The 51,114-nt window shown below is 65.1% G+C and carries 48 protein-coding genes; 27 read left to right on the forward strand and 21 right to left on the reverse strand.

All coding sequences use genetic code 11. The features are described from left to right. From AB0O58_RS23015 to AB0O58_RS23025, 3 genes are all read left to right on the forward strand, one after another. The coding region (locus AB0O58_RS23015) for a biotin/lipoyl-containing protein (RefSeq protein WP_366238847.1) at positions 1-1,143 on the forward strand (1,143 nt) is incomplete at its 5' end. 83 nt (positions 1,144-1,226) lie between these two features. Beyond that, complete coding sequence (locus AB0O58_RS23020) at positions 1,227-1,643, forward strand: DUF1707 domain-containing protein (protein WP_032372713.1); 417 nt, start codon at positions 1,227-1,229, stop codon at positions 1,641-1,643. Next, entirely contained in the window at positions 1,640-2,326 is a 687-nt protein-coding gene (locus AB0O58_RS23025; RefSeq protein ID WP_032372714.1) for a haloacid dehalogenase type II, read from the forward strand. Before AB0O58_RS23020 ends, AB0O58_RS23025 begins: the two co-directional genes overlap by 4 nt. A gap of 10 nt (positions 2,327-2,336) precedes the next feature. On the opposite strand, the gene AB0O58_RS23030 is transcribed toward AB0O58_RS23025, so the two are convergent. From AB0O58_RS23030 to AB0O58_RS23040, 3 genes are all read right to left on the reverse strand, one after another. Further along, complete coding sequence (locus AB0O58_RS23030) at positions 2,337-2,903, reverse strand: AAA family ATPase (protein WP_080733179.1); 567 nt, start codon at positions 2,901-2,903, stop codon at positions 2,337-2,339. A gap of 18 nt (positions 2,904-2,921) precedes the next feature. Continuing rightward, positions 2,922-3,749: a hypothetical protein gene (locus AB0O58_RS23035; RefSeq protein ID WP_283550084.1), complete on the reverse strand. Its 828-nt coding sequence runs from the start codon at positions 3,747-3,749 to the stop codon at positions 2,922-2,924. A gap of 86 nt (positions 3,750-3,835) precedes the next feature. Beyond that, positions 3,836-4,477 carry a class I SAM-dependent methyltransferase gene (locus AB0O58_RS23040; RefSeq protein WP_283542777.1) on the reverse strand — a complete coding sequence of 214 codons (642 nt, stop codon included), beginning with the start codon at positions 4,475-4,477 and terminating at the stop codon, positions 3,836-3,838. Positions 4,478-4,702: 225 nt separating this feature from the next. Between AB0O58_RS23040 and AB0O58_RS23045 the strand changes: the two genes are divergently transcribed. Next, positions 4,703-5,206, forward strand: a complete 504-nt coding sequence (locus tag AB0O58_RS23045) for an alpha/beta hydrolase (protein ID WP_204857462.1) — start codon at positions 4,703-4,705, stop codon at positions 5,204-5,206. Here AB0O58_RS23045 and AB0O58_RS23050 read toward each other — a convergent pair whose 3' ends face one another. Continuing rightward, positions 5,207-5,740, reverse strand: coding sequence for an NTP transferase domain-containing protein (locus AB0O58_RS23050; protein ID WP_032372719.1), 534 nt, complete (start codon positions 5,738-5,740; stop codon positions 5,207-5,209). Positions 5,741-5,917: 177 nt separating this feature from the next. Here AB0O58_RS23050 and uraD (AB0O58_RS23055) point away from each other — a divergent pair, with 177 nt between their 5' ends. Genes uraD (AB0O58_RS23055) through pucL form a run of 4 tightly spaced genes read left to right on the forward strand, consistent with a single transcriptional unit; the run spans position 5,918 to position 9,581 of the window. Continuing rightward, positions 5,918-7,822, forward strand: a complete 1,905-nt coding sequence (uraD, locus tag AB0O58_RS23055) for a 2-oxo-4-hydroxy-4-carboxy-5-ureidoimidazoline decarboxylase (protein WP_032372720.1) — start codon at positions 5,918-5,920, stop codon at positions 7,820-7,822. A 10-nt stretch (positions 7,823-7,832) separates the two neighbouring features. Further along, complete coding sequence (uraD, locus tag AB0O58_RS23060; RefSeq protein ID WP_027496461.1) at positions 7,833-8,336, forward strand: 2-oxo-4-hydroxy-4-carboxy-5-ureidoimidazoline decarboxylase; 504 nt, start codon at positions 7,833-7,835, stop codon at positions 8,334-8,336. Beyond that, the gene (uraH, locus tag AB0O58_RS23065) at positions 8,333-8,659 is read left to right on the forward strand and encodes a hydroxyisourate hydrolase (protein WP_032372721.1); all 327 of its coding nucleotides are present in this window, start codon (positions 8,333-8,335) and stop codon (positions 8,657-8,659) included. Before uraD (AB0O58_RS23060) ends, uraH begins: the two co-directional genes overlap by 4 nt. A gap of 1 nt (position 8,660) precedes the next feature. Further along, positions 8,661-9,581, forward strand: a complete 921-nt coding sequence (gene pucL / locus AB0O58_RS23070; RefSeq protein ID WP_027496459.1) for a factor-independent urate hydroxylase — start codon at positions 8,661-8,663, stop codon at positions 9,579-9,581. Between the two features lie 10 nt (positions 9,582-9,591). On the opposite strand, the gene AB0O58_RS23075 is transcribed toward pucL, so the two are convergent. Then, positions 9,592-10,227, reverse strand: a complete 636-nt coding sequence (locus AB0O58_RS23075; RefSeq protein WP_204846437.1) for a DUF2461 domain-containing protein — start codon at positions 10,225-10,227, stop codon at positions 9,592-9,594. A gap of 7 nt (positions 10,228-10,234) precedes the next feature. Next, positions 10,235-11,782, reverse strand: a complete 1,548-nt coding sequence (locus AB0O58_RS23080; protein ID WP_032372723.1) for a PucR family transcriptional regulator — start codon at positions 11,780-11,782, stop codon at positions 10,235-10,237. Positions 11,783-11,983: 201 nt separating this feature from the next. Here AB0O58_RS23080 and AB0O58_RS23085 point away from each other — a divergent pair, with 201 nt between their 5' ends. Continuing rightward, on the forward strand, positions 11,984-12,796 hold the full coding sequence (locus AB0O58_RS23085) for an FAD binding domain-containing protein (protein WP_032372724.1): 813 nt from the start codon (positions 11,984-11,986) through the stop codon (positions 12,794-12,796). Continuing rightward, positions 12,793-15,507 (forward strand): molybdopterin cofactor-binding domain-containing protein, encoded by a 2,715-nt coding sequence (locus AB0O58_RS23090; protein WP_032372725.1) that lies wholly within the window; start codon positions 12,793-12,795, stop codon positions 15,505-15,507. The genes AB0O58_RS23085 and AB0O58_RS23090 overlap by 4 nt, the downstream gene beginning before the upstream one ends. Here the strand turns inward: AB0O58_RS23090 and AB0O58_RS23095 are convergent. The 3 genes from AB0O58_RS23095 to AB0O58_RS23105 form a co-directional block, all read right to left on the reverse strand. Continuing rightward, positions 15,479-15,916, reverse strand: coding sequence for an Lrp/AsnC family transcriptional regulator (locus tag AB0O58_RS23095; protein ID WP_027496454.1), 438 nt, complete (start codon positions 15,914-15,916; stop codon positions 15,479-15,481). The two genes, AB0O58_RS23090 and AB0O58_RS23095, sit on opposite strands and share 29 nt — an antisense overlap. A gap of 63 nt (positions 15,917-15,979) precedes the next feature. After that, the gene (locus AB0O58_RS23100; protein WP_027496453.1) at positions 15,980-16,690 is read right to left on the reverse strand and encodes a type II CAAX endopeptidase family protein; all 711 of its coding nucleotides are present in this window, start codon (positions 16,688-16,690) and stop codon (positions 15,980-15,982) included. After that, positions 16,690-17,874: an NAD(P)H-binding protein gene (locus AB0O58_RS23105; RefSeq protein WP_027496452.1), complete on the reverse strand. Its 1,185-nt coding sequence runs from the start codon at positions 17,872-17,874 to the stop codon at positions 16,690-16,692. The genes AB0O58_RS23100 and AB0O58_RS23105 overlap by 1 nt, the downstream gene beginning before the upstream one ends. A 54-nt stretch (positions 17,875-17,928) precedes the next feature. Here AB0O58_RS23105 and AB0O58_RS23110 point away from each other — a divergent pair, with 54 nt between their 5' ends. Then, complete coding sequence (locus AB0O58_RS23110; protein ID WP_032372726.1) at positions 17,929-18,534, forward strand: hypothetical protein; 606 nt, start codon at positions 17,929-17,931, stop codon at positions 18,532-18,534. Between the two features lie 3 nt (positions 18,535-18,537). Here AB0O58_RS23110 and AB0O58_RS23115 read toward each other — a convergent pair whose 3' ends face one another. Further along, the gene (locus AB0O58_RS23115) at positions 18,538-19,656 is read right to left on the reverse strand and encodes an acyl-CoA dehydrogenase family protein (protein WP_027496450.1); all 1,119 of its coding nucleotides are present in this window, start codon (positions 19,654-19,656) and stop codon (positions 18,538-18,540) included. Between the two features lie 377 nt (positions 19,657-20,033). Between AB0O58_RS23115 and AB0O58_RS23120 the strand changes: the two genes are divergently transcribed. Both AB0O58_RS23120 and AB0O58_RS23125 read left to right on the forward strand, forming a co-directional pair. Further along, entirely contained in the window at positions 20,034-21,263 is a 1,230-nt protein-coding gene (locus AB0O58_RS23120) for an aminotransferase class I/II-fold pyridoxal phosphate-dependent enzyme (protein ID WP_027496449.1), read from the forward strand. Further along, a complete protein-coding gene (locus AB0O58_RS23125; protein WP_032372727.1) occupies positions 21,260-22,825 on the forward strand; it encodes an NAD-dependent epimerase/dehydratase family protein in 1,566 nt (521 codons plus the stop codon). The genes AB0O58_RS23120 and AB0O58_RS23125 overlap by 4 nt, the downstream gene beginning before the upstream one ends. Here AB0O58_RS23125 and AB0O58_RS23130 read toward each other — a convergent pair. Continuing rightward, positions 22,809-23,336, reverse strand: coding sequence for a DUF1992 domain-containing protein (locus tag AB0O58_RS23130; RefSeq protein WP_032372728.1), 528 nt, complete (start codon positions 23,334-23,336; stop codon positions 22,809-22,811). The two genes, AB0O58_RS23125 and AB0O58_RS23130, sit on opposite strands and share 17 nt — an antisense overlap. A 101-nt stretch (positions 23,337-23,437) precedes the next feature. Next, positions 23,438-23,689 carry a hypothetical protein gene (locus AB0O58_RS23135; protein WP_027496446.1) on the reverse strand — a complete coding sequence of 84 codons (252 nt, stop codon included), beginning with the start codon at positions 23,687-23,689 and terminating at the stop codon, positions 23,438-23,440. 95 nt (positions 23,690-23,784) lie between these two features. On the opposite strand from AB0O58_RS23135, the gene AB0O58_RS23140 reads away from it, so the two are divergent. The 4 genes from AB0O58_RS23140 to AB0O58_RS23155 all read left to right on the forward strand — a co-directional run bounded on the left by AB0O58_RS23140 (position 23,785) and on the right by AB0O58_RS23155 (position 30,865). Further along, entirely contained in the window at positions 23,785-28,326 is a 4,542-nt protein-coding gene (locus AB0O58_RS23140) for an ATP-dependent helicase (RefSeq protein ID WP_366238848.1), read from the forward strand. A gap of 51 nt (positions 28,327-28,377) precedes the next feature. Continuing rightward, positions 28,378-29,166: a DNA-formamidopyrimidine glycosylase family protein gene (locus tag AB0O58_RS23145; protein ID WP_032372730.1), complete on the forward strand. Its 789-nt coding sequence runs from the start codon at positions 28,378-28,380 to the stop codon at positions 29,164-29,166. 95 nt (positions 29,167-29,261) lie between these two features. Continuing rightward, positions 29,262-29,612, forward strand: coding sequence for a YciI family protein (locus tag AB0O58_RS23150; protein WP_032372731.1), 351 nt, complete (start codon positions 29,262-29,264; stop codon positions 29,610-29,612). Beyond that, a complete protein-coding gene (locus tag AB0O58_RS23155) occupies positions 29,609-30,865 on the forward strand; it encodes a sigma-70 family RNA polymerase sigma factor (RefSeq protein WP_032372732.1) in 1,257 nt (418 codons plus the stop codon). Before AB0O58_RS23150 ends, AB0O58_RS23155 begins: the two co-directional genes overlap by 4 nt. 153 nt (positions 30,866-31,018) lie before the next feature. On the opposite strand, the gene AB0O58_RS23160 is transcribed toward AB0O58_RS23155, so the two are convergent. The 3 genes from AB0O58_RS23160 to AB0O58_RS23170 form a co-directional block, all read right to left on the reverse strand. Then, entirely contained in the window at positions 31,019-32,749 is a 1,731-nt protein-coding gene (locus AB0O58_RS23160; RefSeq protein WP_027496443.1) for a glycerol-3-phosphate dehydrogenase/oxidase, read from the reverse strand. Positions 32,750-32,849: 100 nt separating this feature from the next. Beyond that, a complete protein-coding gene (locus AB0O58_RS23165) occupies positions 32,850-34,082 on the reverse strand; it encodes a PLP-dependent aminotransferase family protein (RefSeq protein WP_032372733.1) in 1,233 nt (410 codons plus the stop codon). Between the two features lie 140 nt (positions 34,083-34,222). Next, positions 34,223-35,626, reverse strand: a complete 1,404-nt coding sequence (locus AB0O58_RS23170; RefSeq protein WP_027496441.1) for an NAD(P)H-quinone dehydrogenase — start codon at positions 35,624-35,626, stop codon at positions 34,223-34,225. 181 nt (positions 35,627-35,807) lie between these two features. On the opposite strand from AB0O58_RS23170, the gene AB0O58_RS23175 reads away from it, so the two are divergent. Beyond that, positions 35,808-36,272 (forward strand): gamma-glutamylcyclotransferase, encoded by a 465-nt coding sequence (locus tag AB0O58_RS23175; RefSeq protein ID WP_032372734.1) that lies wholly within the window; start codon positions 35,808-35,810, stop codon positions 36,270-36,272. A gap of 37 nt (positions 36,273-36,309) precedes the next feature. Here the strand turns inward: AB0O58_RS23175 and AB0O58_RS23180 are convergent, their stop codons facing one another. From AB0O58_RS23180 to AB0O58_RS23190, 3 genes are all read right to left on the reverse strand, one after another. Further along, complete coding sequence (locus tag AB0O58_RS23180) at positions 36,310-37,473, reverse strand: M20 family metallopeptidase (RefSeq protein ID WP_032372892.1); 1,164 nt, start codon at positions 37,471-37,473, stop codon at positions 36,310-36,312. Between the two features lie 86 nt (positions 37,474-37,559). Further along, positions 37,560-38,723 (reverse strand): M20 family metallopeptidase, encoded by a 1,164-nt coding sequence (locus AB0O58_RS23185; protein ID WP_032372893.1) that lies wholly within the window; start codon positions 38,721-38,723, stop codon positions 37,560-37,562. Between the two features lie 116 nt (positions 38,724-38,839). Further along, positions 38,840-39,544, reverse strand: a complete 705-nt coding sequence (locus tag AB0O58_RS23190; protein ID WP_032372735.1) for an enoyl-CoA hydratase-related protein — start codon at positions 39,542-39,544, stop codon at positions 38,840-38,842. Positions 39,545-39,629: 85 nt separating this feature from the next. On the opposite strand from AB0O58_RS23190, the gene AB0O58_RS23195 reads away from it, so the two are divergent. Next, a complete protein-coding gene (locus AB0O58_RS23195) occupies positions 39,630-40,457 on the forward strand; it encodes a purine-nucleoside phosphorylase (protein ID WP_045842090.1) in 828 nt (275 codons plus the stop codon). Then, positions 40,454-42,055, forward strand: a complete 1,602-nt coding sequence (locus tag AB0O58_RS23200) for a phospho-sugar mutase (protein ID WP_032372736.1) — start codon at positions 40,454-40,456, stop codon at positions 42,053-42,055. The genes AB0O58_RS23195 and AB0O58_RS23200 overlap by 4 nt, the downstream gene beginning before the upstream one ends. 1 nt (position 42,056) lies before the next feature. On the opposite strand, the gene AB0O58_RS23205 is transcribed toward AB0O58_RS23200, so the two are convergent. Next, positions 42,057-42,947, reverse strand: coding sequence for a DUF2797 domain-containing protein (locus tag AB0O58_RS23205; protein ID WP_230593563.1), 891 nt, complete (start codon positions 42,945-42,947; stop codon positions 42,057-42,059). A 32-nt stretch (positions 42,948-42,979) separates the two neighbouring features. Then, entirely contained in the window at positions 42,980-43,603 is a 624-nt protein-coding gene (gene upp, locus AB0O58_RS23210) for a uracil phosphoribosyltransferase (protein WP_027496434.1), read from the reverse strand. 176 nt (positions 43,604-43,779) lie between these two features. Between upp and AB0O58_RS23215 the strand changes: the two genes are divergently transcribed. Genes AB0O58_RS23215 through AB0O58_RS23235 form a run of 5 tightly spaced genes read left to right on the forward strand, consistent with a single transcriptional unit; the run spans position 43,780 to position 47,231 of the window. Continuing rightward, positions 43,780-44,112 carry a type VII secretion target gene (locus AB0O58_RS23215; protein ID WP_080733168.1) on the forward strand — a complete coding sequence of 111 codons (333 nt, stop codon included), beginning with the start codon at positions 43,780-43,782 and terminating at the stop codon, positions 44,110-44,112. 6 nt (positions 44,113-44,118) lie between these two features. Further along, the gene (locus AB0O58_RS23220; protein WP_045841977.1) at positions 44,119-45,240 is read left to right on the forward strand and encodes a C40 family peptidase; all 1,122 of its coding nucleotides are present in this window, start codon (positions 44,119-44,121) and stop codon (positions 45,238-45,240) included. Positions 45,241-45,282: 42 nt separating this feature from the next. Beyond that, positions 45,283-45,621, forward strand: a complete 339-nt coding sequence (locus tag AB0O58_RS23225; protein WP_032372738.1) for a hypothetical protein — start codon at positions 45,283-45,285, stop codon at positions 45,619-45,621. Then, a complete protein-coding gene (locus AB0O58_RS23230; protein ID WP_045841978.1) occupies positions 45,618-45,932 on the forward strand; it encodes a YbaB/EbfC family nucleoid-associated protein in 315 nt (104 codons plus the stop codon). Before AB0O58_RS23225 ends, AB0O58_RS23230 begins: the two co-directional genes overlap by 4 nt. 15 nt (positions 45,933-45,947) lie before the next feature. Beyond that, positions 45,948-47,231, forward strand: a complete 1,284-nt coding sequence (locus AB0O58_RS23235) for a hypothetical protein (RefSeq protein ID WP_045841979.1) — start codon at positions 45,948-45,950, stop codon at positions 47,229-47,231. Between the two features lie 30 nt (positions 47,232-47,261). Here AB0O58_RS23235 and AB0O58_RS23240 read toward each other — a convergent pair whose 3' ends face one another. Next, positions 47,262-48,386: an adenosine deaminase gene (locus AB0O58_RS23240; RefSeq protein ID WP_045841980.1), complete on the reverse strand. Its 1,125-nt coding sequence runs from the start codon at positions 48,384-48,386 to the stop codon at positions 47,262-47,264. A gap of 244 nt (positions 48,387-48,630) precedes the next feature. Here AB0O58_RS23240 and AB0O58_RS23245 point away from each other — a divergent pair, with 244 nt between their 5' ends. Both AB0O58_RS23245 and AB0O58_RS23250 read left to right on the forward strand, forming a co-directional pair. After that, positions 48,631-50,133 (forward strand): APC family permease, encoded by a 1,503-nt coding sequence (locus tag AB0O58_RS23245; protein WP_045841981.1) that lies wholly within the window; start codon positions 48,631-48,633, stop codon positions 50,131-50,133. Positions 50,134-50,152: 19 nt separating this feature from the next. Next, positions 50,153-51,007 carry a universal stress protein gene (locus AB0O58_RS23250; protein ID WP_094650066.1) on the forward strand — a complete coding sequence of 285 codons (855 nt, stop codon included), beginning with the start codon at positions 50,153-50,155 and terminating at the stop codon, positions 51,005-51,007. Positions 51,008-51,114: the final 107 nt, after the last annotated feature.

Genomic DNA, 51,114 nt, shown 5'->3' on the forward strand with positions numbered 1-51,114 from the left:
GCCCAGGTCATCGCCGACCAACACGGCAACGTCATCGTCGCCGGCACCCGCGACTGCTCCCTGCAACGCCGCTTCCAGAAACTCGTCGAAGAAGCACCCGCCCCGTTCCTGACCGACGCCCAACGCAAAGAAATCCACTCGAGCGCCAAAGCCATCTGCCTCGAAGCCGGCTACTACGGTGCCGGGACCGTGGAATACCTCGTCGGCCAAGACGGATTGGTCTCGTTCCTGGAGGTCAACACCCGGCTGCAGGTCGAGCATCCCGTCACCGAGGAAACCTCCGGCATCGACCTGGTGCTGCAGCAGTTCCGCATCGCCAACGGCGAAGAACTGACGATCACCGAAGACCCCGAACCGCGGGGGCATTCGTTCGAGTTCCGGATCAACGGTGAAGACGCCGGGCGTGGGTTCCTGCCGGCCCCCGGCCCGGTCACCACCTTCACCGCCCCCTCCGGCCCGGGTGTCCGCGTCGATTCCGGTGTCGAATCCGGCAGTGTGATCGGCGGCCAGTTCGATTCGATGCTCGCCAAGCTCATCGTCACCGGAGCCACCCGCGAGGAAGCCCTCGCTCGTTCGCGTCGGGCGTTGGCCGAGTTCACCGTCGACGGGTTGGCGACGGTGATCCCGTTCCACGCTGCGGTGGTCTCCGATCCGGCGTTCATCGGTGACGGTGACTCCTTCTCGGTGCACACCCGGTGGATCGAAACCGAATGGGACAACCAGGTTCCCCCGTTCACCGCCGGGCAACCGATCGACGACGACGAGGTCCTGCCGCGGCAGTCCGTCATCGTCGAGGTCGGGGGCCGACGCGTCGAGGTCTCCCTCCCGGGCGAGCTCACCCTCGGCGGTGGCAGCGGCGGGAATGCCGGTGCGGTACGGCGCAAGCCCAAGGCCCGCACCCGTGGCGGTGCCGGAGCCGGCGCAGCCTCCGGTGACTCGGTCACCGCACCGATGCAGGGCACCGTGGTCAAAGTCGCCGTCGACGAAGGCCAGGAAGTCGCCGCCGGGGACCTCGTCGCTGTCCTGGAAGCGATGAAAATGGAAAACCCCGTCACCGCCCACAAAGCAGGCACCATCACCGGCCTGAGCGTCACCGCAGGCGACGCCATCACCCAAGGCACCGTCCTCGCAGAAATCAAGTGACACCGACGTTCGATGCCGAACGGATCGACCCCCGGGCGACTTTCGGCATCGAACGGCGGCGCGGATAGCGCTACCCTGTAGCAATGTCCGAGCTTCCGGAAATACGTATCGGTACCGCTGATCGGGAGAAGGCCCTCGATGTGCTGGGTCAGCACTTCAGCGAGGGCCGCCTGACGGTTCCCGAATTCGACGAGCGCAGTGCCACAATCGCTTCCGCGACGACGCGTGGACAGCTCGAATCGGTATTCGTCGACCTCCCCACCGCGTCCGGCACTGCGTCGCTCGCACGATCCGACACCGACGCACCGGTCGTGAAGGACCGCGGAATCGATTGGGCTGCAGTGGTGATGCCGATCGTCATCTTCGGATCACTTGCTCTGTTCTTTCTCACCGATTTCGACCAGAAGTGGCTTTTCTTCCTTCTCATTCCGTTGGCCGGAGCCATCCTGTCTGCGGTAGGACATCCGGCGGACAAGAAGAAAAAGAAGAAGAAGCGTTGAGAGCGCTGCTGTTCGACGTCTTCGGCACCGTCGTCGATTGGCGCACGAGCATTGCCCGCGAGGTCTCCGAAATCTGCGGTCCGGGAGTCGACAGCTATCGGTTTGCCGATCGGTGGCGGAGCCTCTATCAACCGGCCATGGAACAGGTGCGGTCCGGTGGGCGACCTTTCACTCGGTTGGACGTACTGCACCTGGAGTCCCTGCGAACGGTGCTCTCCGAGTTCGAGATCGACCTGGATGCGGACGCCACGACCGCACTCAATTTCGCGTGGCATCGACTGGAGCCGTGGCCCGATTCCGTTCCCGGGCTCACGCGGCTGCGCACCGAGTTCGTCGTAGCACCGCTCTCGAACGGCAACATCTCTCTGCTGCTGGACATGGCCAAGAATGCCGGCCTTCCCTGGGACGCCATCCTCGGCGCAGAACCGGTGCAGGCGTACAAGCCCATGCCCGACGCCTACCTGCGTACCGCGGACATCCTCGGGCTCCGTCCCGACGAGTGCATGATGGTTGCCGCCCACAACAGCGACCTCGCCGCCGCAGCCGACTGTGGCTTCGCCACCGCATTCGTCGCCCGCCCGCTGGAACACGGCCCGACGCAGACGTTCGACCTTGCTCCCGAAGCCGAGTGGACCTACAGCGCAGACTCGATCGAGTCCCTTGCCGACCGACTCAACTGCTGACAGACGCGGTTCAGAATCTCGCCGCCGGAACCAGTCGATCGGCCAGCCATCTGTTCACTTCTGCGTGCGATCGGAATCGCACGATCATCAGGTCCGGTCGGCGCACGTTCAGTCGCCGTACTCGCTCGGCCGTCAGACGATGCGTGTTCCAGGCCCACCGAACGACGTGCTCGCGATCGAAGAATATGCGATGCAGCGGTGGCTCGAAGTTGCCGTTCCACAGCACTGTTCGACCCAGCCGTCGACGCACCGTTCGAATCACGATCTGCCGCATCACCGTTCGACGAGGCAGATCGAGCCACAACATCAGATCCGCGCGATCGACGAGACGATCGCGCACCACGCTGTACTGCCACTCGGTGACCCAGGCCGGGCGGGCGATGAACTCCTTCACGTCCTGCTCGAACGTGGCACGGGGCGTCCAGTCAGGCCCGTGATAGAGGCTGTCGATCTCGATGTGTTCGATTCCCAGAATCGATCCGAGACGAGCCGACAACGTGGTCTTACCGGAACCGGATGTTCCTGCCACCACGATTCGCGAGGGGCGACGCGATACCGCGTCGTTCGGTCCGAGAATCACGACTGTTTTCGCCCGCTACGGTTGAGCACAGAGCGCTACGATCGCGTCCGCCATGTTGTTCACGAAGTGTCGACGCGCCGTTTCGGGCAGCCGGTCGAGTGAGAGGTACGGGTTCAGGTCTTCGAGCTCGACCAACAGCAGCGTTCCGTCGACGGTGCGGCATGCGTCCACCCGCGTGATTCCGTGGTCGATGTCGTTCCAGTCGACGAAACGTTGCGCGAACTCTTCGTCCTGAGCAGTACTCGAGTACGGCTCCAACTCCCAACGTCGGCCGGGGTCCGGGGCGTACAGGGCGTATTGCACTGTGCGGCCGATGAAGTAGAACGACACTTCGTAGACAAAATCGATCCGCGGCTGAATCAATGTGCCCGGCTCGACTTCCGACAGTTCGGCGCGTCCGATCTGACGCATGCCGATCGAGTCGGCACCCCATTTCGGTTTCACCACATAGGTATTCACCTCGGGTAAGCGCGAGACGCCCCGCGGATCGTCGACGGTAGGTATGACCGGAAAACCATCTGCGAAAAGATCGACCAGGTACTGCTTGCCTCTCTGGTCGCCTTTGCCGGTCAACTGGGTGAAAATCTTCGTGCCGTTCTCGCGCGCACGGCGAGCAAACGCGTCGAAAGCTTCCTGGTATCCCAGCACAGGTCCGGAGTTCCGGACGACGACAGCATCGAAGCCATCCATCAGTGCCAGCGCATCGAGCGGGTGACACAGCGCGATGTCGACCCACTCACGGAGCTGCGAAGACAAAAAGATGTCTTCGTCGCAGTAGCGTCGGCCCTTAGACAGATACGCCAAGTCGGTGACGAACAGAACGCGTGGACGGGGTGAGCACATCGGGCAGATCTTACCGATCGATGCGGTAGCCAGTAGGACATCAGCGCCAATGCCTGTCGCGTTCCCGCGCTATCGGTCTCGAGATGTCACGATGTTCGTTTGCGCGCCATCAGAAATGCCTGCGGCGTCGATTCGTATCCCACCGGAGCCCGGTGCACACGGATGTCCAGCTCGAAGTCGGCGTCGACAACCATCTGTGCAATGGCGTCGGGGTCCAGTCGATACGCGTCGTACGAGACCGAGTGTCCGTACACCTGTTCCAGTCGGACTCGCTCGTCCCCGGATTGAAATGCCAACAGCAGCAGTCCATCCGGCCGCAGCACCCGGTGCAGTTCGGCAAACACCTGCGGCAGCTGGGCCGGCGGGGTGTGGATGATCGAATACCAGGCGACGATTCCCGAGACGGTGCAGTCGCCCATGTCGAGCGACTGCATCGCGCCGACGACGAAACGCACGTCCGGAAATTCACGACGCGCAACGTCGATCATGCTGGGCGACAGATCGATTCCGGTCATGCTCAGACCCAGGCGTCGTAGATGGCCCGCGACGCGCCCCGATCCGCATCCCACGTCGACTACGTCCCCAGCGTCGACACGCTCGGCGAATGTGGCCAGCAACGCCTGTTCCAGATGCTTGCCGTCCAGCTCGTCGCGAACCAGGTCCGCGTAGCTTTCTGCGACGGTGTCGTATGCCGCCCTCGTCATCGAAACGTGCTGCTGTTCGGCCACAACCGTCACGGTACAGACTCGCCCGGTTCGGCCAGGTACGAGCGCGTCAGCATCTCGAAGAAGTGGCCGGTGGGGTCGCGAAAGTACACCCGCGACCACCGTCTCCAGGAATGCCGGTCTACCCTCGTGCGCGTTTTGCGCCCCTCCAGGTACGTAAAACGCGCACGAGGGAACCCGTTCGATGGTCTCCTTCTACGACAGCGTTGTCGAGGAGAGGATCTCAGCATGGTCGGCCGACTTCTGTTCGTTCACGGTGCCGGCGGCTACGTCGACGACACCGAGCTGGCGCAGGGGTTGGCTGAGGCGCTGCGCCTGGACCTGGTCATGCCGGAACTGTCCGACAGCGATATGGGTTACGAGGCCTGGGCTGTGCCGGTTCGGAAGCTGCTCGACGACGCAGGACCTGCGGACCGCGTTGTCGCGCATTCTTTCGGAGCCACGATCGTGGTTCGGGTCCTGGCCGAAACGATGCGCGCCCATCCGGAGCGAGCCACGCTGCTGGCCATGCCGGACTGGAGTCCGCAGGGCTGGGACGTGGCGCAGTACGCGCTCACCGGCGAGCCGCGGACCGACCTGACGTTGCTGCACTGCCGAGACGACGAGGTCGTCCCCGTGTCGCATCTGGCAATGAACTCGAAGGCTCTGCCGTCGGCGACAGTGATCGAGTTGCCGACCGGTGGTCACCAGTTCGACGGCGTGACCGAGACGATCGTTGCCGACATTCGGTAGCTACCGGTAGTCGTGGTCGATTCCCGTTGCCCATTGCGAACATTCGACGGCGATCACGTCGTCCCTTCCCCGCAGGAAGTCCCGCGCCCCGGAGTCTCCCGACGCCGATGCCGCAGCTGCCTCGAGGTGTCGACGCGCCAGAACGACCGGATGACCTGGGCGGCCGTCGAACACTGCCCTCGCCAGACCCGTCCGCGGTGCGGCGTCGAGAACGGCGTGGACGACCTCCGGTCCGACGTCGGGTGTGTCGACCACGTGAACCACCACGTACTCCGCGTCCGATGCGGCCGCCAAGCCGGCGGTGAACGATGCGCTCATTCCCTGTTCCCAGTGGGGAGCGTGTACAGCGGTCGCGCCATCGGGCACAGTCACGTCGACTGCGCCCAGCACAACGATCACCTGGTCACAACCACCATCGGTCAGTGCCTGCACAGCCGTGCGAAGCCACAATCCGTCGTGCGCGAGCACTTTGGGCGATCCGTATCGCGTTCCGGCACCTGCGGCCAGGACCACTCCCACGACAGCGTCGGACATCGTCGCTCCTTCAGTCGTACTGCCGAGTCTTGGATGATCGCACAACACGCGCCTCGAGCGCGGCGGAAACTTTGTGCTCGCTCGACTGGCGGCGGCGGTCGCAATGACCGATTCTTGGTGCACTTCTCCTGCAGCGTCGCAGGAATCCACCCTGTTGCGTCCGCGAGGTGCCCACCGATGTCCGTCAAGCCCATCACACGTAAGCGCGTCCATCCCGTCGACGAAGTGCTCCCTGTTCCGAAATTGGCGGCGTACGGGTTTCAGCACGTGGTCGCGTTCTACGCCGGTGCCGTTCTCGTACCGATCATCATCGGCAGTGCAATCGGGCTGACCAACGAACAACTGATCCATCTCATCAACGCGGACCTGTTCACCTGCGGTATCGCGTCGATCATTCAGTCGGTCGGGTTCTGGAAGATCGGTGTCCGGCTCCCACTTCTGCAGGGCGTCACGTTTGCCGGTGTGTCGCCGGTGATCGCGATCGCAATGGCCAACGGCGGCGGCACCGAGGGGTTGCTGTACGTCTACGGTGCCGTCATCGTCGCCGGTCTGGTCACGTTCTTCATGGCACCGTACTTCAGTAGGCTGCTGCGCTTCTTCCCACCGGTGGTGACCGGAACTGTCATCACGATCATCGGCGTCGCGTTGCTGCCGGTAGCGGTCAACGATGCGGTGACCAATCCTGCGACACACGAACAGGATCCGACCAACGGTCGATGGATGGCGTACGCGATCGGCACGCTGCTGATCATCGTGCTGATCCAACGGTTCTTCAAGGGCTTCATGGCCACCATCGCCGTCTTGCTCGGTCTGGTCATCGGCAGTGCCGTCGCATTCATGTTGGGGGACATGAACTTCGACGGCACCGCGGAAGCATCGTGGGTCGGATTCACCCAGCCCTTCCTGTTCGGTGTGCCCAAATTCAGTGTCGTCGCCATCATTTCGATGATCGTCGTCATGCTCATCATCGCGGTCGAAACCACCGGCAGTGTCTATGCGACGGGTGAGATCGTCGGCAAGCGCATCAAGAAGGACGACATCGCTGCCACGCTGCGGGCCGATGGAGTCGCCACCGTCATCGGCGGCACGTTCAACTCGTTCCCGTACACGGCTTTCTCGGAGAACGTCGGCCTGGTCCGACTGACCGGTGTGCGTAGTCGGTGGGTGGTCGCCAGCGCGGGCGGCATCATGATTCTGCTCGGTCTGCTGCCGAAGACGGCGGCCGTCGTCGCCTCCATCCCGCCACCGGTACTGGGCGGTGCCGCACTGGCCCTGTTCGCGACGGTCGCCGTCGTCGGAATCCAGACTCTGTCGAAGGTGGACTTCACCGACCATCGCAACTTGATCATCGTCGCCACCAGTCTCGGACTGGCGATGCTCGTCACCATCCAACCCACCGTTTCGCAGGGCGTACCGGATTGGCTCGAGATGCTGTTCGGCAGCGGAATCGTCCTGGGCGCCGTCTCTGCCATCGTCCTCAACGTGCTGTTCTTCCACATCGGAAATCGTGGTCAGGCCGTGGCCGGCGGTCCGGGTGCAGGTATCACCCTCGACCGGGTCAACGAGATGTCCGCCGAGGAGTTCGCCGCCACGTTCGGCGGTCTGGTGCAGGGCACCCCGTGGGTCGTCGAGCGTGCGTATCAGCAGCGCCCGTTCGCCGACGCCCACGGTCTGCGTGAGGCATTCCAGGAAGCCTTGTTGGCCGGAACCACCGAGGAACAGATCGAGCTGATCAACAGCTACCCCGACCTCGGCAGCGAGGATGCGACGGGCACCCTCAACGCTGCCGATCACGTCGGATTGTCCAACCTCGAGGAGGACGAACACGAGAACATCGTTCAGCTCGCCGCCGAGTATCGGCGACACTTCGGATTCCCGTTGGTGATCTGCGCCCGAGAGACCGAACGCTACGATCGGGTTCTGGCCAACGGATGGTCGCGGGTGGAGAATGCGCCGTCGGCGGAGCGATCTTTCGCGATGATCGAAATCGCCAAGATCGCGAACTATCGGTTCGACGATCTGGTTGCGGACGCCAACCCCATCGCGGCCGCGCGGTTCGGCCGGATCAACGACTTCAGATAGCGAGCGGGATGTGCTTCACGAATGGATAGGGCTCGACGGGTTCAACAAGCTCTCCGATCGACAGGCGATGCATGCACTGTTCGAGTGCTGCGCGTCCTCGATCTGGGCCCGTCGAGTCGCCCAGGGTAGACCGTTCGCCAGCCGAGACTCTTTGTTGGACAGAGCAGATCGGGTACTTGCCGAGCTGCCGGAGGCCGAGATAGATCATGCACTCGACGGCCATCCCCGGATCGGAGGCACTGCGGACAACCCGTCGTCCAAGCGTGAGCAGGCCGCAGTGACCACTGCCGGCACCGAAGTACGCGAGAAGTTGGCGGCGGGAAACCGCGCGTACGAAGACAAGTTCGGGCACGTGTATCTGGTGTGCGCGACCGGCAGGTCGGCCGAGGAGTTGCTCGCTATCCTCGAGGAGAGGCTCGACAACGATGCCGAAACCGAAAGACGGGTGCTCCGCGTGGAACTGGCCAAGATCAACCGAATTCGCCTCGGCCGCGTGCTGGGACCGACGCAGTGACCGGGCTGTCCACGCACGTGCTCGACGCCACGGCCGGCACACCGGCGGTCGGCATGCGCGTGCGGCTGTTCCATTCCGAACAGGGCGAGATATCGACAGCCACCACCGACGGAGACGGCCGCATCGGTGAGGTGATTCCCGGACCTGTCGAACCGGGCGTGTACCGGCTCTCGTTCGACACGGAATCGTATTTCGAGGCGACCTCGACCCCGAGCTTCTACCCCGAGGTGTCCGTCTCCTTCACCGTCATCGACCCCGACGCCCACTATCACGTGCCGTTGTTGTTGTCCCCCTTCGCATATTCGACCTACCGCGGGAGCTGACATGACCGACCTGACCGGAAAGATCGTTCTGGGAGCGAATCAGTACGGCAAAGCCGAGAACCGGGTGGTGCGGATCTATCGAGATTCTCCGCGGCACGAGATCCACGACATCAACGTATCGAGTGCGCTGCGTGGCGATTTCTCTGCCGCACACCTGGCCGGCGATCAGTCCGCCGTTCTGCCCACCGACACCCAGAAGCAGACCGCGTACGCGTATGCCAAGACCAAGGGTCTGCTCCACCTGGAGAGCTACGGGCTCGACCTCGCGCGTCACTATGTCGACGACGTCGAGCCCGTCGACGGTGCCCGTATCGAACTCGAGGAGTACGCCTGGGCGCGTGCGGTCGTCGACGGCGTCGAGCACGACCACACGTGGACCCGCAAGGGCGAGGAAATTCGCACCTCGGCCGTCACGGTCGAGGGTAAGGGCGAGGCGCAGCGAACCTGGGTCGTCAGCGGTTTCAAGGAGATGGTGATTCTCAAGTCGACGGGTTCGGAGTTCCACGGCTTCCTCGAGGACGATCTGACGATTCTCGAGCCCACGACCGACCGAGTGATGGCGACGTCGCTGACAGCGCAGTGGCGCTACACCACAACCGATGTCGAGTGGGATGCGGTGTACGCGGGCGTCAAGGCCGCGATGATCGAGCGATTCGCCAACCTGCAGTCACTGGCTCTTCAGCAGACCCTGTACGCCATGGGCGAGGCGGTACTGGAGAAGTATCCGTTCATCGCCGAGATCTCGATGTCGGCCCCCAACAAGCACCACTTCGTCTACGACTTGGGCAAGTTCGGCATCGAGAACAACCTGGAGGTGTTCAACGCCGACGATCGGCCCTACGGTCTGATTCAGGCAACGGTCGAACGAGAGGACGCTCCGGACGCCGGAAGTGCTTGGCGCACATACTCCGTCGTCGGGTAACACATTGCACTCACGTGTGCAGTGCCGCGGACCATTCCACCAGTGGGCTCAGAGCACGCCAGGCGTCGCGTACTTTCGTTGCTGCCTTGGGGCTTTCGAGCCACGCGGGTGAGCCGAAATGTTTGCCGGCAGTCAACGTCTTGTGCCGCAGCAGATCGATGCGCGGATGGTCGACCTCGTAACCCCGCGGCTTGGTCTTGAGCGTGTCACCACCGATCTCGAACCCGGATTTCGTCAGCGTGGCCAGTAGCGTCTCGAGTTCGGCTCCGCGTACGTCGTCGTCGACGGTCTTGCGGAAACGCGCGATCGAGTCCGGGGAGCTGTTGTAGAAGCCGCCTGCGACGAACAATCCGGCGGGATCGATCTGGACGTAGTAGCCGAGGCTGTCGCCCCGTGCGACGAACCCGCCCTGGTGACTCTTGTACGGGGTCTTGTCTTTCGAGAATCGAACGTCCCGGTACGGCCGAAACAGTTTGGCGCTACCGAATTCGGGTTCCAGGTACGCCAGCAACGCGGTCATCGGTGCCTTGACGGCACTGTCGTAGACGTCCTTGTGTTCGTTCCACCAGAGTTTGCTGTTGTCGGCTTCGAGGTCTTCGTAGAAGTCCAGGGCAGTGAAGGGGATTCCGGTGAAGCCTGCAGTCATTTCCCCATTATGCAGCGCCGTGGGCCGACGCCCGAGGCATGGATTGCAGGGCGAGGTAGACATCCAGTCTGTCCGCAGTGGAGCCGAGATCTCGCCCCAGCAGTTCCTCCACGCGTTTGATGCGATATCGGACGGTGTTGAGATGAACGTGCATCGACTCTGCGGTTCGATGCCAGGACCCTCCGTTGGCCAGAAACTCCCGCAGCGTGTCGGTCAGGTCGGCGTCGGTGCGTCGGTCGTGCTCGAGCAGCGGCGCGAGGACATGCTCGACGAACGATTTTCGTACGTCGTCGGGAAGCGCCGACATCATCGATACTGCCGAGGTCGGCTTGGTGCCTGCGGTGACCGTCACCGCCGCGGATCCCTGCCTGCTGAGTTCGAGAGCGTGACGAGCCGACCTCAGTGCGCCGTCGATGGTCAGCCCGGTGGCCACGGCGCTCACGCCCACATGTATTCGGCTGGGTCCGATCCCGGAGCGCAACCGGGACAGCCGAATGCGGATGGTCTGTGCGAACAGTGTGTCGTCGGTATTGACGACAGCGACGATGTCGCCGTGTGCGCTGCATCCGACACACCCACCGCCGAAGGAGGTCAGGGTGTCACCGACGACGGATCGGAGCATCTCTCGCAGGTCGACGCGACCGCTGTGGGCAACTCTGACAACGACGAGCGGCCTGTCGGGGTCGACTCCTGCCTGGCGCAGCCTCGTCAGTGCCTCGAATCCGGTGCTGTCGTGTTCGATCAACGCCACCGCCTGATCTGCGATCTCACGCCGCACCAGCCGTCCTTCTTCACGCCGGGCACGATCGAGCGCGGCGATGGCTGCGAGTTGCCCGAACGCCTCGGAGACGTCGGGAGAGAACGAATTCATGGCTCCGGCCACAGCCAGGAACCATCGCGTGGTGCGCTGTACGAGCGATGGCCCGACGCCGAAGACACTGTAGGTCGATCCATCAGCCAGAACGGTTGTCGTAGGAAGCGTTTCGGACGAGAGTGCCGCGTGCGTCAAGGTGTCGACATCGGCGTCGGACAAAGCAGATGCCTCGGTGACCAACCGACGCCCGGTGGCGGTGTAGATCAGGCACGCCATTCCCGTTTCTCTGGAGATGTGCAGTGCCAGTTCGTCGAGGGCTCTGCCGTCGGCGACCGCAGTGAGCAACTGGCGTTGGCGCACGAGCGAATTGTTCAGCGAGGCAATGCGATCACCGGTGACCCTGCCGACGAGAAACTCGGTGACCTCACCGAACGACACGGTGTCGGGAACAGCGAGGAGCGGCAGACCGTGTCGCTCGCATGCGTCGACGAGATCGAGCGGAATGTGTCCGAGCAACCCCTCCCCCGCGGCCAATGCCGTCGCACCGGATTCGGCCACCGATCGAACGAACACTTCGCTGTCGTCGGGCGTGCGCCGCCATACGAGTCCGGTGATGACCAACTCGCCGCCCGCGATGTATCGGGACGGGTCGGGTAGGTCGGTGGTGAACGTCCACCGCAGGGTACGTCCGAGGGCGTCGCGATCGGAGGTGAGCAATCGGGATGCCCATGTGCGAGGCATCGAGTAGGTCTCCGACGTACATCGCTGAACCTCCCGCCTCGTGTGTTCGGCCGTGCCGGAGGCAAAGATAAGCGCGGGTTGTTTCCGCCGAGTTTCGGGCGTATCGCGTGAGCACCGAGATCGGTAACAGAAAGTCACTACAGTTCGAGAAGGCGCACCGGGCGGTGAATCCGGGCCGGCGAGAATGAGGTGAACGAAGCCATGGATCTCGGCACTGTCGATCGTGTTCTGCTTCCCCGCTCGCGTGCGGATCTGCCGCCGGGCAGCGCGGACGCCGCGGTAGTTGCGGGCGGCACGTGGCTGTTCTCGGAGAAACAGGACCACCTGACCACCCTGATCGACATCACGGCCCTGGGATGGGAGCCGTTGATCGTCGACGAGAACGGACTCGGGATCGCAGCGACGTGCACGATCGAGACTCTGGCTCGTTTCGAGTCCGCCTTCCCCGCAACCACTCTGTTCCCTCGGTGTGCAGCCGCCCTGCTGGCCTCGTTCAAGATCTGGAAGACGGCCACAGTCGGCGGAAACGTAGCGCTCGCCCTGCCTGCCGGAGCCATGATTTCGTTGACTGCAGCCCTGGACGGCGTCGCAGAGGTGTGGTCGGCACACGGCCCCGAGCACGACTACCGTCTGCCGATCGACCAGCTGGTCGTCGGCCCCCAGACCACGGTGCTCCGGCCCGGGGATGTGCTGCGCAGCATCGACGTTCCGCGGCACGCCCTCCAGTCGAGAACGGCGATGCGCACGTTGTCGCTCTCGCCTCTCGGCCGATCGGCGGCGGTGGTGATCGGCCGCGTCGACCCCGACGGCACATTCGTGTTGACCGTCACCGCGTCGACCGTTCGTCCGTTCGTGCTTCGGTTTTCGGCTGTACCGACGGCGCACGAGCTCGACGACGCCCTTGCAGACACTATCGGTCCGCAGCACTGGTACGACGATCCCCATGGTGCGCCGGATTGGCGTCGACACATCAGTTGCGCTGCGGCGCAGTCCATTCGTGAGGAGCTGTCATGATCGTCGACATCAACGGCGTACCGACCGAGGTTGCCGCGCGACCGGGTCAATGTCTGCGCACTTTGCTCCGCGAACACGACCGTTTCGAGGTCAAGAAGGGCTGCGACGCCGGTGACTGCGGCGCATGCACGGTCCTCGTCGACGGAGAACCGGTGCACTCGTGCGTATTTCCCGCCTACCGCGCGGCCGACAGGTCCGTCACCACCGTGGCCGGGCTCGGCACCCCGGAGGATCTGCACCCGATGCAGCGCCGGTTCGTCGAGGCCGCCGGATTCCAATGCGGGTTCTGTACGGCCGGGATGGTCGTGACCGCGTCGACCCTGACCGCGGACGACAGGGACGAGCTGCCCTCGAGACTGAAGGGAAACCTGTGTCGCTGCACCGGGTATCGCGCCATCTCAGATGCCGTGTGCGGGGTGGTCAACACCGAGAAGGTGGCAGACGGTCCGGCATGCGGGCGTTCGCTCGAAGCCCCCGCGAGCACACGGGTAGTCACCGGAACCGAGCCGTACACGCTCGATCACTCCCCGCCCGGGCTGCTGCACGCCAGCGTTCTCGGAAGTCCGCATGCCCACGCGCGGATCGTCTCCATCGATACCACGGCCGCGGAACAGGTGCCGGGCGTGCAGCTGGTGCTCACCTCGAAAGACAGCCCGGCGGTGGCATTTTCCACAGCCAGACACGACAGCCGCGTCGACGACCCCGACGACACCCGGGTACTCGACACCGTCGTCCGGTTCATCGGCCAACGTGTGGCGATCGTGGTCGCGGAGTCGATCGCCGCCGCGCAGGAGGGCTGCCGCGCCCTCATCGTCGAGTACGAGGTGCTACCCGCCGTGTTCGACCCCGAGTCGGCACTCGCCCCGGACGCACCGAAGATCCACGGCGACAAGGATGCAGCGGCTCGGATCGCCGACCCGTCCCGAAACCTGGTGGCCGAACTGCACGGCAGCACCGGTGACGTCGACGCTGCAGTACGTGATGCAGCAGCGGTGGTCACCGGGCGATGGACGACTCAGCGAATTCAGCACGTGCACTTGGAAACTCATGGCACCATCGGTTGGCTGGACGCCGACGGCCGGCTTCATCTGCGCACCAGCACCCAGGTTCCCTACCTGGTGCGCGACGAAATATGCGAAATCTTCGGCCTCCCCCGGGATCGTGTCCGCGTGTTCACCGCACGGGTGGGTGGCGGCTTCGGCGGCAAACAGGAACTACTGACCGAGGACGTCGTCGCCCTGGCCGTTCTGCGGACCGGTCGGCCGGTGCAGTTCGAGTTCACCCGCACGGACGAGTTCACGGTCGCACCGTGCCGACACCCGTTTCGCGTCGACGTCACCGCCGCCGCGAGCGCCGACGGCGTGTTGACCGCACTGTCGATCGACGTGCTGACCGACGCCGGGGCGTACGGCAATCACAGTGCCGGAGTGATGTTTCACGGGTGCGGCGAATCGGTTGCGATCTACCGGTGCGCCAACAAGAAGGTCGACGCGAAGACCGTGTACACCAACAACATTCCATCGGGTGCCTTCCGCGGCTACGGACTGGGGCAGGTCATGTTCGCGATCGAATCGGCCATCGACGATCTGGCCCGAGAGCTCGATATCGACCCGTTCGAGTTCCGCCGCCGCAACGTCATCGTTCCCGGCGACGAGATCGTCGCCGCGCACCTCGAAGGCGACGACCTGCAATTCGGCAGCTACGGTCTCGATCAGTGCATCGACCTCGCCGAGAAGGCCATCAGGCAAGGCAACGGCGAGCCTGCGCCGTCCGGCTGGAAGATCGGTGAGGGAATGGCGGTGGCCATGATCGCGACCATTCCGCCCCGTGGCCACCGCGCCGAGGCCACCGCGTCGCTGCTGCCCGAAGGTGGCTACGAGATACGCGTCGGAACAGCGGAGTTCGGAAACGGGACCACCACCGTCCACACCCAGATCGCGGCCAGCGAGCTGTGTACGTCGGTCGACCGTATCCGCGTCGTGCAGTCCGATACAGAGTCGGTCACGTACGACACCGGTGCGTTCGGCTCGGCGGGAACTGTGGTGGCAGGCAAGGCGCTCTACGCGGCGGTGCGTGGGTTGTCGGCCCGCATCGTCGAGGTCGCTGCCACCGCGACCGGGCACCGCCCTTCGGACTGCACGTTGGGGCCCGAGGGGGTGCGATGCGGAGATCGCTTCGTCCCGTTGGACGACGTACTGGCATCGGCGGGCGGCACGTTGACGGCGAACGGCAACAGCGGCGGACTCCCGCGATCACTGGCGTTCAACGTGCAGGCATTTCGGGTGGCGGTCGACGAAGCGACCGGTACGGTCGCGATCCTCCAGTCGGTGCAGAGCGCCGACGCAGGCACCGTGATGAACCCGCAGCAGTGCCGGGGTCAGGTCGAAGGCGGTGTCGCGCAGGCCATCGGCAGCGCACTGTACGAGGAGATGCGCACCGACGGTGCGGGGCGAATCACCACCGACTCCATTCGTAGCTACCACGTTCCCCAGTTCGCCGACATTCCACGAACCCAGGTGCTGTTCGCGGACACCTACGACCGATTGGGCCCGTTCGGCGCGAAGTCGATGAGCGAGTCACCGTACAACCCCGTCGCCCCCGCACTGGCCAACGCGATCCGTGACGCGGTGGGAGTGCGCTTGCACCACTTGCCCATGTCCTCGGACCGCGTCTGGCGAGCGGTCAACGATCGTAGAACGTCTGCAGAATGATCGTGCTGCGCGTCTGCACGTGCGCCGTGGCGCGAATTTCCTGAAGTAGATGTTCGAGGGCGCGCGGCGACTCGACGCGCACCATCAGGACGTAGCTCTCTTCGCCGGCAACCGAGTGACACGACTCGATGGCGGTCAGATGCTTCAATCGCGCGGGGGCGTCGTCCGGGCGAGCTGGATCGATCGGAGTGATCGCGACGAACGCCGACAACGGACGCCCCAGAGCTTCGGGATCGACCTGCGCCGTGTAACCGCGAATGACTCGTCGCGACTCCAGGCGTCGAACTCGCGACTGAACAGCCGACACGGACAGAGACGCCTTCTCTGCCAACGTCGCCAACGTCGCGCGGCCGTCAGAGATCAATTCGTCGACGATCAGGCGGTCGACGCGATCGAGGTTTTCACTCACGTGCGCAATCTAGCTCAGATCCCCGCCGATGCCCCTCTGCCCGCACGAGACATGACCCTCTGCTCACACGAACAGCGGGGGCAGGGCCAGAACCATGACCGCCGACCAGCTGACATGCGTCAGGATCGGTGCCAGAATTCCGCCCGACGCGCGACGTTGCAGCCCCATCACGTAACCGAGCAGCACGGCGGCGAAGCCGAGCATCGGGTTGCCGGACGCGAGGGTGGCGATGGTGTAGACGACCGTCGAGATGATCACCGGATGTTTGACTCCGATGGCGGAGTACAAGGCTCCTCGGAAGAAGATCTCCTCGGCGACACCGTTGAGCAACGCGATGAACACGATCAGTACCAGCGACCCCACTCGGGCGTGTGCGAGCACGTTCTCGGTGAAGTCGGCGAGCGGCGGAATCTGGCGGACGACGAGGCCGCCGAGCATGAACACGCCACCGACGGCGAGACCGATGAGGATGGGGGTCACGATCGGCCGCCGGATGGACCCGCCCACCTTGATCCGTCCGAGGTGCAGCGGCCCCGACAGACATCCTCCGACGATCCACACTGCGGCCAACACGAGCGTCAGTGCGTAGAACGACGGGTCACCCGGTTCCACCTTCAGCGAGAAATACAGCACCGTCGCCCCGATCACCAGTGTGATCAGCACGATGATGCGCCGTTTCCTGAACGCCGCGTCGGACTCTCGGTGGTCTCGCTCGACAGGATCGACCAGAGCGGACTTCATCACGTTCAGCGCGGTCGTCGACCACGTTGCCATCATGCCTCCTCGGTATCGGTCAGTCGGCGCACGACCGACTTCGCGCGTCGGTTCACACTCGCAGCCACATCGAGGTTGGTACGCACTGCTGCTGCCACCGGCTTCGATGCCAGCAGTCGACGGCCGCCCAGAGCCTCGACCAGACCCCAGGTGCGGTCCGAGGACGCGGCCACGCCGTGCCGCCGGACGCCGAGCGCATCTCCGCCGCTCCATGCTGCGTCGGTGTTCGCCAGTCGCAGCGGGTCCTTCAGTGCACAGACCCCGGGCGGCTCGCCCACGGTTCCTCGCACGCTACGGGCCATGGCGTCTGCGATGGTGGTCAGACCACGGGGCGGATCGGGGACGAGATCCCGAATCCGGCTCTCCGACGTGGTCATCGTGTTGTGCAGTGAACCGACCAGATCCTCGGCGAGCCCGGCGGGCACAGGAATGATCTTTCCGATCACCTTGCCGGCGAGTGACGTCGGAACGAGCGGTACCGGTATCCCGATGCGCTGCAGCCCGGCGGCTTCGACGTAGGCGAACACCAGGTCGCGGTACGGGACCACGTCCGGGCCGCCGATGTCGTAGGAACCTGCTGGGACGGTGTCGGTATCGGCCGACGCCACCAGGTAGTGCAGTACGTCGTCGACTGCTATCGGTTGAACGGGCTCGGCGAGCCAACTCGGCAACGGCAGCACCGGCAGGCGGTCCGCCAGATAGCGGAGCATCTCATACGACGTGGAGCCGGCACCCATGACGATCGCCGCTCGCAACCACACCAGATCGATACCGTCCACCGTCAGCGCCTCACCGACGTCGGCGCGACTGGCCAGGTGCTCCGACAGGTGGGCGTCGTCGGGGACGAAGCCGCCCAGGTACACGATTCGACGCACTCCCGCTCGCGCGGCGGCCGCGGCGAACTGCTCGGCGGACGTCCGGTCCTGGGCACGGTAGTCGGCTTCGCCGATCGCATGGACGAGGTAGTAGGCGACATCGATGTCGCCCGACTCTGCGAAGGCCGCGGCACAGGATTGTTCGTCCGTGACGTCGAGCGACACCGCGGTCACGGAATCGTAGAAGTCGAAAGTGCGCAGGTTCTTCGGAGTCCGAGACCCGACGACGACGTCCGTGTCGTCTGCCAACAGGGCCGCCACCAGCCGAGATCCGATGTACCCGCTGGCACCGGTCACGAGGACTCTCATGCGTCGAGGCTAACGGCAGTCGGGGCGTTGCGTCGGTATGGCATTGTCGCTCCTATGGCTCTCGTGTTGGCAGGTGTGGTCCTCCCCGACCCTCTCGGTACCGAAACGGTGCTTCGGCGAGGAGCCGCAGTGGCGCGGGCCGGTGTGAGCTGGATGTTCACCACGGCCGATTTCGCGTTTACCCTGCCCGGCAGAATCGAAGCACTGCTGAGCCGTATAGAGACATTGATGACACGAATCGACCATGTGATCGATTCGGCCGATGCCGTGGTTGCTCATGTACAACGGACGACCGGTGCCGCGGACACCGTGGTCGCGTCGGCATCGGCCGCCTCGCATACGGCGTTGGAGCTCATCGAACTGTTCGATCCCATCGCCAAGAAGTCCGAGCCGATGGCGCGACGCTTCGTCGACAACCTGTCCGACGCCGAGGTCGACGCAGCGATCGCCATGGTCGATCAGCTTCCCGGACTCCTCGACCACATGGAAGCTCTACTCCCCATCCTCGCGACCCTCGATACGGTCTCCCCCGAGATCCACGAGCTTCTCGGAGTGACGAAGGACGTCAGGCGCGCCGTCATCGGCATCCCCGGATTCAAGTTCTTCCGCAACCGGGGCGAGGACAAGTTGAACGACGAGATGGAAGACGAACAGCGGTAGTCGCTATTTGACGAACGCGAAATCTTCACCTGCGTGGAAACGGGCCAGGGTCTCCGAAATGGACCGCCGTGATGGCGGATGAAATGCGAACGCGTGCAATGCTGCTGCGACGTAAGCGATTTCGGGTGACTTGATGAAGCCGATCCCGCCCAGCGATTCGATGGCAGCCGAACTGCTGCGCACCAGTGCGTCACGAATCGCGATGCGGTTGAACAGCAACTTCACCGAGATGTCCTGTCCGCGTTCACCTTCGTCGAAGGCACGGGCCACGTTCTCGATTGCCGCCATGGACACCTCGAGTTCGGCCGCCGCTCGAACGTAGCCTTCGTAGTCACCCTTGTCCTGCTCGATCATCCGCTCGAGCAGAGAGGTCGCGGCGCCGATGTAGTTGGCGGAGATCAGCATCCCGAACCAGAGGTAGCCGGTCATCTCGTGCACGCCATCGGGATCGTCGTCCTTGTTGGGTAGGACGAGGCTTGCCGGTACTTCGACGTCTTCGAGCAACACTTCCTCGCTCTGCGCGCCGGCCAGAATGTCGGTGGTCCAGAACGGCTTCACACTCATACCCGGAAGGCCGGCCGGAATCAGCGCGACGGCGCGGTCACCGGAGTCGATCTCGACGCTGCAGGTCAGCAAGTCCATCGAACGTGCCAGACTGCACGGCTTCTTGCTTCCGTTGACGATGTAGTTGTCGCCCTTCTTCACGGCGGTCATCGTCGGAATGAACACACTCCCGCCGGTGACGCCCTCGGAGAACCCGGAAGCGACGATCGCCTTCTGGTCGACCAATCCCTTGATCAATGCTCGGTCGTCGTCGGTGGCACCACGAGCGAATTCGGTCAGGGACGCGAGTGAGAGATGGTGCATCGTGGTTCCCGCGCCCAGAGAGGGTGAGCGAGACCCGATGGCCCTTTGCGCCCGAACCGCGTCGATGGCCGGAGCACCGAGACCACCCAGTTCGCCCGGGACCACCAAGCCGGTACCGCCGAATTCCCGAAACTTGTCGATCGCGTCCGAATCGCGGGACTCCAGTCGGTCCAGTGGGGTTGTGTCCAGATACTGCAGCAAACCCGGCATGTACTTCTCGAGCGTTTCTCTTTCGCGCACCATTAATCCAGTCACTGTTCATCTCCTTGTGTCACTAATCGATTGTGTGTCACTGATTGATTGCGGCGTCGTCCAATTTGTACCATCAGTCGACCTGGACAAATCAGTCGAATATCGGCATGGACAGCGGTAAAGCAGGTGAATTCGCGCTGGATCCCGACAATACCCCGCCACCTGCGGCGATAAACTAAAGGTCTCGTAAAGTTTGCCCCTCGAAAGAAACCGAAGTTATTTTTCGGGGCGCATTTACCAACCGATTTCCGTCGCACGAGCATCCTTTGAAACGCTGAATATTCTTCCGCCGAATACCAATCGCCCGCGCCGCCCGCTCCGAATGAACTCATGAATTCGCGACAATCCACAATCGACTCTGTGAGGAGTTCTGGTACACGATGGTTGTCAACAGATTGATGAAACGACTCGGCGGAGACGAGCGCGTGGATTTGCTGCGCGCTGTACGAGACGCCGATGTGGTCCCGTACTTCCGCAAGATGGAATCAGCCGTTGCCCCGGTCGTTCGCGTCGAGGGCCGGGACAAGATCATGCTCGGATCCAACAATTACCTCGGCATTGCCGACCATCCCAAGGTTGTCGAGGGTGCCCAGCACGCGCTCGACACATTCGGCAGCGCAGTCACCGGAAGTCGTTTGCTCAACGGCACTCTGGACCTCCACCTCGAACTCGAGCACGAGATCGCCCAGTGGCACGGAACGGACGACGCACTCGTCTTCACCACGGGCTACCAGACGAACCTCGGAACGATCAGTGCGATCGTCGGCCCCGGTGACACGGTGATCGTCGATTCGGCGGCCCACGCATCGATTCGCGACGGCAGCACCCTCTCGGGCGCGTCGGTGGTCAAGTTCAAGCACAACGACATGGCCGATCTCGAAGCCAAACTCCAGCAACCCGTCGTCGACGACGGAGCCGTGCTGGTGATCGTCGACGGTCTGTACTCCATGGAGGGCGACCTGGCACCGCTCGACGTCGTCTCCGAGCTGTGTATCCGCTATCACGCAGCGCTCATGGTCGACGAAGCCCACAGCCTCGGTGTCTACGGGCCCGAACTCACCGGAGCGGCAGAGCTGTTCGGCATCACCAAGGACGTCGACGTGACGATGGCGTCACTGTCGAAGAGCCCCAGTTCCACCGGCGGGTTCGTGACCGGCTCGAGCGACCTGATAGACACCCTCCGGGTCAAGGCCCGCGCCTTCCTGTTCACGACCTCCGGTGTGCCTGCTGCGGTGGGTGCCGCATTGGCTTCCGTCCGCCTGATCCGAAGTGACGAGGGCAAGGATCGGGCTCGGCGCGTACTCGACAACGCCGAGATCCTGCGCGGCGGACTGCAATCGGCCGGCCTCGACGTCGCAGGCCGCTCGTCCACACCCCACGGCGATACGGCCGCCCCGATCGTCTCACTCCACATCGGCGACGACCTCGTGGCCATGAGTCTGTGGAAGAACCTCTACGACCGTGGCATCTTCACCAGCGCTGCCTTGCATCCCGCCGTGCCGAAATCCGGTGCCATACTTCGCCTGTGCGTGATGGCAACGCACACCGAAGAACACCTGTCGACCGCCACGGAACAGATCATCGAGGCCGTAGCGGAGCTGCCCTCATGAGTGAGCGCCACCGCGGCGTGCGTATCGCGGTCACAGGAGCCACCAGTGACTTCGCGGCCGCGATTCTCCCGAGGCTGTTCGAGGATCCCGAGGTGGACGCGGTCGTCGGGATAGCCCGTCGCCCAGCCCGAATCACGCACCCGAAGTTCACCGCGATCCGCTCGGACATTCGCTCTCCCGACCTCGAGGAGACGTTCGCCGAGTGCGACGTCGTGCTGCACTTGGCGTTCGTGGTCGAGGAGCTCAAAGACAAGACCGAGACCCACGACATCAACCTGCGCGGGTCACGCAACGTCATCGATTCCGCATACCGAGCGGGGGTGTCACGCGTGGTGATCGCCTCGAGCATCAATGTGTACGGTGCCGACATCGCTCCGGAGCCGCTCACCGAGAACAGTTATCCAGCAGGCGATCCCAATCGCTATTACTTCTACGACAAAGCCGAGGTGGAACATTACGCGGAGTGGTGGCTGCGTAGGCACCCCGGTGAGATGACCATCTCCATGTTGCGGTGCACGTACATCGTCGGACCCGACTTCGCCAACGACGGGATCGACCAGTTCACCGGGCCGATCGGCGCGTTCCCGGAAGCGGATCGGGCCTCGTACCAATTCTTGTTCCAGGACGACATGGCCGACGCCTTCCACCGCGCGGCCAAGACCGACCTCGTCGGTCCGTACAACCTGGGTCCGGTGGACTGGGTCGGCGTGCGCGAACTCGCTGCGATGCAGGGCCAGTTGATGTTCGACGTTCCACAGAAAGCGGCGACGCGTATCGCGAACATCGCCTTCGCCCTCGGCCTCACGCCGTTCTCCGGGCAGTGGGTCACGCCCGGAGAGCCCATCGTCGATTCGACCGCGCTCGGTGCCGCCACCGGTTGGTCACCCACCCTCACCTCCCACGAGGCTGCCGCCGTGATGATTCTGCTGCAGGGCAAGTCGCTGCTGAGGAGTCAGGACGCCCTCGAGCGAGACCTCGCCTGCGAGGCAGCGTTGCGGCCGGCTACCGACGCGGTCGCGCTCGCCCGCGCAGACGTCGCCGGCCTCGATATCGTGCACCGGCAGCTCGATATCGCCGGCGGTCGAGTGCACATCGAAGTACACCGATCGGCGACGGCCACCGACCAGTCGGTGGTGTTGGTTGCCGATTCCGGTCTGCATGCCCGCTACCTGACACCCCTGGCCGCCGAGATCGCACGAGCAGGCGTCGACGTGGTGGTACTCGACCTCCCCGGCCACGGCCTGAGCATCGGGCTGCGCGGTCGATCATCGGCCACCCAGACCGTGGACGCTGTCGACGCCGCACTGCGCTTCGCTCGCACGCACCTCGACACCGCCCCCACTGCGCTCCGCAGCGGAGTCCGGCACGCGACCGACACCCTGGTCGGCGGCGTGCGTCGGCGCGCGACCGGGTGGACGATACTCGAGGAACCGAAGTGCCCCGACGGACTGTTGCCTTCTCGAGTTCGCGTGGACGGCACAGCTGCGCTTCCGTTCGTGTCCACTGCGGCGGACGCTCTGGCCTACTGCGCCAGGACGATCGGACTCAGCGCCACCAGCTGAACCTGCTGCGAACGCGCGCGAACCACGATGCACCGTCGTGGTCCGCCGCCGAGGGCCGGCCCGACGTCACAGCCGACTCCGCGTCGTGCTCTCTCTCCAGGCGGTCGACCTCGGCTCGATTGGTACGCCACCGGGACACCCATGTCTCGACATCCACGGGGCCGAGCGGCACGATCGGCGGGGTAGGAAAGCGAATCCACTCGACGATACGAGCGTTGAGCTCGTCCAACACGTCTCGTACGGAATCCTCGCGCCGGAGACCGATCAACGTCGAGGGCAGCCGCTCGATCTCTTTGCGCAACGCCAACGCCGTGGGCAAGAGCGCATCGACGGGCAGATTCTCGCGCCTCAGATAGCCGCGAACCCACCACAGTTCGTCGTCGGGATCGCCCATCGGGATGGGTTTGCCGGTGCCGTCGAGTCCTTCGAATGCGCCGGCGTCCTGCGCCTCGCGGATCTGTTTGTCGACCCAGGACTCGAACGTGACTCCTGGCTTCTTGCGTTCGGTCACTCCATCAACTGTAGAACCGGCCCCGGGTGTTCGCCAGGTGCGCCCGAGACGAGTGAGCCCCGATCCCGTGCAGGGGTCGGGGCTCACTCGAATGCGTCGGCTCAGCCGTATTCGGCGACCAAGCGGTCGAACTCGTCACGGTCGATCACCTGAGGCTCGTTGATGGCCAGCGCCTGGGCGTACTTGCTCGCCAAGTGGTAATCCCGGCCGAGTGGACCGTGCTCGGCGTCGTCCTCGTCCGATTGGATGCTTGCACCCGGCGGCACCTCGTTCTGCAGGCCGTTCGTCTTGCTGCCGAGCAGTGCGTCGAGTTTCGCGGAAATCTTCTGCATGATCTCTTGGTCGTCGGTCATGGCCACCGGGTACCCGAATCGGGCGAAACGACACCGCAGCGCACGAGCTTCGCGCTCCGGGGTTACCTGTCGGTGCCTCGGGGCATGATGGTGGGATGGCCACGCACAGTATCGGCACCGACATCATGGAGAAGCTGTCGCGGCCGACTCGCGAGTGGTTCAACGGCGCATTTCCGGCCCCCACGTCGGCGCAACTCGGTGCGTGGTCGTCCATTTCCAGCGGATCGCACACCCTGGTGGTCGCGCCGACCGGCTCGGGCAAAACGCTGTCGGCATTCCTGTGGGCCCTCGACGAGCTGGCCCAGCTGGGTGCGGACAGCACCCGCAAGACCAAGGTGCTCTACATATCGCCGCTCAAGGCTCTGGCAGTGGACGTCGAGCGCAACCTGCGAGCTCCGTTGGTCGGCATCACCCAGACGGCCAAGCGTCTCGGTCTGAACCCGCCGGAGATCTCCGTCGGAGTCCGCTCGGGCGACACCAGCGCTGCCGATCGCCGGACCATGATCAAGACTCCGCCGGACATTCTGATCACCACTCCCGAGTCTCTGTTCCTCATGCTCACCTCTGCGGCGCGGGACATCCTGGCCGAGGTCGATACGGTGATCGTCGACGAGGTGCACGCCGTCGCAGGCACGAAGCGTGGCGCGCACCTCGCAGTGTCCCTCGAGCGGCTCGACGCGATGCTGGACAAGCCCGCGCAACGCATCGGCCTGTCCGCGACGGTGCGCCCCCACGAGGAAGTGGGCCGATTCCTCGCCGGTGCCGCTCCCATCGAGATCGTCGCCCCACCCGCTCCGAAGACTTTCGACCTGACGGTTCAGGTGCCCGTGGAGGACATGACCGAACTCGGCGTCACCGACCCGAATGCGGACACCTCCGCCGCTCCCCCGGCTCAGGGATCGATCTGGCCGCACGTCGAGGAGAAGATGGTCGATCTCATCCTCGAGCACAAATCGTGCATCGTCTTCGCCAACTCGCGCCGGCTCGCGGAACGACTCACCGCGCGGCTCAACGAGGTGTACGCCGAACGTATCGGCGGCGGAGTCGATACCGAGCACAAACCACCATCTCAGGTGGGCACCGCATCCGACGTCAACCACGGTGCCGATCCTCTGCTGGCACGGGCCCACCACGGCAGTGTCAGCAAGGATCAGCGCGCGCTGATCGAAGACGATCTGAAGACCGGTCGTCTGCGCTGCGTTGTGGCCACCAGCAGTCTGGAGCTCGGAATCGACATGGGCGCAGTCGATCTGGTGGTCCAGGTCGAGGCACCGCCGTCGGTGGCCAGTGGCCTGCAGCGCGTCGGTCGCGCCGGCCACCAGGTGGGCGAGATCTCCAAGGGCGTGCTGTTCCCCAAGCACCGCACCGATCTCATCCATTGCGCGGTCACCGTCGAACGCATGACGTCGGGCAAGATCGAGGCCCTCTTCGTCCCGGCCAATCCCCTCGACGTCCTCGCCCAGCAGACCGTCGCGGCGTGCGCACTCGAACCCATCGACGCCGAGGACTGGTTCGAATCCGTCCGTCGCACCGGCAGTTTCGCCACCCTGCCCAGGTCTGCCTACGAGTCGACACTCGACCTGCTCTCGGGCCGTTACCCGTCGGACGAGTTCGCCGAACTACGGCCACGGCTCGTGTGGGACCGCGACGCCAACACTCTCACCGGCCGTCCCGGGTCGCAGCGACTGGCCGTCACGTCCGGCGGCACCATCCCCGACCGCGGTTTGTTCACCGTCTACATGGTGGGCGAAAAGCAGTCTCGGGTAGGCGAACTCGACGAGGAGATGGTCTACGAATCGCGAGTGGGCGACGTGTTCGCACTCGGTGCCACCAGCTGGCGCATCGAAGAGATCACGCACGACCGGGTGTTGGTCAGTCCCGCATACGGCCAACCGGGCAGGCTGCCGTTCTGGCACGGCGACGGCCTCGGTCGACCGGCCGAATTGGGCCGGGCCCTGGGCGAGTTTCTGCGGAGCACCACCGACCGCAGCAACCTGGCCGAGCGGCTGAGCACCGACGGTCTCGACGCCAACGCAGTCAACAACCTGATCGCTTTGCTCGACGAACAACTCGAGGCCACCGGCCAGCTCCCCACCGACAAGACGATGATCGTCGAGCGATTTCGCGACGAACTCGGCGACTGGCGATTGGTGCTGCACTCCACCTACGGTCAGCAGGTACACGCGCCGTGGGCCCTCGCGGTCGGCGCGAGGCTGATCGAGCGATACGGCATCGACGCCGCCCCCACCGCATCCGACGACGGCATCATCGTCCGGCTACCCGATACCGACGACCAGCCGCCCGGCGCGGAACTGTTCGTGTTCGAGCGTGACGAGATCGCCGACATCGTCACCGAGCAGGTCGGTGGATCGGCATTGTTCGCGTCGAGATTTCGCGAATGTGCCGCTCGCGCACTGCTTCTGCCCCGACGCAACCCCGGCAAGCGGGCACCACTGTGGCAACAACGGCAGCGTTCGGCACAGCTGCTCGACGTCGCTCGTAAATACCCCACGTTCCCGATCCTGCTCGAAACCGTGCGCGAGTGCCTGCAGGACGTCTACGACCTCCCCGCTCTCGAAGACATCCTGGCCCGCATCGGGCGACGCCAGATCAGGATCGTCGACGTCGAGACGCCGTCACCGTCACCGTTCGCGAATTCGTTGCTGTTCAACTACGTCGGCGCTTTCATGTACGAGGGCGACAGCCCGCTCGCCGAACGGCGGGCCGCCGCCCTGTCTCTCGATTCGGCGCTGCTGGCCGAGTTGCTCGGACGCGTCGAGCTGCGAGAGTTGCTGGACGACAGCGTCATCACCACCACCGAGCTCGAGTTACAGCGACTGCCCGAGGACAGACACGCCAAGGACATCGAGGGTGTTGCGGATCTGCTGCGGCTGCTCGGTCCGCTGACCGCCACGGAAGTCGGACAGCGCACCAACGGCGACGAATTCCCGCAGTGGCTCGCCGAGTTGGCCGATGCAAAGCGGGCAATGGAAGTTTCGTTCGCCGGCCAGAACTGGTGGACGGCCATCGAGGACGCGGCTCGCTTGCGCGATGCACTCGGTGTTCCGCTACCGATCGGCACTCCCGCCGCGTTCATCGAGCCCGTCGACGACCCACTCGTCGACCTGATCAGCCGGTACGCCCGAACCCACGGACCGTTCACCCTCGACGACGCAGCAGCGCGGTTCGGCGTCGGTACCGCCGTGGTGCGTGACGTCCTGCGCCGACTGGCCGTCGACAAGCGCGTCGTCGAAGGCGAATTTCGTCCCGGTGCCACGGGCAGCGAATGGTGCGACGCGGAGGTTCTTCGGCGATTGCGGCGGCGATCTCTGGCGGCGGCACGGCAGGAAGTCGAACCCGTGTCCACCGCCACGCTCGGCCGCTTCCTGCCGGCGTGGCAGCACGTGGACAGTCGTCGGTTGAGCGGGATCGACGGTGTGGCAACGGTCATCGAACAGCTTGCGGGCGTGCCCGTTCCGGCGTCGGCGTGGGAATCTCTCGTGCTCGCCTCCCGGGTGAGCGACTACAGCCCCGCCATGCTCGACGAGTTGACCTCGACCGGCGAGGTGTTGTGGGCGGGCCACGGTGCAATCTCGTCCAAAGACGGTTGGGTGAGCCTGCACATGGCCGATACCGCGCCGCTGACTCTGGTGCCCGCCGCCGAATCCGACCTGTCCGAGTTGCAGATTCGCATTCAGGACGCAGTCGCCGGCGGCGGTGCGTACTTCTTCCGCCAGCTCTCCGACACCGTCGGCAGCACCGACGACACGGCTCTGCAGGCTGCGCTCTGGGAGTTGGTGTGGGCCGGACGACTGAGCAACGACACGTTCGCGCCACTGCGAGCGCTGTTGAACTCGACGGCCACCCGCTCCGCCCCGAGTCATCGATCACCGCGTCGAACCCCGCGCCTGCGTTCCTACCGTCAGTTCGATCGGCCGTCTCTACCCACCCGCACCGGCCCCCCGACGGCCGGCGGTCGGTGGTCACGGTTGCCCGAACTCGAACCGGACCTCACCGTCCGGGCTCATGCCACCGCAGATGTACTTCTCGAACGCTATGGCGTGGTGACGCGTGGTTCGGTCATGAACGAAGGGGTCCCCGGCGGGTTCGCCACGATGTACAAGGTGCTCACGGGGTTCGAGGATTCGGGTCGCTGCCGACGCGGATACTTCGTCGATTCGCTGGGCGGCGCTCAGTTCTCCACCTCCGACGTCGTCGACCGTTTGCGCAGCTACGACGAACCGAAGAAGAACGCCACCGCCGTCGTACTCGCGTCCTGCGATCCGGCCAACCCGTACGGCGGAGCACTGCCCTGGCCGAAGGCCGGCGGCGAAGACACCGACGACACGACGAAGCACCGGCCGGGTCGCAAGGCGGGAGCGCTGGTCGTACTTGTTCGTGGGGAGTTGACGATGTTCGTCGAACGTGGCGGGAAGTCGGTGCTGACCTTCGGCGACAACACCGAGGACATCGCTTCTGCAGCAACGGTATTGGCGACCACGGTCAAGCGCGGCGGGGTGGACAAGTTACTGGTCGAACGGATCAACGGTCACGACATCCACGGCACGGACTTCTCCAAGACGTTGACCGCGGCCGGTTTCTCGGCGACTCCCCGCGGACTACGCCTGCGGCGCTGAGGCACCGCACCACTGACGAAGAAGAGAACCGAAGAACGAGAGAGGACGTAGATGCCCGAGGGCGATACCGTCTGGCGCGCCGCCAACACTCTGCGGGCAGCGCTCGAGGGCCAGCAGCTCACTGCCTGCGACATTCGTGTACCCCGTTACGCCACAGTCGACTTCACCGGCGAAACGGTCGAGTCTGTCGCGTCGAGGGGCAAACACCTGCTGATCAGAGTGGGCGGCTACTCGATCCACTCGCACCTGAAGATGGAAGGCACCTGGCACGTTTACGCACTGGGGGCTCGCTGGCGTCGTCCGGCCTTCCAAGCGCGGATCATTCTGAACACCGAGAAGGCGCAGGCCATCGGATTCGAGCTGGGCGTGCTGGAGATCCTCGAGAACGAGGACGACGCTGTCGGCTATCTCGGACCGGATCTACTCGGACCCGACTGGGACCCAGGTGTCGCCCTGACCAATCTGGAGTCGGACCCCGGCCGACCGATCGGCCTGGCCCTGCTCGATCAGCGCAACATAGCCGGACTCGGCAATGTCTACCGCAACGAGATCTGCTTCCTTCGCGGAGTCGATCCCCGCACGCCGGTCGAGGACTCCGGAGACCTGAAGAAGATGATCGACCTGTCCTTCCGCACCATCACCGCCAACAAGAATCGCAATCAGCGCGTCACCACCGGGGATCGTCGCGCGGGCCGTCACTTCTGGGTGTACGGCCGTGAGAACAAGCCGTGCAGGCGGTGCGGTACCACCATCGAGTTCGGACTGATCGGCGACAACCCACTCGAAGAACGGCAGATCTACTACTGCCCGCACTGCCAACCTCGAGGTGTGGCGAGATAGTCCTGTTCGTGGTGTCCTTTTCGGCGAACCCCGTTCGTCCTTCGTATGTAGGTCGGCGAACGGCGCAGACCACGACGAATCGTCAGGAGCTCACCATGACCGCATACGCAGCCATCGTCTACACCCACGATGCCGACTGGACCTCGCCCGACGTGGCCGACGAGATGGCCGAATACGGTGCATTCAGCGCCTCGGCCGGACCGACGATCACCGGCGGCGCGGTCCTGTACCCCACGTCGACCGCCACCACGGTGCGTGTGTCGGGCGGCAAAGGCGGTGACGTCCTGACGACGGACGGTCCGTTCGCCGAAGCAAAAGAGGTACTCGCTGGGTTCTTCCTCCTCGAGGCACCGGACCTCGACGCGGCGATCGCGATGGCGGCGCAGATTCCCGCGGCGTGGAACGGAGCAATCGAAGTCCGGCCGGTCATCCCGATGGCTCAGTGAGCACACCGGCCGAGCAGCTGTCGGCCACGATCCGTGACGAGGGTCGCCGAGTGTTGGCGACCCTCGTCCGCATCACCGGCAGTCTTGCCGTAGCCGAAGATGCGGTCTCCGAGGCCGTGGTGGCCGCACTCGACCACTGGCCTCGATCGGGCGTCCCCGACAACCCACGAGCGTGGCTCACGACCGTCGCGCGCAACAAGGCTCTCGACATCGTCAGACGCGAGGCCGGCCGCAGCGTGAAGGAGCGAGAGGCAGCGAATCTTGCACTGCTGAACCAAGATTGGCGTGAGGAAGACAAGGACTCGATCAGCGACGACATGCTGCGGCTGGTGTTCACCTGCTGCCACCCGGCGCTCTCCGTCGAGGCACAGGTGGCGTTGAGCCTGCGTACCCTCTGCGGGCTCGCCACGGTCGACGTCGCCCGCCTGATGCTCGTGCCGGAAGCCACGATGGCCAAACGGCTCACACGCGCGAAGAAGAAGATCGCCGCCGCCAACATCGCGTACCGAGTACCGGACTCGGCGGAGTTGCCGCAACGACTCGACGCGGTGGCAACCACCGTGTATTTACTGTTCACCGCCGGGCATCTCGGGGGCGAGACGCTGGTGCGGCCCCAGCTGTGTGACGAGGCAATTCGCCTTGCCCGCCTCATGATCGAGCTCATGCCGGACGAGCCATCCCTTCGAGGACTACTGGCACTGATGCTGTTCACGGACTCGCGCCGGGCTACGAGGACCGACGAGGAGGGCGGCCTGGTCAGGCTCGAAGACCAGGACCGATCTCGCTGGAATCGGGAGGCGATCGAGGAGGGCATGCAGTGGGTGGACAGTGCACTACGTCGCAGCGACACCCCACCGAACCGGTACACCGTTCAAGCAGCCATCGCGGCATGTCACTCCGGCGCGCCAACCTACGCCGACACCGACTGGTCTCGGATCGTCGAGCTGTACGACGTGCTGTCCGGGGTGGAGAACACACCGATCGTGGCACTCAACCGAGCGGTGGCCGTCGGGGAAAGTCGAGGTCCTGCCGCCGGACTCGAAGCACTCGATGCCATCGCCTCGCTGGGCGGGCATTATCTGTGGCATGCCTGTCGAGCTGTGATGCTGGATCGACTCGGCCGAGCCGAGGAGGCCAGAAGTGCACGAACAACCGCTCTGTCTCTCGACCCGTCGCCGGCGGAAAGGGCGTTTTTACGCGCGCAGCTCGAATCGCCGGTCGGTCCCGACCAGCACCGCCCGGGCAAAATCTGACGGCTCACTGTCAGGTGAGACCAAGCCTGCTCACAGCTTCGCCGATCACCATGGATCGTATGTTGACACTTGCGATACTCACCCTGCTGGTCATGGCTGTCTCCGGCGCGACGGCTGCTCGCGCACCGCGGACGCTGGTTCGGGTTCCGTGACTCAAAGGGTCCGGACGGGTTCGAGAATTTCCTGACGCGCTTCGGGGGCGACGACGCGCAGGGCGTCGGCAGATTCGTCGTCCGGCTGACGCTGCGACGCGATCTCGGCCTCGACCCGAGCCCGGTACGTGTCGACCTCACGGTCGACCGTGGCCTCGTCCCAACCCAGGATCGGGGCAATGAGTGCTGCGACCTGACCCGCGCAGTTCATCCCCCGATGTGAGTACTCGATGGAAATCCGGGTGCGCCGCGACAGCACGTCCTCGAGGTGCAGTGCGCCCTCGGCCGCAGCGGCATAGACCACCTCGACCTGCAGATAAGCGGGCGCGTCGGTCAACGGTTGCAGCAGTTCGGGTTTGCCGTCCGCCATGGCCAGCACCTCGTCGATCAGCGAGCCGTATCGGTCCAGCAGATGAGTCACTCGGTGCGGATGCAGCCCGTGTACTTCGCCCAGGTGCGGGGCCTGATTGACCAGCGCGAAGTAACCGTCCGCGCCGACGAGCGGCACCTTCTCGGTGATCGACGACGCCACCCGCGCCGGGATGTCCTCGGCCGCGAGATCCACTGCGTCCTCGGCCATCACCCGGTAGGTCGTGTACTTGCCACCTGCGATAGCAATGAGTCCCGGTGCCACCCGCGCCACCGCGTGCTCACGGGACAGCTTGGACGTCTCGTCGCTTTCACCCGCCAGCAGCGGCCGCAATCCCGCGTAGACGCCGTCGATGTCGTCGTGCGTGAGCGGCGTGACGAGCACCCCGTTGACCTCGCCGAGAATGTAGTCGATATCGGCTTTGGTCGCGGCAGGGTGCGCGAGATCGAGGTTCCAGTCGGTATCGGTGGTGCCGATGATCCAGTGCGCGCCCCACGGAATGATGAACAGCACGGACTTCTCGGTGCGCAGAATGATCGCGGCTTCGCTGACGATCCGATCGCGCGGCACCACGATGTGCACACCCTTCGAGGCCCGTACTCGGAAGCGACCACGCATGTTCGACAGCGACTGAATTTCGTCGGTCCACACGCCCGTGGCGTTGATCACCACGTGCGCACGCACCTCGGTGGTGGCCCCGGTCTCCGAATCTCGCACTCGCACACCGGAAACACGGTCGGCTTCACGGAGGAACCCCACGACCTGAGTGGACGTACGCACCACTGCGCCGTAGTGGGCTGCCGTTCTGGCGACGGTCATCGTGTGCCGCGCGTCGTCGACGACGGTGTCGTAGTAACGAATTCCGCCGATCAGCGATTTCCGTTTGAGGCCGGGCGACATCCGCAGGGCACCCGAACGGGTCAGATGCTTCTGTTGCGGAACCGATTTGGCACCGCCCATCCGGTCGTACAGAAAAATACCCGCCGCGATGTACGGGCGCTCCCACCCCCGATGGGTGAGGGGGAACAGGAATTTCAGCGGTTTGACCAGATGCGGCGCGAGAGTGGAGAGCGAGAGTTCACGTTCGTGCAGCGCCTCACGGACGAGTCCGAACTCGAGTTGTTCGAGGTAGCGAAGGCCACCGTGGAACATCTTGGACGAGCGAGAGGACGTGCCCGACGCGTAGTCACGCGCCTCCACGAGCGCCACCTTCAGGCCTCGTGTTGCCGCGTCGAGCGCGGCACCCGAACCCACGACGCCACCGCCGACGACCACGACGTCGAATTGTTCGCGTCCGAGCTGGTCCCACGCCTCCACCCGTTGGGTGGGTCCGAGGAACTTCGTGTTCGATCGGTTGCTCACTGGGCGCTCCCTGTCCTCGAAAATTCCTCGCGATGTCTCCCACGTCAGGCTACCGCCCCAGGTCGGCCGAGCGCAGAACCAGCGCAGGCTGGTCTGCGGTTCAGCTTCGCCGTGTCATCGACGCATGTGCCGCGCTCAGCCGCCGCACTGCCTCGTTCAGCACCTCCGGTGTGGAGCCGGCGAAGCTCAACCTCAGCGAGTGGCGGAAGTACTCGGCCGACGTGGACGTTGCAGCGCGCACGAACGCGCTACCCGGCACGAACGCGACGCCGTGCGCGAGCGCCGCAGCGAGCAGCTCGGTGGTATCGGTCCCGTCGCGAAAGGTCGCCCACGCGAACATTCCACCTGTGGGTCGCGAGACGTCCAGCGCCGAACCGAATTCCCCGGACAGATCGCTCGTCAATGCGTCTGCGCGACAACCGTACTCACGCCGAAGATCGGTCAGGTGGTCCGCCAGCCACTCGGTGTCGCCCAGCAGGTCGGCCGCCATCAGCTGTGTCAGCGAGGAACCGCACAGATCGGCACCCTGTTTGAGCAGTTCCACCGCCGCGCACACTCGGGGCGGGGCAACGAACCATCCCACGCGCAGAGTCGGTGCCAGGATCTTCGACGCGCTCGACAGCCTGACGACACGATCGCTGTGACACGCGATCGGCAACGGGGACGGTCCGGATTCGATTGTGTCGAACCAGATCTCGCCGTACGGATCGTCCTCGATGATCCAGAATCCGTACCGGTCGGCCAGGGCCGCGAGTCGGCGACGGCGAGCCTCGGTCATCGTCACGCCGCGGGGGTTGTGGAAGTTGGCGACCGTATGGACCACCGCGGGCCGCAGGCCGGCGAGCAGCCGCGCTTCGAGCTCGTCGACATCCATCCCGCCGTCGGTGATGGGGATGGATTCGATCTGCGCCTCGGCAATCGAAAACACCTGCAGCGCGCCGGTATACGCGGGCTCGTCGACGACGACAACGGCACCCGGGTCGATCAGCGCCTGCGCGAGCAGCGTCAGCGCCTGCTGCGATCCGTGCGTCACGACGACGGTGTCAGTCGGAACCGTCACTCCCCCGCGCACGGCGCTCTCTCTGGCGGCGATCACGTTGCGCAGTGTGCGGTGGCCGGGGGTCTCGCAGTACTGCACTGCGTCGTAGTGTCGCAGCACTGCGTCCGCTGCGGCAGCGATGCGGTCGACCGGTATGAGATCTGTGGCCGGTAAACCGCCGGCCAGGCTGATGATCTCGTCGCGAGCGGTCAGGGCCAGAAGGTCGCGGATGGCCGAACTGTCGAGTGTTGCGGTACGGCGGGCCAGATCGGCAGGCGGATGAATCGAAGACACGAAAGAGACTCCAGGGAAGCAGGGACGGGAAGAACGGCCCGCGGATCCGCAGAGTCGAAGAGAGAGCGGACGGGTGTGTCGGCTCTCTCGACTATGTCATGTGCGTCCGAAATATGAAACGTACTTCTCGCATTGTGAAATCAGTCCAGGTCGTCGTGCGCCATCAACTGACGCGCGGCCTCGATGACCGAACCCGACAGCGACGGATAGACCGAGAACGTGTTGGCCAGGTCGTTCACCGACAGATTGTTCTGCACGGCCATCGCGATCGGAAGAATCAACTCCGATGCGCTCGGAGCAACCACCACACCACCGATGACCACACCGGTGGCGGGGCGACAGAATATTTTGACGAAACCACGCTTGAGACCACTCATCTTCGCTCGCGGGTTGGTCGTCAACGGCAACATCACCGTGCGTGCCGGTACGTCGCCTGCATCGATCGCGGACTGTGCGACGCCGACCGATGCGATTTCGGGCCGCGTGAACACCGCCGACGCCACGGTCTTGAGTTTGATGGGACTGACGGCCTGGCCCAGGGCGTGGTACATCGCGATGCGTCCCTGCATCGCGGCCACCGACGCCAACGGCAGCAGACCCGTGCAGTCACCCGCCGCGTAGATGCCCGCGACCGCGGTACGAGACACGCGGTCGACACGCAGGTATCCACCCTTGTCGAGCTCGATCCCGACCTTCTCCAAACCGAGTCCCGACGTGTTCGGGACCGATCCGACGGTCATCAGCGCGTGGCTGCCCTCGACGGTGCGCCCGTCGGACAGCGTGACGACGATACCGTCGTCGGTGCGGACGACCGAGTCTGCGCGGGCATGCTTGACGAGGGTGACGCCACGTTCGTTGAACGCGTCTTCGAGCACCAGGGCAGCGTCCTCGTCCTCGTGCGGGAGGACGCGATCGCGGCTCGATACCGCGGTGACCTTGACGCCCATCTCGGTGTAGGCCGAGACGAACTCGGCACCGGTCACACCGGATCCCACGACGACGAGGTGTTCGGGCAGTGCTTCGAGGTCGTACAACTGACGCCAGTTGAGAATGCGTTCGCCGTCCGGCTCGGCACCCTTGACGACGCGGGGGCGCGCTCCGGTGGCGACGAGGACCACATCGGCGTCGAGAATTCGCTCCTCGCCGTCGGCCAACACCGCCTTGATCTGATGCGAGGCCAATCCGACGTGCGTGTCGATCATCTCGGCGCGACCGGCCAGTATTTCGACCCCCACCGAGGTGACCCGGTGCGCGATGTCGGTGGACTGCGCCTGCGCGAGGCTCTTCACTCGCGAATGAATCTGGGGCAGCGCGACGGCTGCCTGTGATGGGTCGAGTGAGATTCCGAGGTCGCTTGCGCGACGCATCTCGGTGCGAATGCCGGTCGAGGCGATGAACGTCTTCGACGGCACGCAGTCCCACAGAACGCAGGCACCACCGATGCCGTCGGAATCGACGAGCGTCACCTGTCCGCCGTGCTGCGCCGCCACCAATGCTGCTTCGTACCCTGCCGGACCACCACCGATGATCACAATCCGGGTCATTGATCCTCTTCTCGCGTGCTGAAATCTTTGTACTGTGTCACGTCAACGGTATTGCAGTGTCCGGTTCCGCGCGTCGGTAAGGCTAGCTTCACTCCACCCGTCGCTCGGCGTACCTGCGACGACGCACCGAAACACCACCACGGGGCGTCAACGGGCGGCGATACGGTTTAGGCTGGCCGACGTGCCAATTTATGCCGCCTACGGATCGAACATGCATCCGGAGCAGATGTTGCAGCGTTGCCCCCACTCACCGCTGTCGGGAACCGGGTGGCTGCACGGGTGGCGCTTGACCTTCGGCGGTGGCGACATCGGCTGGGAGGGCGCGCTCGCCTCGATCGTCGAGGACCCGGACTCACAGGTCTTCGTGGTGCTCTACGACGTCTCCGACGAGGACGAGGAAAGCCTGGATCGGTGGGAGGGCTCGGAGCTCGGCATCCACCGCAAGATCCGGCTGCGCATCGAGACCGGAGGCGAGCCGGTCCTCGCGTGGCTCTACGTTCTCGACGCCTACGAGGGTGGCCTACCGTCGGCACGCTACCTCGGGGTCATGGCCGAGGCAGCCGAAATTGCCGGTGCCCCAGCCGAATACGTGCGCGACCTACGCACCAGGAACAGCCGCAACGTGGGGCCGGGCACCACGTCGTAGAAGTTCGCGGTCAGCGGCGACGACCACCGCCCGACCGCTAGTTCGGATCCAATGCGATCCCGGTCATCACTTTCACACCCACGGCCAAGGCTCGCTCGTCGAGGTCGAATGTCGGCTGATGGATGTCGAGTTGCGGACCGGTCCCCGACCACACGCCCAGTCGGGCCATCGCTCCCGGCACGTTCTCCAGGTACCACGAGAAGTCCTCGCCGCCACCGGACTGAGCCGTGTCGGCCAACGCCGCCGGACCGACTCGGCCGATGGCCTTCTCGAAGGTGGCCGTGGACGCCGGGTCGTTCACCACAGGCGGTACGCCGCGACGGTAGTGCAGCTCGAATCGCACCCCGGTCGGTGCCAGCAGACCGGTGACGATCTCGCGAACGAGCGGCTCGAGCAGCGCCCACGTTTCGTGGTCGCCGGTCCGTACTGTTCCGGTGAGCATGCCGGTCTGCGGAATGGCGTTGGGGGCCTGCCCCGCCACGACCGCGCCCCAGACCATCACTGTGCTGGTTCGCGGATCGATTCGTCTGCTCAACATGCCGGGCAGCCCGGTGATGACGGTCCCCAATGCGTAGACCAGATCGGTCGTCAGATGCGGCCTCGACGTGTGCCCGCCAGGCGAGTCCAGACGCAACTCGACGGTGTCGGCGGCGGAGGTGATGGCCCCGACACGCACTCCCACCTGCCCCACCTCGAGCCGCGGATCGCAGTGCAACGCGAAAATCTTCGACACCCCGTCGAGCGCACCCGCGGCAACGGCGTCGAGTGCACCGCCCGGCATGACCTCCTCGGCAGGTTGAAAGATCAGCCGAACGCCATAGTGCAGGTCCGGCAGCGACGCCAGCGCGAGTCCGGTCGCCAGCAACACCGTGGTGTGGGCATCGTGCCCGCACGCGTGGGATACGCCGGGAACCGTCGACGTGTACGGCGCACCGGTGATCTCCTGCAGCGGCAACGCGTCCATGTCCGCGCGCAGCGCGACGCGTGGGCCGTCGGGACCGATATCGCAGATCAAGCCCGTGCCGCCGGGCAGCGGTTTGGGTGACAGGCCTGCCGCCGAGAGCTGCTCCATGACGAACGCCGTCGTAGCGAATTCACGACGGGCCAGTTCCGGATGGGCGTGAATGTGCCGACGCCACAGGGACAGATCTTCTGTGTGAGCCTGAATCCACCGATCGATCGCGGCTTCACGTGAACTCATCCGAACTTCTGCCTCTTCGCCTGCGCTCATCCGAACTTCTGCCTCTTCGCCTGCGCTCATCCGAACTTCTGCCTCTTCGCCTGCGCTCATCGCTGCACCGCGGATCGAGCGTTCACACCGTCGAGCAGACGCGCCCGGGTCTGTGGATCGGCTGCGGCGCGAGCGGCCGTTCCGGCGAGGGCGAGAGCACCGTCGAGCAGTGCACGATCGGCGGACTCGGTGACACACGCTGCGGCGAACTCCGGTTGATGCGTCACCGCCCCTCCGGCATCGAGGCCGACGACGGGGTGGATTCCGGGTAGAACATTCGTCACGTTTCCCATGTCAGTGCTGCCCAACGGGCGAAATCCTTCCAAATCCGGTGCCAAGGGCGACCGTCCCAATGTTTCGATTTCCTGACGAAATGCCGCCACCAGCCACGAATCCGGGGTCAGGGCCGCGTATGTCGGCGACACCGTGCGGATTTCGTGTGTGCATCCGGTGGCAATGGCACCCGCCTCGAAACAGGCGAACGTCTTCTTCGTCAGCGCCTCGAGTGACTCGGTGCTGTTCGCGCGAAGATAGTAGAGCAGCTCGGCATGTCCGGGCACGATGTTCGGCGCGACGCCGCCGTCGCTGACGATGCCGTGCAGTTGTTGGCCGGGCGAGAGGTGCTGCCGAATGAGCCCGAGCGCCACCTGCGCGACGGTGACGGCATCGCCCGCGTTGATTCCCCACTCGGGGGCGGCCGACGCATGGGCCGCACGGCCGGTGAATTTGACGGCAACGTCGGCCAATGCCAGCGACGTCGCGCCCACGATGTCGAACGGGCCCGGATGCACCATCAGTGCGGCACCGATGTCGTCGAAGACGCCGCGCTCGAGCATCAGGACCTTGCCACCGCCCGTTTCCTCGGCAGGGGTGCCGAGCACTCGGACCGTGATGCCGAGAGCATCGGCCACCGGCGCGAGCGCCAGGGCGGCACCCACCGCGGACGCGGCGATGATGTTGTGGCCGCAGGCATGACCGATCTCGGGCAACGCGTCGTACTCCGCGCAGATTCCGATCACGAGCTCGCCGCTACCCACCGACGCGGTGAATGCGGTGTCGATGCCGGCGACCCCGGATTCGATCTCGAAATGGTGGGCGCGAAGCGTGTCGAGGACCTTCGCAACGCTGCGATATTCCTCGAACGCCAGTTCCGGTTCTGCGTGAATCGAGTGCGACAGCGCAACCAGTTCGTCGGTTGCGTGAGCGAGCGCGCGGCCGATCTCCTCGCCCACGGCGGCACTGTTCGGTTCGTCGATCACGAGAGACAGTGTGTCACTAGCGCGGCGGCGTGTCGGAACGGCTGTGCCGACTCCGAGCCCGAACAGTGCCGGACGGGCTAGTTGCCGAAGCTGAAGTTGCTGTCGTCCGTCGGCGTCGTCAGCGCAGCGAGCAGGTCCACGTGCATCCGACTCTTGATGCCGGCCAGGTTCGCTCCCCGGGTGCTGGTCAGCGCCGCCGCCTTGGCAACGGCGTCGGAGACCACCGATTCCTCGGACGCGGTGGCCTCGACGATTCCTGCGGCCACCGCATCGGCCCCGCCGTAACGACGGCCGGTCAGCATCGCCTCGACGGCGGTCTGTTTGGGCAGCCTGGAATTGATCAGGGCAGACATGCCGACGGTGAACGGCATGTTGAGGTTGACCTCCGGCAGGCAGTAGAAGCCTCGGTCTGCGCGCTGGATGCGGAAATCCTGCGATGTTGCGAACATCGCGCCGGCACCGAACGCATGGCCCTGCACCGCTGCGACCGTGGGCATCGGGAACGCCAGCAGCCGCGTGTAGAGCGTGTGCACGCGGTCGAGGTACCAAGTGATCCGGTCCAGGTTCGCGAACAGCCAATCGGTATCGAGTCCGTTGCTGTAGAACTTGCCTGCCGAGGTGGTGACCAGCGCGGCCGGACCGGTCGATGCCTCGACCTCGTCGAGCAGTGCATGGACGGCATCTATCCAGTCGGGGTTGAACCTGTTCTCTGGATTGCCCGCGCCCTCCTGGGCACCGAGGAACAAGATGTGGACATCACCGTCGCGTTCGAGATAAGGCATGCAGCGGATACTACTCGGCGGTAACTTCCCGGTCGCACCGTCTCGGTTCCACATCCATCGCAGCGATCTCATACTGTTGTTCATCGTGGCAACTTCCGACGCACGAGCAACCGATCCCGTGACCGATCCCGATGCGGCGGCGCGCACCGCCGCCGATGCTCTCGCTGCAGCGACCGGCATCGACACCCATGCCGTCGCCATCGTCCTCGGCTCCGGCTGGCAGGCGGCCGCAGATGTCTTCGGCTCCCCCACCGCGACCGTGCGCATGGCCGATCTCCCCGGCTTCGCGCCGCCGTCCGCGTCGGGCCATTCCGGCACGATCACCTCGGTGGACGTGGGCGGAACCCACACTCTGTTACTTCAGGGCCGTACGCACGCATACGAGGGTCACGACCTCCGACGCGTCGTGCACCCGGTGCGCACCGCGATCGCGGCAGGCGCGACGACCGTCGTCCTCACCAACGCCGCCGGCGGCATCCGTGAAGGCATGAGCGTCGGCCAACCCGTTCTGATTTCCGATCACCTCAACCTGACCGCCCGTTCGCCGCTCGTCGGCGCCGAATTCGTCGATCTCGTCGGTGCCTACTCACCCGAACTCCGCGCTCTCGCGGCCGAGATCGATCCGTCTCTCGAGGACGGCGTCTACGCGGGACTGCCGGGCCCTCACTACGAGACGCCTGCCGAAATCAAGATGCTGCGCACGTTCGGTGCAGATCTGGTGGGCATGTCGACGGTGCACGAGACGATTGCCGCCCGTGCAAAGGGTGCTCGCGTGCTGGGAATTTCGTTGGTCACCAACCTCGCTGCCGGCATGACCGGAGAACACCTCGATCACTCCGAAGTGCTCGCTGCGGGCAAGGATTCGGCAGCTCGGATGGGCGCTCTGCTGCACGAGTTGGTCACCCGACTGTGATCGAGGATCTCACCGAGCGTGTGCAACGCTGGATCGCGGGAGATCCCGATCCGGCGAGCCGCGACGAACTCGACGGCCTCTCCGATTCCGAACTCGCGGACCGATTCAGCGGTCCGTTGACCTTCGGCACCGCCGGCCTCCGAGGGCCGGTGCGCGCCGGCCCGAACGGCATGAACGTCGCCGTGGTCGTGCGAGCAACCGCCGGTATCGCAGCGTGGCTGCTCGGGCAGGGCCTCGGCGGATCCACCGTCGTGGTGGGCCGTGACGCGCGCACCGGTTCGGAACAGTTCGCCTTCGCAGCGGCGGAAACGTTGGCCGCGCAGGGATTTTCGGTGGTCCTTCTCCCTCGACCACTCCCCACGCCCGTTGTCGCCTTCGCCGTACGGGCGCTCGATGCCGAGCTGGGGGTGCAGATCACCGCCTCGCACAACCCGGCCGCCGACAACGGGTACAAGGTGTATCTGCGGGGCGGGTCGCAGTTGGTTCCGCCGAGCGATGCCCAGATCGAGGCGCTCATCGACGCCAGTGCAGATGCAGTCGACGTGCCTCGCACAGCCGTCGAGCCCAGCGGCTCGGACATCGCGTCGCGCTACCTCGATTCGGTTGTGAGACTGCCCCGTTCGAGATCACGCGATGTTCGTATCGCCCTGACCGCACTGCACGGCGTCGGCGGAGAACTCGCCGTGGCGGCACTGCGCGGCGCTGGGTTCCGCGACATCCGGGTGGTCGAGGAGCAGTTCGAGCCCGATCCGTCCTTCCCGACGGTGACCTTCCCCAACCCGGAAGAGCCGGGTGCTGCGGACGCGGTTCTCGCGCTGGCGGCCGAGACCGGCGCCGACCTCGCCGTCGCACTCGACCCCGATGCCGATCGCTGCGCAGTCGGAGTCCGAGACGCTCACGGTTGGCGGATGCTGACCGGGGACGAAACCGGCGCTCTGCTGGCCGACTACCTGCTGCGTGACGCGCCGCCCGGCTCACTGGTGGCCAATACCATCGTGTCCTCGCAGCTGCTCTCGGCACTGGCACCGGCCCGCGGCGCGCGCTATGCCCGCACACTGACCGGTTTCAAATGGCTCGTGCGCGCCGGAGACGGCCTCGTGTACGCCTACGAAGAAGCGATCGGTCACTGCGTAGATCCGAATGTGGTGCGGGACAAGGACGGGATTTCTGCCGCCGTCGTACTGGCGGACCTCGCGGCAGCGCTGAAGCAGGACGGACGCACGCTACTCGACGTACTCGACGACCTCGCCGTCGAATTCGGAGTCCACAGCGGTGCGCAGGTGTCGCGCCGAGTGCAGGATCTCACCGACATCGGGGACATGATGCGCCGACTGCGCAGCACGCCGCCGACCGAGCTGGCCGGACGCACGGTGACTGTCATGGACTACGCCGACCGGGACGACGAGTTGCGCACCGACGCAGTCGAAATCGCGGGATCCGGACTCCGGGTCATCGTGCGACCGTCCGGGACCGAACCCAAGCTCAAGGCGTACCTCGAGGTCGTCGAGCCCGTCTCGGACCGGCAGGATCTGGCGAGGGCGAGAGCGACGGCGTACGAACTCCTGGCCCAGCTCTCCGCGTTCGCAAAAGAGCTGTAACTCAGAACAGTGCCGACTGCACCGCAGGCAGATCGGACGTGAAGGCCCCGAGTTCGATGCGCCGACCCTTCAATGCCGCCAGATCCGCGACGTAGGTCTGCTCGTCGACCGAGGCGATCACCGCCTGCCCGACGCATGTCCTGATCTGCAGTCCATGAGAGCCGGTTGCGACATCGGCGGGGTAGGCAACCCGAGTATCGTTTTCGCTCAATGTTTCCCGCCCCGCAGGCGGAGTCCACCGCTCCGCGATCGGCCGACATCCGCCGATCGCGGCGTCGGTCAACAGCTGACGGACCTGCTCCGCACGCGCGGCAGTGCCTGCCTCCAACCGGTCGAGATCGAGTGGCACGCACAGCGATGCTGCTTTCGTCGCCGACCGTACGGCCTGCCGTAGTCCGAGCCTTTCGGTCACCAGGTCCTCGGCGACACGCACGGCCTTGCCGTCGTCCGCGTGCGCGACGTACTGCGCACAGATAGCCCCCTGCTCGGCCAGCCGACCCCATTTGCGAGTCTGCGCGGCCGTCCCGATCTTGAAGGTGCCGTTGGCAAACGCCGCCAGGTAGAGCCAATGCGGTGCCATGACATGCTTTTCCAGATCACGCGAGACGAATCCGCTGCGGTGCACGGTATGAACGAAACGAAACACGTCCTTGTCCGCGCACCGTGCACACTGGCTCGATCCGACGGCCGGCTCCCGGCCCGGGCACGGAACGTACCGCGGCGGCCCGTCCGCAGTGAATGCCGTTCGGCCCGTGCAGTATCGGTCTGCCGCACCGCCGAGAGCGCGGTAGCTCAGTGTGTTACCCACCAGCTCCTGAAACTCGACCTGCTCGGCCTCGATGTCGAGCAGGCGCAACCGCGGGGTGTCAGGACCGGCGGAGGGCCAGGACACCCCGAGCGCGAGCAGGGTTGCACCGGAGCGAATCAGCGGGGCCCGAACTGACGGTCGCCCGCGTCGCCGAGGCCCGGGACGATGAAGGCATTGTCGTTGAGTCCGTCGTCGATGCTCGCGGCAACGAGTCGCACCGGGAGTCCCGATGCTTCGAGCGCTGCGACGCCTTCGGGGGCGGCCACGACGCAGATGGCAGTGACATCGGTTGCGCCGCGTCCGACGAGCAGCTCGATCGTGTGCACCATCGATCCGCCGGTCGCCAGCATGGGGTCGAGCACATAGACCGGAGTCTGGGACAGGTCGTCGGGCAGGGACTCCATGTAGGGCACCGGCTGATGCGTCTGCTCGTCCCTGGCCATCCCGACGAACCCGACGCGAGACTGTGGAATCAGACCGCTCGCCTTCTCCACCATGCCGAGACCGGCACGCAGTACGGGCACGAGCAGCGGCGGACGAGCCAACCGGGTGCCCTGGGTGACTGCGACGGGAGTACGTACCTCGAACGTGTCGATGTCGGCGTCCCTGGTGGCCTCGTACACCAGCATGTGGGTGAGCTGGCGGAGCGCAGTGCGGAACGTGGCGTTGTCGCTCCGCTCGTCCCGCATGGTGGTGAGCAGGGCGGCGGCCAGTGGGTGGTCGACCACGTGTGTATCCATGTCTCACAGGATAAGGCCCAGCACCATGAGGCCCACACGATGAGCCCCAGCGGAGGAGATCGCCGAGACGCACGGTGAACGGCAAGTCGTGGGAACCGATGTGCCCGCAGTCGCGTCGAACCAGTTGGGCGTCGCATTCGGCGACTGCGCGAACGCACGCGATTTCAGGGGGACTCATGGACGAACTCGTCGTCGAGACCGAGGGGGTGCTCGCCTACGGTGCGGCTGCGTCGACCATGGCCGAGCAGATCGCGGCGGCCGGTGCTGCCGCCGCTGCCTGCGGGCCCGCCGTGTTGGCGCCGGTGTTCGGCCTGATCGGGCAGGAATTTCTGGCCACGGTGACCGGAACCCATCTGGCGCATACCGATGCGGTCGTTCGCCTGGCGGGAGCGGTGGCGAGCCTCGGTTCTGCGGCCGCCGATGCTGCGGTGTCGTACGCCCGCACCGACGACGCAACCGGGGCGGCCGTCACGGCCCACTCTGCCGGTCGCGCACCGGACGCTCGGTAAGCGGCGATGATCGATCTACTCTCTCGCCCCATCGTCGAGCTACTCGGTGCCTTCGGCGGCGGTACCGTTCCCTCCGGAGGCCCCGCGGACGTGTTGCGACTGTCGTCGGCTGCGATCGAGGCCGCCCAGGGAATCGGCCGCATCGCGATCACCGAACTTGCTTCGAACTGGAACGGCGACGCCGCGGACGCAGCACTTCGGTACGCCGAGAACGCTCATGCGAGTGCTCTGGCCCTTGCCGATCACGCGGACGATATCGCCGCCGTCGTCGATCGGGCATGTCGGGATACCGAGCAGGGTTTCGTCGAACTACAGGCAATAGTGCAGTCGTTCGTGGGCATCGCCCTTTCCGCAGGACCGATCATCGCCACCCCGATGGGGCAGACGATGCTGATCTCGGCCGCGATCGAGCACCTCGAGCGTGCCCTGGCGGTGGTTGCGCGTGTGCGCGCTGAACTGGCCGTGCACGCTGCGACAGCCGGCGAGCTGGCCTCCCCGCCCGCGGTCCCCGCACCCATCGACTCCGGCCCGGCAGCGGTGCCGGGCTCGCCCTCGAACCTGATGACCTCACCTGCAACGGCTCAGGTGATCGAGACCGGGGAGAAGCTGGCGAAGACGTTCGCGCTGCCGCTCTCACAAACCGGCGGCACGCCGGACTCCCCCGGAGCCGGTGGAGCACAGCACTTCTTGGGCAATTCGGCGATGGATTCACCCCGCGCCGGGGACGCCGGCCGAGGAGTAGAGGTGCGATTGCCCGACGGGAGCACCGTCACTGCCCCCAACGCCGAAGCCGCAGGTGCCGTTCGCAGCGCGCTGACGCAGCAGGGCGTCCCCTACGCCTGGGGCGGTACGACGCCGGGCACCGGACTGGACTGCAGTGGGTTGACCCAATGGGCGTACGCACAGCAGGGCGTCGACATCCCCCGGCTGGCGCAGGAACAGGACATCGGCTCGTCGGTCGCGGCCGGTGACGTACAGCCCGGCGATCTCGCGGTGTGGGACGGCCACGTAGCGATGGTCATCGGCAACGGCCAGCTCGTCGAGGCGGGAGACCCGGTGCAGGTAGGACCGATCAGAACGACCAACAGCGACATGGCATTCAAGGGCTTCTACCGCCCGACCCAGTAACGGTCGGACCGAACGAGAGGCAGACCGAATGAGAGGAAGTCAATGACGGACGCGAACACCACCGTCGTCAGCGCGGTATCGGCAACTCGATCCGGCTCGGTATCCGTTCGCGCCACCGAGCATGGAGTGCCGATCGCAATCGCTATCGATGAACGTGAACTACGTTACGGGGGAACAGCATTGGCGTCGACGATCCTGGATCGATGCACGCGGGCGACCACAGCCGCTCGGGCACAGCGCCGAATCCGGTTGGCCGAGGACGGGGTTCCCTCCGATATCCTCGATCGCCTGGGTCTGCCGACCCACGCCCGGACGGCCGCCGACGCGAACGACGATCTGGCCCAGGAACCGGCACCCACGAGTTGGTTGCGACCGGTATGACCCACTCTCACCCCACCGATCTCGACACCGTGATCGACAACGCCCGACACCGGCTCGACGGATTACGTGAGACACAGGAGCGCGTCGACCACATCAGGATTCGAGTGGCCTCGCCCAACGGGCTCGTGACCGTCGTCGCGGACGGAACCGGGGCCATGGTCGGCCTCGATCTCGCGGAGGATCTCGGATCGGTGACTGCCCGCGAACTCGCGTCGACCATCGTTCTCACAGCCGCCGAGGCGGCGTCCGCAGCGTTGGACCAGCGCGAGACCATCCTGCAAAGTCTGCAGGCTTCGTTCACAGACTCCTGAGATAGGCTTCGCGCCATGGCTGGAGACATCATCCCGATCGAACTCGGTCTGACCGCCGGTGACTTCTCGACACTGTGGGCACCGGAGTGGCGAGAAGGCGACGACGAATGGGAGGCATTCCTCGGACACGAGGAAGATCTCTACGGATTCGCCACGGTTGCCGAGCTCGCCGCATTCGTCCGATCCGACGACGACAACGACCTCGTCGACCACCCGTCGTGGCCGGTGGTGTCCGCTCTCGCGGCCTACGAACTCGAGCCCGACGAGCTGCATCGGTTCGACCTCGTCGCAGTGCCCGAGCTGGTGGCTGCAGACCCCGAAGCCGACGTTCTCGCCGAACTGCAGGCCACCTTCGACATCGTCTCGTCCATCGGTGATGTCTGCGAACTACGGCCCGTCACAAGCTTTTTCGGAACCAATCCGTTCGTCGGAGCGGTGGCCGGTGGCGTCGAGAACTTTCTCGGCCGTGAAGGTGCCGAGCTGTGGGACCGCATCGGCGCAGCAGTGGCGAAGCATTGGGACGAAGTCCTCGACGCAGTCGATTCCATCGTGACCTCCCCCGACGTCGACAGCGCCGCCGTCGCCGTCGCCGACGCGGAGATCACCGCGGCTGCAGAGAACGCCGTCGATGCAGACGACGCAACGGACGACATCGACGACGACACCGAGGACGAAGAGTCCGACGACGACGACGCAGAGAGCGACGAGGACGACGTCGACCGAGATCCCATCGCCGCTGCCGCGGCGGAGGAGACGTTCTGGACCACCGTCGGTATCGATCCCATTCGCATCATCACGTCCGACGACACGCTGTACACCCTGCGGTGCTACCTCGGCGACAAGCCCGTCTTCCTCGGCCGCGGTGGCGCCATCAGCGTGTTCGGGTCCGAGCGCTCGCTGGCTCGCTATCTCGCCGACGATCACGATCACGACCTGGCGCAGGTCAGCACCTACTCCGATGTTCAGACCGCCGCGATCGACGGCTCACTGGACATCACGATCACCGACGACAACGTCTACGTCTTGCCCGGACTTGCCGACGACCTTGCCGACGGGCCCACCGCGGTGGACGTCGACCAGCTCGATCTTGCCGTCGAATTGTTCACCGATGCAGCCGATTTCGCCGGCGACAGCTCGGTGGACGAGGCCCTCGCCACGTCAACACCGCTGGGCTGGTACGTCTCGTACACCCTCGAGCCCAGTCCCGATCGGCTGGCCCCGAGCGCACCGTTCGACGTCGAGGCCGAGGCTTGGCGAGTCCTCGAGCGAGAGTTCGAGAGCCGTCTCCGCAAGAAGTAGGGCGTTCTCGCCCGGCCGCGCGCTCGCTCGTCAGCCGATCAGCACCGCGTAGCCGGGCTTGATGACGTCGTCGATCAACGCCAATCGCTCGTCGAACGGCAGGAATGCGGACTTCATCGCATTGATGGTGAATCGCTCGAGGTCACTCCACCCGTAGCCGAACGTATCCACCAGTTTGACCATCTCTCGGCTCATCGAGGTGTCGCTCATCAATCGGTTGTCGGTGTTCACGGTGACGCGAAACCGCAGTCGTGCGAGCAGATCGAAGGGGTGCGTCGCCAACGATTCGACGGCACCGGTCTGCACGTTGGAACTGGGGCACAACTCCAACGGCATCCTGGTGTCGCGGACGTACGCGGCCAAGAGACCGAGTGACGGCGTGCCGTCGGAGTTCGTGGTGATGTCGTCGGTGATCCGCACTCCGTGTCCGAGCCGGTCGGTCCCGCAGAACGCCACCGCTTCCTGGATGGACGGCAGACCGAAGGCCTCGCCTGCGTGAATGGTGAAGTGCGCGTTGCTGGCTCGCATGTATTCGAAGGCGTCGAGATGGCGGCTGGGAGGGAAGCCCGCCTCGGCCCCGGCGATGTCGAAGCCCACCACCCCGCGGTCACGGAAACGCACCGTCAGTTCCGCGATCTCTCGTGAACGTGCGGCGTGCCGCATGGCCGTCAGCAGGGTGCCTATGGTGATGTTCTTGCCCCGCACCTTGGCTGCGGAGATGCCCGCCTCGAAACCGGCGAGGGTGTGGGTGACGACCTCGTCGAGGGTCAGCCCGCGTTCGAGGTGCTGTTCCGGCGCGAAGCGCACCTCGGCGTACACGACGCCGTCGTCGGCCAGATCCTCGGCGCATTCGCGCGCCACCCTGAACAACCCCTCGGGGGTTTGCATGACGGCCACGGTGTGCGCGAAGGTCTCGAGGTAGCGCTCGAGCGATCCACTGTCCGCTGCGTCGCGGAACCACTCCCCCAGAGCGGCACCGTCGGTCGCGGGTAACCCGTCGTATCCGCATTCGTCGGCCAGTTCGAGCACGGTCTGCGGTCGGAGTCCGCCGTCGAGGTGATCGTGGAGCAACGCCTTCGGAGCCGACCTGATGGACGCGAGATCGAGTGGCGCACTGCCACCGATCGAGGACTGAGTGTTCTCCGCGGTGCTCATGTGTCGACGGTAGCGCGCGTCGTGCGCGGACGCGCGCCTGTCATCGCCACTCGGCGAGTCCGCGGATTCCCCCGACGTCCGCCGCTTCCGCGACCTATTTCGTTGCATTGTTACTCCGATGAAAACTATTCCGTCGATACACAGCGAATCGGCGACGGAAATCGTAGTGTTCATCCATCACACGCGACCGATTCTGTCGGGTCCCCTTCCGACGCCTCGGTCGACTCGAACCTCGGAGAGACCTATGTCGATTGCGGAACCGCCCAACACCATTCCGGGCAAGGGACTCAACACCGGCGCGCTCGGGTTGGTCGGCAACATCGTCATCGGACTGTCGGCGGTGGCCCCGGCCTACAGTCTCGCCGCCACCCTCGGCTACGTCGTTCTGGCCGTCGGCGACAAAGCACCGTCGATGTTTCTCATCGCCTTCGTTCCGATGCTGCTCACCGCCTTCGCCTACCGCGAGCTCGGGCGCGACACACCGGACTGCGGGACGTCGTTCACCTGGGGCACCAAGGCCTTCGGGCCCTGGGTCGGTTGGATGGCCGGGTGGGGGCTGGCCGTCTCGGCGATCATCGTGCTGGCCAACGTCGCCGAGATCGCAGCCATCTACCTGTTCGAGTTCCTCGGCCTGTCGGACTTGGCGGAGTCCACCGCGGCCAAGGTCGCCCTCGGTTCGTTCTTCATCGTCGCGATGACCTACGTCAGTTTTCGCGGCATCCTCATCAGCGAACGCATGCAGAACGTGTTGCTGGTCGTCCAGTTCGGCGTACTCATCGGAGTGTCGGTGACGGCACTGGTCAAGGTGGGGACGGGTACGGCCGGTCCGCAGGCCATCACGCCGCAATGGAGCTGGTTGGTGCCCACCGGGGTGACGATGTCCGACGCGGCCCAGGCCATCATCCTGTGCATCTTCATCTACTGGGGATGGGATGCCTGCCTTGCCGTCGGCGAGGAAACGAAGGACTCGGAGAAGACGCCGGGACGAGCCGCAGTGATCACCACGCTGATTCTCGTCGCGACCTACGTGCTCGTCGGATACGCCGTGCAGTCGTTCGCCGGGTTCGGAGACACGGGTATCGGTCTGAACAACCCGGACAACGTCGACGATGTGCTCACCATTCTCGGCGATCCGGTCGCCGGCTCGATCGTCGCGTCGCTGCTGTTGTTGACGGTGTCCATCTCGGCGCTGTCCTCTACACAGACGACCATCCTGCCCACGGCCCGCGGAACACTGTCGATGGCCGTCTACGAGGCAATTCCCAAGCGGTTCGCCAGCGTGCACCCCAAGTACATGACGCCCGGCTTCGGCACGCTCGTGATGGGTGCCGCAGCCCTGATGTTCTACCTTGTGCTCACCTTCGTCAGCGCCAACGCGCTGCAGGATTCGGTGGCATCGCTCGGGCTCGCGGTCGCGTTCTACTACGGCATCACCGCCTACGCGTGCACGTGGTACTTCCGTCGGACACTGTTCTCGTCCGCCCGAAACCTGTTCATGCGCGGCATCTTTCCACTTCTCGGCGGGCTGTCCATGACGTGGGCGTTCGTGCAGAGCGCAGTCGACATGATCAAGCCCGACTACGGTTACACCGTCTACGGTGCGATCGGCGGAGTATTCGTCCTCGGCGTCGGCATGCTTGTACTCGGAATCCCCCTGATGCTGCTGTGCTTCGTGGGTAATAAGGATTTCTTCCAGGGCAAAACACTCACCGCGTCCACCGAAGTCAAGGTTCCGGACACTTACTAGAAGAGAAGGACCGAAACTCATGAAGATCACCGTCGGCTACCTCGCCACCCCGAGCGGCGACGACGGCGTAGCCCTGGCCACCGCCCTCGCCCGCGCCCTCGACGCGTCCATCGACATCGTGCTGGTCATGGCCGTCGACGAACCTGTCATGGAAGGCAGTGGACCGTATCGAAAGATCCTCGAGGCCAAGGCGAGGGGCTGGGTGGACGACGCGGCCGCCCAGGTCCCGTCGGGTATCGAGGTGACCACGCACGTGATCGGCCACGAGTCGTTCGCCCGCGCCCTGATCGACTTCGCCGTGAACTCCGATGCCGACATGATCGTTGTCGGCGGTGCCAGTGACGGCCTGCTGAACCGACATTCGATCGGCTCGGTCGCCGGTCAGCTTCTGCACGCCTCGGAAGTTCCGTTGGCACTTGCCCCTCGGGGTTACCGGCTCTCCAGCGCACCGATCACCGATCTCACCGTCGCCGTCCCTACCCGGTCATCCGCCCCGAACCCGTTGCCGTTCGCTTTCACTCTCGCCAGCGCTGCGCACGTGCCTCTTCGATTGGTCTCGCTGGTCTCTCTGGAATCGACCGGAACCCCGAGCGACGAGACTTCACTGGACACGCGTCGACGGCAAGTCGCTGCCGCACAGGAGAATCTGGAACTCGCGGCCCGCACTCTCCCCGGCATCGAGGGCCTGGAATCCGTGGTGGCCGACGGGTCGACACTGGACGAGGCCGTGGGCAACCTCGAGTGGAAGCCGGGCGATGTGTTGTTGCTCGGCTCGAGTCGACTGGCGACCCCCAAGCGGGTGTTCCTGGGCTCGAGTGCCGCCAAGATTCTGCGTGCTGCCCCGGTGCCGGTGGTCGTCGTTCCGCACGAGTGAGCGGCTTCGCCGCATGTGATGCTCCTATGAGTGTCAAGTGGCAGTTTTCTGGGTGAGATGTTGGAACATTTCGCGGGCGACGGCTCGCTTGAGGCAGCGGATGATGT

Origin of the sequence: Rhodococcus sp. NPDC080181 (assembly GCF_040702225.1) — a bacterium.
In the GTDB taxonomy this organism is placed as follows: domain Bacteria; phylum Actinomycetota; class Actinomycetes; order Mycobacteriales; family Mycobacteriaceae; genus Rhodococcoides; species Rhodococcoides fascians.

Excerpts from the sequence above, each read along its gene's own strand:
- AB0O58_RS23050 (WP_032372719.1), bottom strand. The coding sequence starts at position 5,740 with ATGTCCGACGCTGTCGTGGGAGTGGTCCTGGCCGCAGGTGCCGGAACG.
- uraD (WP_032372720.1), top strand. The coding sequence starts at position 5,918 with ATGTCCGTCAAGCCCATCACACGTAAGCGCGTCCATCCCGTCGACGAA.
- AB0O58_RS23245 (WP_045841981.1), top strand. The coding sequence starts at position 48,631 with ATGTCGATTGCGGAACCGCCCAACACCATTCCGGGCAAGGGACTCAAC.
- AB0O58_RS23190 (WP_032372735.1), bottom strand. The coding sequence starts at position 39,544 with ATGCCTTATCTCGAACGCGACGGTGATGTCCACATCTTGTTCCTCGGT.
- AB0O58_RS23240 (WP_045841980.1), bottom strand. The coding sequence starts at position 48,386 with ATGAGCACCGCGGAGAACACTCAGTCCTCGATCGGTGGCAGTGCGCCA.
- AB0O58_RS23120 (WP_027496449.1), top strand. The coding sequence starts at position 20,034 with ATGGTTGTCAACAGATTGATGAAACGACTCGGCGGAGACGAGCGCGTG.
- AB0O58_RS23075 (WP_204846437.1), bottom strand. The coding sequence starts at position 10,227 with ATGACTGCAGGCTTCACCGGAATCCCCTTCACTGCCCTGGACTTCTAC.
- AB0O58_RS23170 (WP_027496441.1), bottom strand. The coding sequence starts at position 35,626 with ATGACCCGGATTGTGATCATCGGTGGTGGTCCGGCAGGGTACGAAGCA.
- AB0O58_RS23020 (WP_032372713.1), top strand. The coding sequence starts at position 1,227 with ATGTCCGAGCTTCCGGAAATACGTATCGGTACCGCTGATCGGGAGAAG.
- AB0O58_RS23220 (WP_045841977.1), top strand. The coding sequence starts at position 44,119 with ATGATCGATCTACTCTCTCGCCCCATCGTCGAGCTACTCGGTGCCTTC.
- AB0O58_RS23180 (WP_032372892.1), bottom strand. The coding sequence starts at position 37,473 with ATGAGTTCACGTGAAGCCGCGATCGATCGGTGGATTCAGGCTCACACA.
- AB0O58_RS23090 (WP_032372725.1), top strand. The coding sequence starts at position 12,793 with ATGATCGTCGACATCAACGGCGTACCGACCGAGGTTGCCGCGCGACCG.
- AB0O58_RS23085 (WP_032372724.1), top strand. The coding sequence starts at position 11,984 with ATGGATCTCGGCACTGTCGATCGTGTTCTGCTTCCCCGCTCGCGTGCG.
- AB0O58_RS23230 (WP_045841978.1), top strand. The coding sequence starts at position 45,618 with ATGACCCACTCTCACCCCACCGATCTCGACACCGTGATCGACAACGCC.
- AB0O58_RS23140 (WP_366238848.1), top strand. The coding sequence starts at position 23,785 with ATGGCCACGCACAGTATCGGCACCGACATCATGGAGAAGCTGTCGCGG.
- AB0O58_RS23250 (WP_094650066.1), top strand. The coding sequence starts at position 50,153 with ATGAAGATCACCGTCGGCTACCTCGCCACCCCGAGCGGCGACGACGGC.
- AB0O58_RS23080 (WP_032372723.1), bottom strand. The coding sequence starts at position 11,782 with ATGCCTCGCACATGGGCATCCCGATTGCTCACCTCCGATCGCGACGCC.
- AB0O58_RS23035 (WP_283550084.1), bottom strand. The coding sequence starts at position 3,749 with ATGTGCTCACCCCGTCCACGCGTTCTGTTCGTCACCGACTTGGCGTAT.
- AB0O58_RS23235 (WP_045841979.1), top strand. The coding sequence starts at position 45,948 with ATGGCTGGAGACATCATCCCGATCGAACTCGGTCTGACCGCCGGTGAC.
- AB0O58_RS23045 (WP_204857462.1), top strand. The coding sequence starts at position 4,703 with ATGGTCGGCCGACTTCTGTTCGTTCACGGTGCCGGCGGCTACGTCGAC.
- AB0O58_RS23225 (WP_032372738.1), top strand. The coding sequence starts at position 45,283 with ATGACGGACGCGAACACCACCGTCGTCAGCGCGGTATCGGCAACTCGA.
- AB0O58_RS23100 (WP_027496453.1), bottom strand. The coding sequence starts at position 16,690 with ATGGCAACGTGGTCGACGACCGCGCTGAACGTGATGAAGTCCGCTCTG.
- AB0O58_RS23135 (WP_027496446.1), bottom strand. The coding sequence starts at position 23,689 with ATGACCGACGACCAAGAGATCATGCAGAAGATTTCCGCGAAACTCGAC.
- AB0O58_RS23105 (WP_027496452.1), bottom strand. The coding sequence starts at position 17,874 with ATGAGAGTCCTCGTGACCGGTGCCAGCGGGTACATCGGATCTCGGCTG.
- upp (WP_027496434.1), bottom strand. The coding sequence starts at position 43,603 with ATGGATACACACGTGGTCGACCACCCACTGGCCGCCGCCCTGCTCACC.
- pucL (WP_027496459.1), top strand. The coding sequence starts at position 8,661 with ATGACCGACCTGACCGGAAAGATCGTTCTGGGAGCGAATCAGTACGGC.
- AB0O58_RS23215 (WP_080733168.1), top strand. The coding sequence starts at position 43,780 with ATGGACGAACTCGTCGTCGAGACCGAGGGGGTGCTCGCCTACGGTGCG.
- AB0O58_RS23145 (WP_032372730.1), top strand. The coding sequence starts at position 28,378 with ATGCCCGAGGGCGATACCGTCTGGCGCGCCGCCAACACTCTGCGGGCA.
- AB0O58_RS23125 (WP_032372727.1), top strand. The coding sequence starts at position 21,260 with ATGAGTGAGCGCCACCGCGGCGTGCGTATCGCGGTCACAGGAGCCACC.
- AB0O58_RS23150 (WP_032372731.1), top strand. The coding sequence starts at position 29,262 with ATGACCGCATACGCAGCCATCGTCTACACCCACGATGCCGACTGGACC.
- AB0O58_RS23110 (WP_032372726.1), top strand. The coding sequence starts at position 17,929 with ATGGCTCTCGTGTTGGCAGGTGTGGTCCTCCCCGACCCTCTCGGTACC.